Genomic DNA, 57,671 nt, shown 5'->3' on the forward strand with positions numbered 1-57,671 from the left:
ATTCATACATATTGCAAGAAGCGAACATAACAGAAGCGACGCAAAATCCAAAAGGCGGGAAAATTGGCAGGGATTCATCAAATAAGTTAACAGGACTTTTATATGAACAAGGGCAAGAATTAATTAAACACGTTCAGCCAGAAATTGATGAAGCTTATTTACAAAGAGCTCTGCAAACAGCGATTAAAGATTGTTGGCAATATGGACTTGTTGGCGGGCATACGGAAGATTTAAATTACTATGGTGGCTTTAGAAAAACGCATAATGCGTTTTCTCACGTTATAAAAGAAATGCCATTTAAAGCACATTTGCTCGTTCATCATGAAGTAGCACAAGAACGAAAAGAATATGAAAATGAACATTATATTGAATTTGGGGCAATGAAAATTTTTTCTGACGGTTCTTTTGGCGGAAGAACAGCATTATTAAGTGAACCGTATGAAGATGCGAAGGAAACGAATGGGGTTGCAATTTTCTCACGTGAAGAACTTGCAGAATTAGTGAAGAAAGCACGAGACTTACATATGCCAGTTGCGATTCATACTATCGGTGACTTATCGCTTGAATATGTCATTAATGCACTCGAATTATATCCACCAGCAAAAGGGTTACGTGACCGTATTATTCATTGTCAGCTTGCTCGTGAAGAGTTGATTGAAAGAATGAAAAACTTGTCGGCTATTATCGATATACAGCCGGTCTTTCTTTCCTCAGATTTCCCGTCAGTCATTGAAAAACTAGGCGAGCGTCGTCTTCGTTATGCATACGCTTGGAAGACGTTACTGGAAGCAGGATTACGCTGCAACGGTGGGTCTGACGCACCAATTGAACAAGTGAATCCATTTTTAGGCATATATAGCGCTGTTACACGTAGAAGTTTTATTGACGATGTATGCTATATGCCTGAGGAAAGATTAACGGTATATGAGGCTGTTTCTCTATTTACAACAGGAAGTGCCTATGCAATCGGAAAAGAAGCGAAGCGAGGGCAAATTATAAAAGGATATGAAGCAGACTTTACGATATTAGACCGTAATATTTTTGAAATTGAGGCAGAAGAAATGAAAGAAGTACAAGCAGAAATGACCGTAATAGATGGCCAAGTTGTCTATAGAAAAGGTATGTAAAAATATATGAGCGATTATTGAAATATATCGACTTACCGACAAAAATAGCAACTAATAGTTAGAGAAATAAACAACCGCAGAATTATGGAATTCCATAATTCTGCGGTTGTTTTAATTCTATAAAAACGTTCTTTGTACTTTTTCCCAGAAAGAGTTGTTTTTTAATTTAACTGTTTTAATTTGTTTATCGCTTAAGCGTACAACAGCTTTTTCCACTTGTTTAATGCTAAGCGCTTCGTTATCCATGCCGATAACAGGATAATCGTTACCGTCTGGTCTTAGTTTTAAAGTTAATGTACGTTCGTGATTTAAAATGAACGGTGAACCGAGCGTACGGTAAGTGTTGTTGTTTAAAGATGCTAGTTCGCTTACTTGGAAACATGGAATAAGTGGGTCAACAACTGCACCATGCAATGATTTATTGTAAGCTGTACTTCCTGTTGGGGTAGAAACTACTAAACCGTCCCCTCTAAATGTTTCGAAGTATAAATCATCAACGTGAACATCTACAACGAATGTTTTAATAATGCTAGAACGTAATGAGAACTCATTTAAACAATAGAAAGATGTACCATGATCTACATCTACCTGAATTGTTGGATATTTGCGCACTTCAATTTCATTTTTTGTAATTTCTTGAAGGGCTGTATCAATGTGATCAATGTGAAAATCGCAGTAGAACGAAGTTTCATCTTTCGTAGAAATCCCTGCGTATAAGCAATCTTCTCTAAAACCAGTTTTACGAACGGCTTGTAAGAAGGTTGCATCATCTCCAACACTGACGATAGCGTTTGCATTTTTTGGATGATCTAATATGGTAAATCCATTCTCTTCTAAAATACGATAGATTGGTTTCATTTTTTCAACGAGCGTTGCTTTGTCATCACCATAAAAGAAAAATAAATTGCGACGATCTGCCATTATGTATCCCTCCACTGCAGTTAAATTTTCTGTTTTTCGTGCTGCATATCATTAGAGTCCGTTCCCTGATGATATGTTCAAATAATATATTTCGATATAAATTGTCAAAATACCTTTTTATTTTTAGAAAAATTTTTATATTCAATCTTATAAAACTCTGTTTAACGATGAATAAACTTGTCGATAATGGGTATGGAGTGAAAGGATGATACGTATGAAGTGGCTCGTAATTGGAATAATAATTCTTCTCCTTTTTATTTTGCTTATACTATTGTCGAAAATATCGCTTAAGGTGACATTTTTATATTCAGAAATGGAAAAGCAATGTTTATTTCAAGTGAAAATATGGATGATTCGATATACATTTGATGTGTTGGAAAGAATTGAAAAACAGCAGAAAAAGACAGGACAGAAAATCGAAAAAGCTGAAGAGGACGGCGGACTAGATAATAAAATTATGGCGCAACTTGACAGTATTGGGGAACTGATAAAAAGGCTTCAAAAAGTTCATACTATCGTTAAAGATTTTCTCAAACGAGTGAAAATCAATGGTTGGAAATGGCATACGCAAATTGGAGCAGGCGACGCAGCTAGTACTGGAATTGTCACTGGATATGCATGGGGGACAAAAGGTATGGCTGCTGGAGTTGTCGGACAATATATGCATATTGTCGATGTACCAGAATTTGAAATTACTCCTGTTTTTCAAGGGAAGGGATTTGCATCAAGATGCGAGTTAACAGCATCTTTTCGTATATTCCGCACTATAAAAACAGCGATGAAATTGCTCATATTTATGAGGCAGCAAAAATCTGGTATGACAGAAAAATCTGTTCAAGCATAGGGGGGATATAGAATGGACCATCCAATTCAAGGTTTAATGACAACAGCAATGCAGCATTTAAAACAAATGATTGATGTAAATACAATTGTTGGTGACCCAATTAAAGCGGCAGATGGAAGTGTAATTCTTACTGTTTCGAAAGTAAGTTTCGGATTTGCTGCTGGTGGAAGTGAATTTGGTAGAGTAGAACATTCAGGCCGTCATCCATTTGGCGGGGGAAGTGGTGGAGGAGTTTCTATTAATCCTGTTGCCTTTCTTGTTATAAATGGAGATGGTGTGAAAGTATTGCACTTAGATAAACAAACACACGTCATCGATAAAATAATTGAATTAGCGCCACAAGCTGTTGATAAAGTGAAAGAAATGATGGATAAACGAAAAGAAGATGATCCTGAATTTCAAATTTAACGAATAAAGAAGCTAATCAATAGGTTAGCTTCTTTTATTTTTTTGTAAATAAAGCGATTTTATTTGCATTATCGATAGGGACAAACTATCATTTACATTGTACATATTTTGTTTAAATAAGGGAGGATTTTCAAGTGGCAAACGTAACTTTTAAAGGTAATCCAATGACTTTAGTTGGAACAGAAGTTAAAGTTGGCGATCAAGCGCCAAACTTCCAAGTATTAGCAAACGACTTATCTCCAGTAAGTTTAGAAACATACAAAGGCGAAGTAAAATTAATTAGTGTTGTACCTTCAATCGACACAGGTGTGTGTGATGCACAAACACGTCGTTTTAACCAAGATGCAGCAGGTATTGAAAACGCAAAAGTATTAACAATTAGCGCTGATTTACCATTCGCTCAAAAACGCTGGTGTGCAGCAAACGGTTTAGAAAATGTTGTAACACTTTCTGACCACCGTGACCTTTCATTCGGTGAAGCTTACGGCTTAGTAATGAAAGAACTTCGTTTACTTGCTCGTGCAGTATTCGTAGTAGATAGCAATGACAAAGTAGTTTACGTAGAATACGTAGGCGAAGGTACAAGCCATCCAAACTATGAAGCAGCATTAGAAGCAGCTAAATCTGCAAAGTAATGTGAAGGAAATGACCTCTTATAAAGAGGTCGTTTTTTCTCATATATCGCTACGTAACGGTGCCGATATATGAGAAAAAACGTTATATCATATATAACTTGAGAGGGAGCTCTTTACAGGAGGTCGCTTTTTCTTTTTGGAAAAAATCACTTTGTGGTATGATATAAGTTATGTGTAAAAGAGAGAAGGAGGAATGTACGTGAGTCAGACAGTGGAAACATTATTTTCTATTTTTGATTCTTCTGCGGTAGTTTTACGTAAAGAATTAGATGTGACATATTTAGAGGCGCTTGTAGAAACAGGTGATAACTTGTTTGAGGGAGCGATTTTACAAGAGGAATTATCCGAATCAGCAATTGAAAGGCTGAATCGTGAATATAGTACGTTTAATGAAGAAACATATAAAGGTGAAGAAATTCGTAAAGCATTTCAGTTAGCCATCTTAAAAGGAATGAAAGAAGGCGTACAAGCGAATCATGAAATGACGCCTGATGCAGTTGGGATGTTCATGAGTTACTTATTCCATAAATTTATGCAAGGTCAAAACGAAATTACAGTTTTAGATCCTGCAATTGGAACAGGAAATTTAATGACTACAGTGTTTAATAGCGCCAAAGAAGGACTAACAATGAGTGGATTTGGTGTAGAAGTGGATGAAGTGCTAATTAAACTTGCTTTAGTAAATGCAAATTTACAGAAGCATGCAATCGAATTCTTCCATCAAGATGGACTAGCACCACTTTATATCGATCCAGTTGATGCAGTCGTTTCAGACTTACCGATTGGTTACTATCCAAACGAAATCGGTGCCAGTGAATATAAATTAAAAGCAGATGAAGGAATGTCGTATGCTCATCACTTATTTATTGAACAAAGTGTGAAACATACGAAAGAGGGCGGGTACTTATTCTTCTTAGTACCAAACTTCATTTTTGAAAGTGATCAGGCACCAAAATTACATGCATTTATTAAAGAAACATGCTTTATTCAAGGGTTATTACAGCTTCCTGTTTCCATGTTTAAAAACGAGAAAAATGCAAAAAGTATATTTGTTCTCCAAAAGAAAGGCTCTAATGTAACAATGCCAAAACAGGCGTTATTAGTGGAGTTGCCTAAATTCTCTAACATGAAGGCGATGGAGAACATTATGGATCAATTAAATACTTGGTTTGCAACACATAAATAAAGCTGGGTATATGTAACAGAGTTAGTGATTCATGTAGTACAGTTTTATATAATATGTCATATTTTTAAATATATACTAGATTTAACTGAATTTTTTTGAAATCTGTAATATATATTTTTTCTTGGTGTTACAATTTTTTCACTTGAAATATATGTCGGACGATGTTTAAATTAAAATCGTGAGTATAAAATTTGCTAATGATGAAACGTTTTCATATTTAGTAAATTTGATTAGATAAAATCGAGCGGTTTGTGGAAACATCCACACAACTACCAAGAGAAAAAGGGGCGAAAGACTAGATGTCAAAAATCATCGCGATTAACGCAGGAAGCTCTTCCTTAAAATTCCAATTATTTGAAATGCCAAGTGAAACAGTATTAACAAAAGGTTTAGTAGAACGTATCGGTTTAGAAGATAGTATCTTCACTATTACTGTAGATGGCGAAAAACAAAAAGAAATTACAAACATCCCAGATCACGCAGTAGCAGTTAATATGCTTCTTAAAAAATTAACTGAAAACGGAATCGTTAAATCTCTAGATGAGATTGGCGGTATCGGTCACCGTGTTGTTCACGGCGGCGAAAAATTTGCTGACTCTGTTTTAATTACTGATGAAGTATTAGCTGATATCGAAGAATTAAGCGATTTAGCACCACTTCATAACCCAGCAAACGTTGTTGGTATTAAAGCATTCCGAGAAGTATTACCAAACGTACCAGCAGTAGCAGTATTCGATACAGCATTCCACCAAACAATGCCGGAATCTGCATTCCTATACAGCTTACCATATGAGTACTATGAAAAATTCGGCATCCGTAAATACGGTTTCCACGGAACTTCTCATAAATATGTAACTGAGCGTGCGGCTGAATTATTAGGTCGTCCAATTGAAAGCTTAAGCTTACTTTCTTGTCACTTAGGTAACGGTGCAAGTATCGCAGCAGTAGAAGGCGGTAAATCTATCGATACTTCTATGGGCTTCACTCCACTTGCTGGTGTAACAATGGGTACACGTTCTGGTAACCTTGACCCTGCGTTAATTCCATACATCATGGAAAAAACAGGCCAAACAGTAGAAGAAGTAGTTAACGTATTAAACAAGAAGAGTGGTATGTTAGGTCTTACTGGTTACTCTAGTGACCTACGTGACATCATTGCGAAAGAAGAAGAAGGCGACCACCGTGCGAAAGTAGCACTTGATGTATTCGTAAGTCGTATCCACAAATACATCGGTTCTTACACAGCTCGTATGAAAGGTGTAGACGCAATCATCTTTACAGCTGGTGTAGGTGAAAACAGTGCGATTATTCGTGAGCGCGTATTAGAAGGCCTTGAGTACATGGGCGTATACTTCGATGTAAAACGTAATAACGTATTCGGTGAAGAAGCATTCATCAGCTTCCCACACTCTCCAGTAAAAATTATCGTAATTCCAACTGACGAAGAAGTTATGATTGCTCGTGACGTACTACGTCTTGGAGATATTGGTTAATATATAAAAAGAAAGACGAGATCCTATAGGATTTCGTCTTTTTTCTTTTGGATGTATTTTAAAATTCCATCCGGATATAATATTTTTTCTTTCTGAATGAATGCCTTAATAGGAATCCATTTCGCATACGTTACTGCTTGCTCATCTTGTATATTTAATATTTCCATTTCATATAGTGAGGTGTCTAATAAACGCAAAGAATATAGTTGAATGATTTCATGACCAATGCCCCCATCTAGATGAAAGACATTTTCTAAGCAACCTAAATAATTGGTGATTTCTATCTCCGTATGAAGCTCTTCTTTAAACTCCCGAATAACAGTATGTGCTGATTTTTCACCAAGTTCAATGGAACCGCCAAGAGGACGATAATATGTTTCGCCTTCTGTATAATATTCTTGTACGAGAAGGCGATCTTGATGTACAGCAAGACCGAAAGCTTTTGCACGTGGATACATAATAGAATCACTCTTTATTTGTTTTGTATAAGGAAGATTATAATGTATGGTGTGATAAAAGTATTCTGTATTTAAGTGTGCGGTCTAACTGTAATTCCATCAAATAAGTCTTTCCAAAATGCTTCATTGTATTGGTATACATCCATAATCGGGCATTTCATAACGCAAGTATGTTGTAATCCCCAATCTTCTTGAGTGATAGTTGGTATATCGGCAGGAATTAGTAACAGGACAGAGAATGTATGTGTAATTATTTGAGATGAAATTTGTTCTAGGGAACATGCTTCTTCGTATGTTCCTCCAGTTCGAATAAATAATATGGATTCTGCCGTTTCAATTGTAGTTAGAAAACGATTAGTTCGATGTTCGTAGTTTAACTTAATTTCTGTATAAGAAGGCCAAGTAGTTGGTGTGTTTACATCTGTTTTAAAGTCATGACAGGAGTCAATTTCATAAAGGTTGTCCCTTCATCTTAATTTTGCATCATCATCCCAAAATGAGATGAAGGATAAATTTTCTTAATTTAAAAAGCGGTCAAATCGATTTTGGAATAATAAATTTACTTTCGCTAATGAAGGACTTAGCATAAAATCAATAACGCCAAAAAATGGTGATAATTCTAATTGATATAATGCCCAAGTAGGCCAGCAGTTTTTTCCTAAGCTGAATTCTGCGTTATAATTTTGTTTTAGATTGGATAGATTCATGTGAAGCATCTCATCCTTTTTGCTATTATTTTATGTCACTCATAAAGGGTATATAAAAAGAGATATACAAGCATATTTGTAAAGAATAAGCAGAAATATGTTACAATAGAAAAAAATCGAACGAGGTGGTTGTTACGATGCGATCGAAGCGAGAACAAGCCATTTTAGACAATATAAAAGAATGGGAAGCGCAATTAGTTGAGCAAGAAGCGACCGATTTTCAAAAAGTGTTTGATAAATGGTTACATACTACAGTTGCGAAATTACCTGAGAAAAAGCGAAAAGAATTCTTCACGAAAGCAGATGGATGGCTCTTTCATTTGCATGCATTTATTCAAAGTTCACAAGCACAGTTAGATGCACGTAATCGGATTTTAGGAACATCGAGATTATTTGATGAATCGATTGAACAGCTTGAAGATTTGAAAGCATTATCTATTGATCAGTTAACATACATAGCAGAGCAGCAAACAGCACGTCATCGTCTATATTCGTTTGTGCAAGGCGGGGCGACAGGTGCTGGAGGTTTATTATTATTAACGGCAGATTTTCCGGTTATGATCGCGTTAAATGTGAAGGCAGTCCAACTTATTGCAACATCATTTGGGCATGATGTGAACAAGCCTTATGAAATGATGCTTGCGTTAAAGGTGTTTCATGCGTCATTACTACCAGGAAGACTTCAGCAATACGCATGGTACAATTTATTGCAAGAGCTGGAGCAAGAAGATTCGTTCTTTTATGAAGGAGACGAAGCAGTGTTGCAAACAGCTTCTACTGAAGTTGTGTTAAAACAAATTTTGAAGACATTTTCGATTTATGCTCTTCGTCGTAAATTATTCCAAGGTATTCCGGTAATTGGAATGGCAATTGGATCTACAGTGAACTATCGTTTAACAAGAAACGTTACTGAATTTGCAAATAGATTTTATCAAGTGCGCCATATAGTCGAGAAAGAAAAAAGAGCATAAAAAAAGCGAGAGGCCGAAGCCTTTCGCTTTTTTAATTTGTTGCATGTTTTTTGGACATTGGAACAGATACTGGCTGCTTTTCTGCTGTTTTTTCTGTTTTTGGATAATAAATTAAATCCAATGTTTTTGCCTGTACGGCAATCGAAAGAATAGTAAAAGCAATTTCTGTCCAATTTAAATAATTTAATGAAAGCGCAAGAACAATCGCGTCAAAGACGAAGAAAATTTGCCCAATTGTAAAACGAGTTCGTTTACTTAATACAATTGTTAAAATATCGTCTCCACCGGTTGCACCGCCAAATCGCAATATAAAACCGAGTCCAATACCAGCTAACGCACCGCCAACTATTGCAGCTATAAATAAATTATTTGATAAATCTACCGTAAATGGAGAATAATTTTCCATTAAGGAATAAAATAATCCGAATGAAATAGAACCTAAGAATGAATAGCCAACCATTTTTCTACCCAAAAATGAAGCACACAGTAAAATAATTGGGATATCCATTAATACAGTTGAAATAGATGGTGAAATATCATAAAAGTTTTGAATGAATAGTGCAATTCCTACAAAGCCACCTTCTGTTAAGTGGTTTTGGAAGTGAATGTGATATAGCGCTGCTGCTAAAATAAATGAACCGATTAAAACCATAAAAATTTCTTTAATAATTTGCCGACTTTGGATGTTCCTCATCGTTATTCCTTCTTTCCGTAGTTAGTAGTCCTTTTTGTGTTGTAAACTAACTACGAGCTCACATGTAGCTTTCAGTTAGTTTACGAAAAAACTAACTACGCTATATGTCGCTGAAGAAATAACGAATAATCCTCTCGTCCATCAATTCTCCCTACCTTCGTTTTAGTTTAAGTCTTAAAACGACTAAACAAAACGTGGAGTAGGATTCGTCATTTAGCAATCCTGCTCTTCTTTGTTTTGTTTAGTTAGTAACAATTAAGTCCTAAACAAAACGCTATGTGTAAGAAGAGTCTTTTTTTTGCCAAATTATCCTTCGGGCAATCATAATTTCCCCACTCTCGTATTTTTTTCGCTAGACTAAAGTATCTGAGCTGAAAAATACGCTACGTGTATGATTCGTCAATACGATGCCACATGCTCCTTCGAGCGATCATGATATCAAAATCCCTTCCTTCAAGATTTATACTATTATATCATACTTTTAAAAAATGTATGCGGATGGAAACCGACAATAAACGGAGGGAATCTACAAAAAATGTTATGTTTAAATATTTTTGTAGCAAAGCCTAAGTTATTTCAGAGGATTGGACAGTTTGTAACGGTTTGTCCAATAAGCAAGAAAAAAAGGGGTTTATTCCGTTGTGTTCTTTTCATCACTTTTATCTTTAAAAAACGCATCCCAACTAATTACACTTAAAAAAGTTAAAGCGATAATAACGAAAGCACGCATAAGCTTTAGACCTCCTTTTGTACATAGTATATGAATCATTCGATTCGAAATGTGTCATTTTTTTACAACTCTTAACTATTATGAGAGTATATTAATATAGATGAAGGGGAGAGTGAAGATATGCTAAAAGACATGTTCAAAAGAAAAGAATTAATATGCGTTTCATGTCAGAAAAAAATTCAATATGAAGAAGAACTTGTTGCTTTTGTAAAGTTGCCGAAAGAAAGAAGTATATTAGTTGGTCCATTTGATGTGTGTTTGGCGAAAACAGCACAAGAGATATATTGTAAATCATGTTACGACAAAAAAGCATGACCCAAAGTAATTGAGGGGCATGCTTTTTTCATTGGTGTGCTTTCCCCTCAGATACATTTTGAGTGAGTCGATACCAAAGCCAAAGGTCATTAATGATGGAAGCAAGATCGGCAATTTCTGAATTTAGTTTACAAGAAACTTCGAAGTCTTCTTCGTTATTTAAATGATGTTGTTTTGTATTAATATAGTGCTCAAGTTCTTTTATACGATCAGGAATTTTCCCGCGAATTTGTTCCCATTTTAGTAAAATAGCATGCTGCATTTTTTCGGGGATATCTTCCCAATCTTCTTGTAAATGCGGAATTTCAATTCCTAGATGATTATCGTATAAGAAATACTTTTCCATAAGTTCACCCCCGTTTTCCTGCTTATATTGTACAGAAAAACAGAAAAAAGTTCGACGAAATTGTTTGAAAAAATTTGAAAATGACTCTTGATACATTTTGTAAAAGGTGTTAAAGTTTGAATTATTATAAAAGAAAATGAATATTTATTCTTTAGGGGGATGCAAAATGGAGAAGAAAAAAGTTGTATTAGCATATTCCGGAGGTCTTGATACTTCCGTTGCAATTAAATGGTTACAAGAGAAGAATTATGATGTTATAGCACTTTGTTTAGATTTAGGGGAAGGAAAAGACTTAGGGTTTGTGAAAGAAAAGGCACTTTCAGTTGGTGCAATTAAATCATATATGGTGGATGTCCAAGAAGAATTTGCGAATGAATATGCATTGATGGCGATGCAAGCACACACATTATACGAAGGGAAATACCCTCTTGTCTCTGCATTATCTCGTCCGCTTATTGCGAAGAAATTAGTAGAAATCGCAGAACAAGAAGGTGCAACTGCAGTTGCACATGGATGTACAGGAAAGGGAAATGACCAAGTTCGTTTTGAAGTTTCTATCCAAGCATTAAATCCTTACTTAGAAGTGATTGCGCCTGTACGTGAATGGAAGTGGTCACGTGAAGAAGAAATTGCATATGCAAAAGAAAACGATGTACCAATTCCGATTCATTTAGATAGCCCGTTTTCAATCGATCAAAACTTATGGGGACGCAGCAACGAATGTGGAATTTTAGAAGATCCATGGGCAGCACCACCAGAAGAGGCATATGAGATGACAGTAGCATTAGAAGATACACCGAATAAATCAGAGTTTGTAGAAATCGGATTTGAAGCAGGTGTACCGACGACTTTGAATGGTACTGCATATTCACTTGCAGAATTAATTAAAACGTTAAATGCACTTGCTGGAAAACATGGCGTTGGACGTATCGATCACGTAGAAAATCGTCTTGTCGGTATTAAATCTCGTGAAGTATACGAATGCCCAGCAGCAATGACGTTAATCACTGCACATAAAGAGTTGGAAGATTTAACACACGTAAAAGAAGTAGCACATTTTAAACCAGTGATTGAACAGAAAATAACAGAACTTATTTATAACGGTTTATGGTTCTCTCCTTTAAAACAAGCGCTTCATGCATTTTTACAAGAAACGCAAAAGAATGTAACAGGTACAGTGCGTGTAAAATTATTTAAAGGTCATGCGATTGTAGAAGGACGTAAATCTGAATACTCTTTATACGATGAAAAATTAGCAACATATACTGCTCAAGATGAATTTAATCATGATGCAGCAGTTGGATTTATTTCATTATTTGGTTTACCGACGAAAGTATACAGCCAAGTGAATCAAAAGAAGGTGGAAGCGTGAGCAAACTTTGGGGCGGACGTTTTACGGAAGAAGCGGAAGCGTGGGTTGAAGAGTTTGGAGCATCCATCTCCTTCGATCAACAATTAGTAAATCAAGATATAAAAGGGAGTATTGCACACGTAACGATGCTAGCAAAGCAAGGTATCGTTACGAAAGAAGAGGCAGAGAAAATAAAGATAGGTCTTCAATATTTATTAGAAGAGGCGAAACAAAATAAATTACATTTTTCGATTGAAGCTGAAGATATTCATTTAAATATTGAAAAGATGTTAATTGAAAAAATCGGTGAAGTAGGAGGGAAACTTCATACAGGCCGAAGTCGTAACGATCAAGTGGCGACAGATATGCATTTGTATTTAAAAGAAAAGGTAGAACATATTATAAAGGCTACAAAACAATTGCAAACTGTTCTTGTTCACCAAGCAGAAAATAATATTGAAACTATTATGCCGGGCTATACGCACTTGCAGCGTGCCCAGCCGATTTCATTTGCTCATCATATTCTTGCTTACTTTTGGATGTTAGAGCGTGATGTGAATCGTTATGAAGATTCATTAAAGCGTATTAATATCTCCCCATTAGGAGCAGGAGCGCTAGCTGGGACGACATTCCCGATCGACCGAGAATATAGTGCGGGACTTCTTGGATTTAATGGGATATATGAAAATAGTTTAGATGCGGTAAGTGATCGTGATTTCATACTGGAGTTTTTAAGTAATTCATCTATGCTCATGATGCACTTATCACGTTTTTGTGAAGAACTTATTTTATGGAGTAGCCAAGAGTTTCAATTTATTGAAATGAGCGATCAATATGCGACGGGAAGCAGCATTATGCCGCAAAAGAAAAATCCGGATATGGCGGAACTAATCCGTGGTAAAACAGGCAGAGTATACGGTAATTTATTCAGTTTACTTACAGTAATGAAAGGATTACCACTCGCTTACAATAAAGACTTACAAGAAGATAAAGAAGGAATGTTTGATACAGTTAAAACAGTAGAAGGTTGCCTTCATATTATGGCGGGCATGCTTGAAACGATGACTGTAAACAAAGAAAAAATGGGGCAAGCTGTGACGCAAGATTTCTCCAACGCAACAGAAATTGCCGACTACTTAGCAAACAAAGGACTACCATTCCGTCAAGCTCATGAAATTGTAGGGAAGTTAGTGCTACACTGCACACAAAAAGGAATTTATTTATTAGATGTCCCGCTTGAAACATATAAAGAAATGAGCTCTTTATTTGAAGAAGATTTGTATGAAGTTCTTTCACCATATGAGGCTGTAAAGCGTCGTAATAGTGCTGGTGGGACAGGGTATGAACAAATCAAAAACGCTTTGGAAAAGGCGAAGGGGTTAACGAAAGAAGTTATTAAGAATTGAGTTGGGAAGTACGCCAGTCTAGTAAAGTCTGGCGTACTTTATTTTTTACTAGCATTTAAGTTACAATGTAGTAAAAAATAACAATTTAGGGGAAGTCTATGAAAAAAATAGTGTTTATCATTGTACTGGTAATTAGTTTAATTGCAAATGCTAAAGTGTTTCTTTTGGACAAATATATGTATGTTGGTGAAAAAGAAAAGCGAGAAGAATCGATTATCGCAACGATGTGGCATTTGCAAGATAAAGGATATAAAGAAAGTGATATTGCATACATAAAACCGGCCTTTTATAGCAAAATGGATTCGTATGGAATGAATGTGCAGTTTAAAGATGAACCAAATGAATCATATACATATAGAGTTTTAAAAGATGCGAAAACAAATAAACTAACTGTACACCAAGATAGCAATGAGCAAGGTGGTATGGGCGGGAAGCATCAAGAGCTTAAATAAAGAAAGAAAACGACTGATGGCATTCGCCTGCAGTCGTTTTTCTTTTAATCATACTTATGTCGATCTTCTGTAATTCGAATATACTCAATATCCATCAAATCACGAAGCAATGCACCATTACTTAGTTCAACGCCATGTTTTTCTTTAAAATGAGTGCGAATCTTATCTAGCATTTCAATTTCTTTGCCGTTCACGTCTAAAATAATGCGTTCAGAATCATCCATATAGCATCCTCCTTTTTTACACATATATATTTTGTCCGTCTATTTCTAAAAAATGTATGTTAACGTAATGTTAGGAAATAAGAAAGGGATGAAAAATGAGACGTATTTATCCCGCATTAACGGGCAGTAAGACCCCCACCTCAAAATTTAGCGAGAGCAAAGAAGTTAGGTGGGGATCAACTGCCCGTAAAAGCCCGATTGGTTCAACTAATAATCAGTGGGGGATGAACAAAACCCCCCACTGATTAAAGTTTCACTTTATTTTATAGGGCTAATTTTGTACACGCTAATTGTATTGTATGTTGCATTCCCAAACGTATTTTCATTTGGAAATGTAGAAACAGTACACGTTGCGATATTTATTTTTTCTCTATTTCTAGTAGATTGCTGTATTTCAATATGGCTTTCGAAAAGAAAACATGTACAAGATAAAAAAGAAATGGAACGGAAAAAGAGAAAACGTTCATTTTGGATGATGACGTACTGTTTGTCTTTAGTGCTTACTGCAGCTTTTTTTAGTGAGCATATTCCATTAGAAAGATTAAATATTGGATTTGGAGCGTTCGTATTCGCATACTATTTTTTTATGCACTTTCTTCCTTATATGAAAGAAAAGCGAGGAGAAGAGGAAAATCCGCTTGTAGAAGAAGCGAGAGAACAAGATCATAAGAGAATAGAAGGGGATATAAAGAAACTTGGAGAACAAAAATGGTATTTAAAATCAAAAATCATATATGTTCTTTGCTTCATTACGCCGCCAATTGGCTATTTGTACGTCTTCTTACTTCGTAAAAAAATGACAGAAGATGCAAAGCAAACGTATTTAACAGTTGCGACGATTATGATGGCATTATGGTCTTTGAAGTTTCTTCCTCCCTATGTATTAGCAATTACTGTTGTTATTGTGGCTTGTCTTGTATTTATAGTGAAATATGTGAAATGAAAAACACCAAGCCTATGTGGACTTGGTGTTTTATCTATAAATTAAAGATCACCTTGCTCCTCATCACCACGAACAACAAGGACATCGCATTTCGCATAGCGAATAATATGTTCAGAGACGCTACCGATTAGGAAGCGTTCAACAGCATTTAAACCAGTCGCACCACACATAATTAAATCTACTTTATGGTTTGGAGCGATTTCTTTTGAAATTTTAGATTTAGGGTTACCAAATTCTAATACAGTTTCAATTTTTTCAAGACCAGCTTCAAGCGCAGTTTTTTTGTAGTCTTCTAATAAGTCTTCTGCAAATAGATTTGCACGTTCAGCAATTGCACGGCTATAAGCCTCTACTGCTGAGTACGCTTTTACATCAACGATATGAGCGATTGTTAATGTTGCATTGTTGCGCTTTGCGACTTGAATTGCTTTTTTAAAGGCTTTTTCTGCTTCTTTAGAACCATCCACCGCGATTAAAATATTTGTATATGTATTATTCATAGTAAATTCCTCCCAATCTGTTTTATAACTGTTTACAACTTAATTATAAAACAAATTTTGGTAACGTGCTTGCCAGAAACGTTACAGAATTTTGAAAACTCTGTTTCAATTCATTTTAGTTGTAATTGGAGCGAGAACTTGTTACATATGAAGTATAGCAATTTAAAAGGAGGCATGTTTGTGAGACACGCGCTCATTACAGCCGGTACGAAAGGTTTAGGAAAGCAAGTAACAGAAAAGTTATTGGCTAAAGGATATTCAGTAACAGTAACGTATCATAGCGATATCACGGCTATGGAAAAGTTGAAAGAAACATATAAAAATATGGAAGAGCGTCTACAATTCGTGCAAGCGGATGTCACGAAAAAGGAAGATTTACATAAAATGGTAGAAGAAGCGATAAGCCGTTTTGGCAAAATTGATTTCTTAATTAATAATGCTGGTCCATATGTATTTGAACGAAAAAAGTTAGTTGATTATGAAGAAGATGAATGGAATGAAATGATTCAGGGAAATTTAACAGCGGTATTTCATTTATTAAAACTTGTCGTTCCGGTCATGAGAAAACAGAGCTTTGGCCGTATTATTAATTACGGATTTCAAGGGGCGGATAGTGCACCGGGATGGATTTATCGTTCAGCTTTTGCAGCGGCCAAAGTAGGACTTGTTTCATTAACGAAAACAGTTGCTTATGAAGAAGCGGAGTATGGTATTACTGCGAACATGGTATGTCCTGGTGATATTATAGGCGATATGAAAGAGGCAACTATTCAAGAAGCACGTCAGCTGAAAGAGCATAACACACCGATTGGTAGATCTGGAACAGGTGAAGATATTGCAAGAACCATTTCGTTTTTATGTGAGGACGATTCCGATATGATTACCGGTACAATTATTGAAGTGACTGGTGCAGTGGATGTTATTCATAGACATCGATAGAATAAAATAAGATGAAGTTTCAAATAATTGGACAGTTTATCCATTGTGCTGAGAGGTGCGGATAATACTGTCTTTTAATATAAAATTAAATCTATCGGAAAACTTGTATTATTTTTTGTCAAATATTGAGATATTATGTTAAAATATAAGAGCGTAGAAAGCGCTTTAAAAAATGATTCAGGGGTCATTTCATAACTCAAGGGGGAACTAATCATGCGTATCGGTATTCCAACAGAAATTAAAAACAATGAAAACCGTGTGGCAATGACGCCAGCGGGAGCAGTACATTTAGTACAAAATGGTCATGAAGTTTTTGTTCAAAAAGGAGCAGGTTTAGGATCTGGTTTTACGGATGAAGAATACGTACAAGCTGGTGCGAAACTTGTAGAAACTGCTGAAGAAGCATGGAAACAAGATATGGTTATGAAGGTAAAAGAGCCAGTAGCAAGTGAATACGGCTATTTCCGTGAAGGTTTAATTTTATTCACATACTTACACTTAGCTCCAGAACCAGAATTAACGAAAGCATTAATCGATAACAAAGTTGCATCAATTGCATACGAAACAGTACAATTAGACAATCGTTCTTTACCATTACTTGCACCTATGAGTGAAGTAGCTGGTCGTATGTCTGCACAAATCGGTGCACAATTCCTTGAGAAAAACAAAGGCGGTAAAGGTATTTTACTTGCAGGCGTTCCAGGGGTAAAACGCGGCAAAGTAACAATCATCGGCGGTGGTCAAGCTGGTACAAATGCAGCTAAGATTGCAGTAGGTTTAGGTGCGGATGTAACAATCATTGACTTAAGTGCAGAACGTCTTCGTCAATTAGATGATATTTTCGGTAACCAAGTAAAAACATTAATGTCTAATCCATACAACATTGCAGAAGCTGTTAAAGAATCTGACCTTGTTATTGGAGCAGTATTAATTCCAGGTGCAAAAGCGCCAAAACTTGTAACTGAAGAAATGATTCAATCAATGGAACCAGGTTCTGTCGTTGTAGATATTGCGATTGACCAAGGTGGTATTTTCGAAACAACTGATCGTATTACAACTCATGACAACCCAACTTACGAAAAACATGGCGTTGTTCATTATGCAGTTGCTAATATGCCAGGTGCGGTTCCACGTACGTCAACTCTTGCATTAACAAACGTTACAGTACCATATGCAGTACAAATTGCTAACAAAGGCTATAAAGATGCTTGCCTAGGCAACTCTGCATTATTAAAAGGTATTAACACATTAGATGGATATGTAACATTCGAAGCAGTTGCAGAAGCTCATGGCTTACAATACGCTGGTGCGAAAGAGCTACTTGAAAAAGCTCCTGCTTTATCATAATAGAAATACATTTGAGACCTTCCTTTTCGTGAGGAGGGTCTTTTTTATATGGGGAAATAACATGTGAATAATTGTTATTTATCCCGCATTAACGGGCAGTAAGACCCCCACCCAAAAATTCAGCGGAAGCAAAGAAGTTAGGTGGGGGATGAATAAAACCCCCACTGATCAAAGTTTCACTTTATTGGTGTAAATCGATTTTTATTATGATAATTTAGAATTGTATAATAAAAAAAGAGGGGATTCTATGGGGAGCAAAAAGAGAAAGCGAAAGCAAGCTAAAAGACAAAAGTACATAAAGAAAAAACAGGAGCAGAACATACCTTTTTCACAGAAAGTAGTCATTACGATAGAGAAATCATTTCGGTATATTTGTATGGCTCTGTATGTAATTTTGTGTATGTATTCATTTGGAGTGTTTTACAGTTTTGAGATAACTCCTAATATTATTGAGAGTATTTTAGTATTTATCCTTGTTGCAATAGAATTAGTCTTATTCGTTATATTTTTTGATACAGTATGGCCTAGTCATGAAAGTAAAAAAGATAGAAAAAGAAGTAAAAAATCTTCATACGCTTCAAGCTCATCAAGTGGATTCGGTGACTACAGTAGCAGTGATTGTAGTAGCTCAAGTGATGGTGGAGGAGATTGCGGAGGTGGTGGAGATTAAGTTGATTTTTCAGAAGAACGACTAATGAAAGGATGAGACGAAAGATGGAAACTGTGAACTTAATAGAATTAACAAAGGACATTCAAGATCAACATAAAAACTTCGTCGTTTCAAATATAAACAGTCATTGCTTACGAATCGCTGTATTTATTGGTGAATATGATTGGCACTATCATTCTAATTCGGATGAATTATTTATTGTGCTAGAGGGAGAATTACTTATTGATTTTGAAAATGGAGAAACAGCGGTTTTAAAGCCAAATGATTCTATTTTAATTCCAGCATGTACGATTCATAGAACGAGAGCATTAAAGAGAACGGTAAATCTTTGTTTTGAACATATAGAGGCTGATACGATTAAGGTGGAGCAATTATGAAAAAATTATCTGTAGCTGAGTATGGAAAAGTTCTTCCGGTTTTAGAAGGTAATACAAGAACGACGACGTTTGCTTATGCCGTATGTGATCGAATGATAGATGGTGAGGTTTTTGTAAACGGGCAATTAACAGCAGGATTAATTATTACAGCTAACGGTATCTATTATTTATTTGGTGATACGGATGATCACAAGTATAACGAAGATTTATTTTCGTATATCAAAAAGGCTATTGAAAAAACAGAGAAGAGATTTACACTGTTCACTTCGAGCGAAGAATGGGAAATGATGATAGAAGGGCGTTTTAGTAATGTACTTCGGAACATCCCGCGAATGAAATTTCAAAGCGTAACCTTTGAAGAGAAACAACGAGATTTTAACAAAAATACATATGAAGTGAAGCGTATTGATATAAGAGATATAGAGCGAAGCAGTGAATTTAAAGAGGAGTACTACAAAGAATATTGGGGATCAAAAGAAACGTTTTTGAACAGTGGTTTTGGATTTTGTATAGAGCAAGATGGGATAATTGTAGCTGAATGCGTCTCAATATTTAGCGGGCATGGTTTTGCTGAAATAGATATTGCAACACATGGAGCGCATCAAGGGAAAGGATTAGCTCAAGCTGTTGCAACACGGTTCATTGAACATTGCATGCAAAATGATATTATACCGAGTTGGGATTGTTATGTAGACAATATTCCTTCGGGAAAATTAGCTAGTAAATTAAATTTTTATCATCCAATAGAATATAGTTTGTTTGTACGTAAGAAAACGGGGGAATAAAAATGAATGTAGAATTAACGAGATTTAAAGTTAAGCCTGGTAAGAGTCATCGAGTAGATGAATGGATGCAGCTTCTTAATGATAATATGAAAGAAGTACTTTTGACATTAAATGACGAAAAGATGTACGTTGAGACAATTTTCCGGGAAATAAGAGATGGAAAAGAGTACTTATATTGGTATTCTGTGCAAGGAAAAGGTGGGACTCATGTCGAAAATTCTCATCATGAAATTGATAAAAAGCACTTAGCATTTTGGTATGAATGTATCGATGAAGAAGCACCGTCTATTGATATGAAAACAGAAGTTGTTATGATTCAAGATGTTGTGAAGGAAGCGATGAAATAATAGAATAGTATTTCAGAGAGAAGCGTATCAAAATGGATGTGCTTTTTATTATGAAACAATTTATAAAAGCTGCATTTGGATATCTTTAAGTGAAAATAAAGAGGGATATCGAGAATATTTTAGGATAAACTATAAAGTGAAACTTTAATCCGTGGGGGTCATCCCCCACGGATTATTAGTTGAACCAATCGGGCATTAACGGGCAGTCCGACCCCAACCTAACTTCTTTGCTTCCGCTGAATTTTGATGTGGGGTCTTACTGCCCGTTAATGCGGGATAAAGAAATAAAAAACACCAAACGAAAAGACCTACCAATATACGGTGTAGTCGTAACAGGAAAAACAGGGGATTTACAAAGTTTACAAGAATCAACGTATATTAAGGCTGCTGTAAGAGGTGTAACAGTTGAGAAATATTGATTACAAGTAATTAATGTGAATAATCAGAAAATTTATGTTATAATATGGGAAAAGGAGGTTTATATGAGGCAAATACATGGAGCAATTTATATTTACATAACAATGTTTTTCGTGGCGATATCCTATGGATTGGGGCACGTGTATTCGCATCCTATACTAACTTTTTTAAGTGGAGCATGTATGGCGTTTGCGCTTCTTGTCCACCTTTTCTCAGTTTGGATCGTGAAATTTCAATTAAATATTAGTGAAATAGAAGAAGGCACTTTTTGAGTGGCCTTCTTTTTTAATAATATTTTGGAAGCTCTTGTAGCAATTTTTCAATTTCGTATTCAGTTTCTTTACATATAGACATTGTACGTAATCTGAAAAATAAGCTACGTAAGAAAGATTTTGTATTTCCATATAGAAACTCGTACGATTCAATAGGTAGTAATTGTTTTTGGACCGGTAATTGAGCTGCTAAGTCACGAAGGGCTAATATGAGTATTTCTTCTTTTAGGTCATTTTGCAGCATTGCGACAATCGGATAAACGAGACGCTCGTCTTCTTCATATTTGTAGTAGATAGAATGGACAAAAACTTTGTTTAACAAAGTTTTTAATATCTCTTCGTAATGTAAAGTTTCTAGTTTAGGATTATGAACAAGCGCCTCAAATGTATCGGAAGCATGAGCGATACTATGTGCCCAGCCGTGGTCTGGAACATATCCGCGGAAATCATGTTCATTGTTCATATATAGAATTAATTGATCTTTTACATTTGAAATATCAGTTTGTGATAAGAAATTATGATTTGTATCTGCATCTATAATGAGCGCAATTAATAAGGTGGTAAATGCGCGAGTAAATACAGCATCTTCGTCATCTGAATGAATTTTATACAATAAATATTTTTCACCGATGCTTTCTAATAATAGTTTCTGTAATTGTGTGTGTGAAAGGTAGTCCTTCTTGATGAGATGATAAAAAGTAGAGTAGATGAGTTTGTCCCTTAAATAGTTATCAGTATCGCCAATATGTTCAAGCATATTAGAACTTAAAGAATCAATGTTAAGTGTGTTATCCAGTATGTAATTATTATTACGAATTTCTTCTAATTGTTGTTGTAACATATAAACCCTCCTATTTTAGAAAATTCTGTATTTAAATAGTATAATAAAAGGAAGGAATAGGCAATGAAGTGAAACTTTAATCAGTGGGGGGATTCCCCACCTAACTTCTTTGCTTTCACCGAATTTTGATGTGGGGATCTTACTATCCGTTAATACGGGATAAATAAGTGTTTTTGAATGGAGGGGGCATTATGAAGAGAGCATTATTCTTTTTCATTAGTATTTTCTTTTTAGGAAGCTGTTCCATTTCGTATGTTACTTTTTCTAGCGAGAGCAAAAGTTGGATGGGACAATATAAGGGCCATATTAAGGACGACAGTGAAGATGGAGTGTTTACGTTTCAGTATAAGGGCGGAGATGGGAATACAGAATTTAAGAATTTAGAGATTGCTATTAATGGAGCCTTTAGCACAATGACACAAACGTCAGAAAATCATAAAGGAGCAAAGGTTGAAATGAAATCATCTTGTGTAAGTTGTGCGCCTTTATCTAAAGATGAACCGATAGAGGTTTTGATTAAATGGGATGATAAGTATGAGGAGAAGATGGTGTTAAATTTGAAATAGCCTAGAGTAAGGAGTTAAAAATGAATAGGCATATGAAAAAATTAATGTTTATAAGTGTATTTCTAATCATATTATCAGCGTGCACTACAAAACAAGTAGAGGTAAAAAAAGTACCTAAAGAAGGGTATATCATATTAAGAAATGACACGGTGTTTTTTGCCGATGATAAAACGTTTGAAACAAAAGTAGAGTTGCAACATTATATAGAACAACAAATGAATAAAGAGCATCCATCACATATAGTCTTGAGCTTTAAGGACAAAGACGCATATAAACAGTTAAAAACAGGGGATAAAATAAAAGTATGGTTTTCTCAAATACTTGAAAGTTATCCAGCAAAAATGATTGTAGAGAAATTTGAAATAGTAGAGAAATAGAAAAAGGCAGCAACCAAGCTGCCTTTTTTGTTATTTTACAAATTGTAATTCTTTCGGGAACTTCGTTAAAATTTCTGATCCGTCTTTTGTGATGTAAATATCATCTTCAATACGAACGCCACCTACGTTTGGTACGTAAATACCTGGCTCGATTGTGAAGACCATACCTTCTTTTAATGGAGACTCGTTGCCAGCTTTTACATCTGGATATTCGTGTACGCTAATTCCAAGTCCGTGACCAAGGCGGTGCGGGAAGAAGTCACCGTAACCTGCATCTGCGATAACAGAACGAGCAGCGTTGTCGATTGCGCCAAGTGTAACACCTGGTTTACATGCTTCAACTGCTTGTAGTTGTCCAGCAAGTACAGTGTTGTAAATGCGAGTTTGCTCTTCAGAAATCTCACCGAATGCTACTGTACGTGTAATATCAGAGCAATAACCTTCAATGATTACACCTAAATCAAATAGTACGAAATCACCGCGCTTCATTTTGTTTGCACCAGGAATACCGTGTGGAAGAGCAGAGTTTGCACCCGCTAATACCATCGTATCAAATGACATTTTATGTATGCCTTTTGTTTTTAATTCGTGTTCAATAATTGCTAATACTTCTAGCTCGCTACGGTTTTCTTTAATTGCATTTACACCAACTTCAACAGCGTAGTCCGCCATTTTAGCTGCTTCGCGTAAAATAGAAAGTTCTTTTTCATCTTTAATTAAACGAAGTTCGCGAACTTTTTCCTCAGCTGATTTGAAAGCTGCATTTGGGAATAATTTCGTTAATTCTTCGTAGCGCTCTACGTTTAAATGTTCTTTTTCAATTGCAACTGCATTTGCATTGATGCCGCGGTCTTTAATTGCTTTTGCAATCATATCCCATGGTCTGTCAGTATCAGTAAATCCGATAATTTCATGTGCCCAGCCAGCGTTACGTGCTTGACCTTCTTCCATTTTAGGACAAATTAAAATAGGTTCTTTTTCTTGGAATACAAACATACCAAGTAATCTTTCATGCGGTTCACAGTGGAAGTTCGTCATGTAGAAGACGTTCGGTGTAGAAGTTAAGAACGCAGCTTCTACGTTTTTTTCTTTTAGCCATTGCATTAAATTTTCTAATCTAGCATTCATCGATTGGCACCCCCGAGATATTTAATTACAAATATAACTTTAACTCGGAAGAAAGCGTTATGACAAGTAAATAGATGTTAGAAAAGACAGGGAATAGAGAAATCATGTAGAATAAAAAGTGAGAATGTGAATAGGGGAGGAATGTAATAATGAAAGTATCTTATCATGGACATTCAGTTGTGAAAATTGAGGCGAATGGAAAAGTTATTTTAATTGACCCGTTTTTAACAGGTAATCCGAAAACAGATTTAAAAGCTGAAGATGTAAAAGTGGATGCAATCCTTTTATCGCATGGACACGGTGATCATGTTGGAGATACAGTAGAACTTGCGAAGAAAAATAATGCAGTTGTTGTAGCGCCATTTGAACTAGCAACATTTTTAAGTTGGCAAGGTGTAAATACACATCCGATGCATATTGGTGGTTCACATGAATTTGACTTTGGAAAAGTGAAGTTTACACAAGCATTCCACGGCTCTAGTTATATTGATGAAGCAAATAAGACGATTACATATACAGGTATGCCAGCAGGTATTTTATTTACAGCAGAAGAGAAAACAGTGTACCACGCAGGAGATACTGCACTATTCTCTGATATGAAGTTAATTGGGGAATTAAATAAAGTTGATCTAGCATTTTTACCAATTGGTGATAATTTCACAATGGGACCAGAAGATGCTGTACTAGCGGCAAAATGGATTAATTCGAAAACTGTTGTACCGATGCATTACAATACGTTCCCAGTTATTGAACAAGATCCATATCAATTTGTAGAAAAGCTACAAAATTGTACAGGGAAAGTATTAGAAGCTGGAGAAAGTATTACACTATAGAAAAGAAACCCTTCATTTGAAAAGAAAAGTGAAGGGTTTTTTACGTGTGTAGGACAGCTTTTAATGCTTGTATTTGTTTTGGTGATTCTTTTCTTTTTGTACGTGGTTGTTCAGGTGTTTCATTCAATTCCATTGCAACTTTTTTCCCATCTACGAAAGCTAAAAATATAGCACCTACAACCTCTAAAAATTTTTTCATCATGTGTACGCTCCTTTGTTTTATTTCTTGTCTTCATTGTATAGGGAATCAAGTGGGCGAACTATCGAATGAGATGACAATAGCATTACATTGTTGTAATAGAATGACTGGTGGAATGTAAGGTTCATTTTGTTATAAAAAAAATAGTACAGGTATGCAAAGAGAGAGTGTAACAGTTTTGAAAATATAGTATACTGAAAGTACAACACATGAAGAATTTAGGGAAAAGAAAGTATGGTGAAACCATTTGGCTACCAAGCATAACCAAATTTTAGAACATATTAATAGCCTGCCAGTAGGCCATAAAATTTCTGTAAGACAAATTGCGAAAGATTTGAGTGTAAGTGAAGGGACAGCTTACCGTGCAATTAAAGATGCAGAAAATAAAGGATATGTTAGTACAATTGAACGTGTCGGAACAATTCGAATTGAACAAAAGAAGAAAGAGAATATCGAAAAACTGACATATGCAGAAGTCGTTAACATTGTCGACGGTCAAGTACTTGGAGGCAGAGAAGGACTACATAAAACATTAAATAAATTTGTAATCGGAGCTATGAAATTAGAAGCGATGATGCGCTATACAGAAGCTGGGAATTTACTCATTATTGGTAACCGTACGAATGCACATCAATTAGCGCTAGAAACTGGAGCCGCTGTATTAATTACGGGTGGATTTGATACGGAAGATCATGTGAAGAAATTAGCAGACGAATTAAAGCTGCCGATTATTTCAAGTAGCTACGATACATTTACGGTCGCAACGTTAATTAACCGTGCAATTTATGATCAACTGATTAAGAAAGAAATTGTACTTGTTGAGGATATTTTAACACCAATTGAAGAAACGTTATATTTAAAGCCACATGATACAGTACAGCAATGGCATGCATATAACGAAGAGACAATGCACGGAAGATATCCAATTGTCGATGAAAATAAAAAAGTGCTAGGAATCGTAACTTCAAAAGACATGATCGGTGTAGCGAAAGAAACACCAATTGATAAAGTAATGACAAAGCACCCAATTACAGTGAATGGTAAAATGTCTGTCGCAGCTGCGGCACGTATGATGGTGTGGGAAGGAATTGAATTACTTCCTGTCGTTGAGGAAGGAAATAAACTGCAAGGTATCATTAGCCGTCAAGATGTACTTCAGGCACTGCAAATGATTCAACGTCAGCCACAAGTTGGAGAAACAATTGATGATATCGTAACGAATCAATTTATGACGCCAAAAGAAGCGAAAAATGAGCATCTATATCAATTTTCGGTGACGCCGCAAATGACGAATTCAATCGGAACGTTATCGTACGGTGTATTTGCAACAATTGTGACAGAAGCGACAAATCGCGTCATTCGTGCGCAAAAGAAAAGCGATTTAATTGTTGAAAACTTAACAATTTATTTCGTGAAGCCGGTTCAAATTGATAATGTTGTATCCGTTCATCCGAAAGTATTAGAAATCGGGCGTAAATTTGGTAAGGTCGATGTAGAGGTGCATCATGAAGGTAATGTCGTTGGAAAAGCATTACTTATGGTTCAGTTAATTGATAAATAAAAAGATGGAACAAATCGTTTTGATTTGTTCCATTTTTTTTTGTTGTTTTAAATTTGAAAGGCATGATTTTAGATGAGAGTTTTAGTGAAATATGTATGGGATGGAGTGGAAAAGTAACACGATAAAAGACAGAATAGTAATTTAATTTTGGTATATATTGTGTTATGATTATATTGTAAGAAAATGGATTTCTGGAAGGTGGTATACATTATGTCGTCAGCCGTACTCTTTTTTGGTAGTATCGCACTATTTTACTTTCTTGTAATGATACCGATCCAATATTTATATTTACAAGGTTTACATGAAAAAAAGGAAAAGACAGGATTATCTCAGCGAGAGCTATATGAAAAAATGTCTTTTGGAGAAGAACAATTACATTTTCACGTACAAGGTAACCCATTTAATATACCATCTGCATTTGTTGCATATATGATTTTGAAAGTTAAGGGTCGTAAAAAAGCATCACAATATTGATGCTTTTTTTATGTTGCTTCATAGACTTCGGCTTCTTTAACTGCTAATGGTAAGAAGTGTTTGTATTGGCGAAACCCATTAAATACACTTGCACTACCAAATAGAACGAATAAAATACCAACGATAATACGAGCGGTTGAAAGTTCTAAAAAGAATTGGTTTACCCCGAAAAATAAAACGAATGAACCGAGTGCCATTGCGGATTTTCCTGAGAGCCAACCTTTTTCCATTGGGCGGTTTGTACGAAAGTATTTTGTTTTGTAAAAGAGGTACAACATAAATGAGACGATAATACAGAAGACTAATACTGGCATAATGAACACTCCCATCGCTTTGTGAAAAATAATAGAAAAGAAAAAGAAATATCTAAACTTTCTAACTTCTATTATAAAGCAATTGTTCGCATGTATGAAATACTTTCCGTTATAATGGAGGATAAAGCGAAGAAGTTGATTAAAAAGGAGATTATACATATGCATGAGCAAATTTTAGGAGCAATTAAAGAGTTTGATACAATTATTATTCATCGCCACGTGCGTCCGGACCCAGATGCATTAGGTTCACAGGGTGGCCTTGGTACAATTCTACAAGAATCGTTTCCAGAGAAAAATATTTATACGGTTGGGTACAATGAACCGTCGTTAGCGTACTTAAGAGTAATGGATGATATTGAAGATAGTGTATACGAAAATGCGCTTGTTATCGTTTGTGATACTGCGAATCAAGAACGTGTTGACGATCAACGCTATAAAAAAGGGAAGATGTTAATTAAAATTGATCATCATCCAAATGAAGATCCATATGGAGATATTACGTGGGTAGATACGGCAGCGAGTTCTACAAGTGAAATGATTTATGAGTTTTACACGTATGGAAAAGATAAAGGATTAAAAATAACAAAAGAAGCAGCTCGCCTTATTTTAGCTGGAATTGTTGGGGACACAGGTCGTTTCTTATTCCCGAATACAACAGCAAAAACACTTCGTTACGTAAGTGAGCTTGTTGATATGGGTGTGAAATTCACAGATTTATACAATGAAATGTATAAGACAAAAGAAAAAATTGCTCGTTTAAACGGTTATATTTTACAAAACTTTACGATGGTAGAAGAAGGAGCAGCTTACATTAAATTAACGAAAGAAGTATTAGAAGAGTTTGATGTACTTTCTTCTGAAGCATCTGGTGTTGTTGGAGCACTTGGCAATATTGATGGATTAAAGGCGTGGGTTCTATTTTTAGAGGAAGACGACGTAATTCGTGTTCGTCTTCGTTCAAAAGGACCAGTTATAAACAAATTAGCAATGCAATATAACGGCGGAGGACACCCGATGGCTTCTGGTGCGAAGGCATCTTCTTGGGAAGAAGCGGATCGTCTTTTTGCTGATTTACGTGAGATTTGTAAATAAGAGAGTATATGTTAGAACGAAAAGAAGGAGCGGCGCTAAAGCCCTCCTTCTTTATTTTTCTTTCTCTATAGTAATGCTAATTTCAAGCACTGTATCAAAAGATATTGTATCGACTTTAAAACGGTATAGCCGATCGTAATGTTTGTACGTCTTGTTTTCGATTACCTTTTTGAGTAGGTCTTTATTTTTTGCGATACTTTGAATGTTTTTCGTTAAAAGATGCTGGAGATCATTATGGATAGATGTAGTCATATTTTCGAGTGTAAGATTGTCTAAATCGTATTTTTCTCGATTGATAAGTTTTATTTTAATCTCTTGAATGGTTAAGAGCCGTTTATTTTCAGTGTTCAATTTTTCTTGATCTTCGAGAAGGACGTGGAGTTTTGCTTCTTGTTTTTCTATAATTTCTCTTTGTTCTGCTATTTTACTAGCTTGTTCTTCTTGAAAAACACCGTATATGTACAAAAAAATAAACCAGCTCAACACGCCTCCAACAGCAGCACCAGCTAATACTAAGTACCATCTTTTTGCTGTATTGGCACTTGGTACTCTCATACATGTTCCTGCGTTAGCCATTTAATAATAATGAGACCTGTTTGCATACCACCAGTTGCGAAAAAAATAAGGAGAATTTGTTTTACGATATCTTTCATATCTCCGCCAAAGAAACTTCTTTCAAAGCTATAAAAGGTATCGAATGTTCCGCCGATTGCTGCAACGAGTGCCCAAATTCTTAAATTTTGGGCGAATTGATTAATGTAAGTTAGAGCTGGTTTTCCGATAAGAAATGCACCAAATCCACCAATTAATGAACCGCCAAGTATAACCCCAAAGGCAATAAAATAACTAATAATAAGCAGAGAGAAAAAAGTATGTTCTCTTACATCCATCGTCATTCCCCTTTCTTCTTCATATATATGGACAAAGTATAAGAAGTATGTTTTGATTTCCGCTTTCCTCATCACCTATAATAAAAGTAGTCAAATAGGTAAAGAGAGGGTACAACAGTGAAGTTTGTGCATTTACAATGTCAAACCGTTTTTAGTTTATTAAAAAGTGCTTGTAAAATTGATGAGCTTGTAGTCAGGGCGAAAGAACTTGGTTTCTCATCGCTGGCTATTACGGATGAAAATGTTATGTATGGCGTTATTCCGTTTTATAAAGCATGTAAGAAACATGGTATACAGCCTGTTATTGGATTAACCGCTTCTATTTTTAGTGAAGAAGAAGAAAGGTCTTATCCGCTTGTATTACTTGCTGAGAATGAAATAGGCTACCAAAATTTATTAAAGATTTCTAGCAGTATTATGACAAAGTCCAAAGAAGGTATCCCTAAGAAGTGGCTTGCGCATTATGCGAAAGGATTAATTGCTATTTCACCAGGTAAAGATGGCGAAATTGAGCAATTATTACTAGAAGACAATGAGAGTCAGGCTGAAGAAGTAGCTCGAACATATCAAAATATGTTCGGCCATTTTTATATGAGTTTGCAGCATCATGCAATTCAAGATGAGTTGCTTTTACAAGAGAAGCTACCTGAATTTATTAGTAGGGTTAATATTCCAGTCGTTGCAACAAACGATGTGCGTTATATCAATCAAAGTGACGCACTTGTTCACGAATGTTTACTATCTGTTGAAAGTGGAACGAAAATGACTGATCCAGATAGGCCGAGGCTGAAAACAGATCAATATTATTTAAAATCATCGGATGAAATGGAAGCACTATTTTCCCATGCGCCGGAAGCAATCCAAAATACAATAAAAATTGCAGAGCGTTGCCAAGTAGAAATACCGTTCCATGTAAATCAACTTCCGAAGTTTCCTGTTCCGTCTAACGAAACGAGTGATATATACTTGCGTCGTGTTTGTGAAGAAGGTTTGCGGAAACGATATGGTGCGCCGAAAGAAGTGCATATAAAGCGTTTAAATCATGAATTAAATGTTATTTCTCGTATGGGATTTAGTGATTATTTCCTCATCGTATGGGATTTTATGAAGTATGCACATGAAAATCATATTTTAACAGGACCAGGTCGTGGATCGGCAGCTGGTTCACTCGTCTCATACGTATTAGAAATTACAGATATTGATCCGATTGAATACGATCTATTATTTGAAAGGTTTTTAAATCCTGAACGTGTGACGCTTCCCGATATTGATATTGATTTTCCAGACATAAGACGTGATGAGATGATTCGCTATGTGAAAGATAAATACGGTCAGCTTCGTGTTGCGCAAATTGTAACGTTTGGTACGCTTGCAGCAAAAGCAGCAATTAGAGACATTGCCCGCGTAATGGGGCTTCCGCCACGAGATATTGATATATTTTCAAAACTTATCCCATCAAAGCTCGGTATAACGTTAAAAGATGCATATGAAGAATCACAATCACTTCGTGAGTTTATACAAGGGAATCTTCTGCATGAGCGTGTGTTTGAAATCGCAGAACGTGTAGAAGGTTTACCACGTCATACGTCTATTCATGCGGCTGGCGTTATTATGAGTCAAGAACCGTTAACAGGCAGTGTAGCAATTCAAGAAGGACATAACGATGTTTATGTTACGCAATATCCAGCTGATGCGCTAGAAGAACTTGGGTTGCTTAAGATGGACTTTTTAGGGTTACGTAATTTAACGTTACTTGAAAATATTATAAAATTTATCGCGAACAAAACAGGGAAAGAAATCGATATAAGAAACTTACCTCTTCAAGATGAAAAGACGTTCCAATTATTAGGGAGAGGGGATACAACAGGTGTATTCCAGCTTGAGTCAGGTGGTATGCGAAATGTACTTCGCGGGTTAAAACCGAATGAGTTTGAAGATATCGTAGCTGTTAACTCGTTATACAGACCGGGGCCGATGGAACAGATACCAACCTTTATTGAATCGAAACATGGAAAAAGAAAAATTGAATATTTACATCCGGATTTAAAGCCAATTTTAGAAAGAACATACGGCGTCATTGTATACCAAGAACAAATTATGCAAATTGCATCGAAGTTAGCAGGGTTTTCGCTCGGAGAAGCAGATTTACTGCGCCGTGCAGTGAGTAAAAAAAATCGTGATATTTTAGATCAGGAACGTAAGCATTTTGTTCAAGGGTGTTTGCAAAATGGTTATGATGAGACGTCTGCTGAGAAAATTTATGATTTAATTGTAAGATTTGCGAATTACGGTTTTAACCGAAGTCACGCTGTAGCTTACAGTATGATCGGATATCAGCTTGCCTATTTGAAAGCGAACTATACGCTGGAATTTATGACGGCATTATTATCAAGTGCAATTGGAAATGAAGATAAAATTGTACAGTATATACGAGAAACGAAGCGGAAAGGCTTTCACGTTTTGCCGCCGTCTCTTCAGAGAAGTGGTTACAACTTCCAAATAGAAGGGAATGCGATACGTTACAGTTTACTTTCGATCCGAAATATTGGAATGGCTACAGTGACGGCATTATTAGAAGAACGAAAGAAAAAAATGTTCGAAGATTTGTTTGAATTTTGTCTCCGTATGCCGTCAAAGTTTGTGACGGAGCGCAATTTAGAAGCTTTCGTCTGGTCCGGATGTTTTGATGATTTTGGTGTTTCGAGAACGAATTTATGGAAAAGTATTAAAGGGGCATTAGAGTACGCGAATCTCGCACGTGATTTAGGAGATGCTGTTCCAAAATCAAAATACGTACAAGGAGAAGAGCTATCTTTTATTGAACAACTAAATAAAGAGAAGGAAGCACTTGGCTTTTATTTATCAAGTTATCCGACAGCGCAGTATGTAAAGTTAGCAAAAGAATTAGAAATTCCATCTCTCGCTCAGGCGATGCGACACAAGAAAAAAGTACAAAGAGCTATTGTGTATATAACAAGTGTGAGAGTGATTCGTACGAAAAAGTTTCAAAAGATGGCATTTATTACATTCTGTGATCAAAATGATGAAATGGAAGCAGTCCTCTTCCCGGAAACGTATATACATTTCTCGGACAAGTTACAAGAAGGAGCAATTGTTTTAGTTGACGGTACGATTGAGCTAAGAAATCATAAGCTGCAATGGATTGTAAATGGTCTATATCCGCTAGAGGAAATGGATGTTTATGAAGAAAAGAAAGACGCATCTGTTTACGTGAAATTGCCGTCTCAGTATGAGAAAAAGCTTTTAAATCAGGTTACGAAAATATTGTTCGACTATTCAGGTTTTGCGAAAGTACTAATTTATTATGAAAAGGAACATAAAATGGTACAATTATCTCGGAGTTTATCGATTCATCCAAGTGAAGAATGTTTAGGAGCACTTCGTGAAATTGTCGGGGAAGAAAATGTAGTTGTGAAAATATAATGGACAATTTCCCTACACTTCGATTATTATAGTAGTAGTGTTCGTGGTCAGACCACTTGGAGAAATTGATATCAGCAAGAATAATTTGAGGAGAGTGGATAGTTTGTCAACACTTCGTGAAGAAGCACTTCACATGCATAAAGTGCATCAAGGAAAATTAGAAACTGTATCAAAAGTAAAAGTAGAAAATGCAAAAGATTTAAGTCTTGCATATTCTCCAGGGGTTGCAGAACCTTGTAAAGAAATTTATGACGATAAAAGTAAGGTATATGAATATACGATGAAGGGAAATATGGTAGCAGTTGTGACAGACGGAACAGCTGTACTTGGTCTTGGTAACATTGGACCTGAAGCATCTCTTCCAGTAATGGAAGGTAAAGCTGTATTATTCAAGAGCTTTGCTGGTGTAGATGCATTCCCGATTGCCTTAAATACAAACGATGTAGATAAAATTGTTGAAACTGTAAAATTAATGGAGCCAACTTTTGGCGGCGTTAACTTAGAAGATATCGCAGCACCAAACTGCTTCATTATTGAAGAGCGTTTGAAAAAAGAAACAAATATTCCTATCTTCCATGATGATCAACACGGAACAGCTATCGTAACAGTAGCAGGTCTTGTAAATGCACTGAAATTAGTTGGAAAGAAAATGTCTGACATTAAAGTTGTCGCAAATGGCGCAGGTGCAGCAGGTATTGCAATTATTAAACTTTTATATCGCTATGGTGTACGCGACATTATTATGTGTGACCGTAAAGGGGCAATCTATGATGGTCGTCCTACAGGTATGAATCCGGTGAAGGATGAAGTTGCAAAATATACAAATAAGAATCGTATAGAAGGTTCTTTAGCTGATGTTGTACATGGTGCGGACGTATTCATTGGTGTATCCGCAGAAGGTGCATTAACAGAAGAGATGGTTCGTACAATGAATGACGATGCGATTATTTTTGCAATGGCGAATCCGGTTCCAGAAATTATGCCAGAATTGGCAAAAGCAGCGGGCGCAGCTGTTGTTGGAACAGGTCGTTCTGACTTCCCGAACCAAGTAAATAATGTACTGGCGTTCCCTGGTATTTTCCGCGGTGCACTTGACGTACATGCGACACAAATTAACGAAGAAATGAAGATGGCAGCTGTACAGGCTATTGCTGAGCTTGTAGCAGAAGATGAGTTGAATGCAGACTATATCATTCCGGCACCATTTGACGCGCGTGTAGCGCCTCAAGTAGCGGCTTACGTTGCAAAAGCAGCAATGGAAACAGGAGTAGCTCGCCGTCAAGTAGATCCAAATGAGATCGCTGAAAAAACAAAACAATTAGCGCTGATTGGTAAAGAATAAGCGAGGAATTTCCATTGACATCATCAAATACAAAAGTATATCTCGAAATTGTAAAAAAAATCCGTTCCATTATGGAAGAGGATGGATTGGTAGCGGGGGATCGTTTGCCGTCTGAGCGTGAGTTAAGTTCACGCTTAAACGTAGGACGTTCCTCTGTAAGAGAAGCATTGCGTGCTTTAGAACTGGTAGGATTGATTGAAACGAGACGTGGTGAAGGGACATTTATTCGAAACTTTTATGATAACGGCCTTGTACAATTAATTGCTCCGTTCTTACTGCAAGATGAGAAAACAATTCGTGATTTATTACAAACGAAACGATTGCTTGAGAAAGATATGATTCGAATTGTATGTAATTTACCGAAAGAAACGTTTTCTAAAGTACTAAGTAGATTACACCAAGTACTTGAAGGAAATGAAAACTCAATCCCAACGCTTCATCAAACGTTCTTTAAAACACTTATTGAACAAGTCGATAATTATTTACTATATCGCATTTGGATGATCGTAAATGATTACGTAGCAACTCTTTCTTGTAAAGTTTCAAGAAATTCTATCGATATGTATAGAAAGCTTTATGCTACTTTGGAAGAAAAACAAGAAAATGATGCACTAAAAATTTACGATGAATTAGTAGAGAATATACAGTTTCACTCGTAATGTATAAAATTTGTCGAAATGACCATGACACGTTATGACAAACATTCTACCGCTTAGCGGTTAAAGTTAAACGTAAAGAGTGAGGTTATTAGACAGATTGAGAAGATAAGGCTAACATCAAACTTTGGTGTTAGCCCCATTTTCTTCTTACGCTAACCTTAGCTCTCAACGAAGGGGGTCAAATTGTGCTAAGAGATTTATTCGTGAAAAAGAAAAAGTACGCTGCAATACCTTCAGAACAAGTACGAAAAGATGTACCAGATGGCGTTATGACAAAATGTCCGGAATGTAAAAAAATCATGTATACGAAAGAACTTCTAAAAAATTTAAAAGTATGTGTGAATTGTGGATATCATCATCCTATGAATGCATGGGAACGTCTTGATAGTATATTGGACGAAGGGTCATTCCGTGAGTATGACAAAGAAATGGTTTCATTAAATCCACTCGAGTTTCCAGGTTATGAAGAGAAACTAGAGAGCGATCGTAAGAAGACTGAATTAAACGAAGCGGTTGTAACTGGTGAAGGAACAATTGATGACATGCTTGTTGTTGTTGCAGTAATGGATTCTCGTTTTCGAATGGGGAGCATGGGCTCTGTGGTAGGAGAAAAAATCGCCCGTGCGGTTGAAAAGGCGTACGACTTACAAGTTCCATTTATTATCTTTACTGCTTCGGGTGGTGCCCGTATGCAAGAAGGGATATTAAGTTTAATGCAAATGGCAAAAACAAGCGTAGCTTTGAAAAAGCATAGTAATGCAGGAGGATTATTTATTTCTGTTATGACTCACCCAACGACGGGCGGGGTTTCAGCGAGTTTCGCTTCACTTGGTGATTATAATCTTGCAGAACCAGGTGCACTTATCGGATTTGCTGGTAGACGTGTAATTGAACAAACGGTGCGTGAGAAACTACCGGAAGATTTCCAAACGGCAGAATTCTTACTAGATCATGGTCAATTAGATGCGGTGGTGCATCGTGATGATATGAGAGAATCGCTTCGCAAGATTTTAGAAGTTCATCAAGGAGGGGGAATGGCTGTATGGCAGAGCTAGAATTTGAAAAACCAGTTGTTGAGCTAAGAAATAAGATTCGTGAACTGAAAGACTATACGAAAAACAGCCAGATGGACTTCAGTGAGGAGATTCGTATTTTGGAAGACAAGCTAGAAAATTTAGAGGAAGATATATACGGTAATCTGAAAGTATGGGACCGTGTTCAAATTGCTCGTCATGCAGAACGACCGACAACGCTCGATTATATTGAGCACTTATTTACTGATTTTTTCGAATGTCATGGAGATCGTCTATTTGGCGATGATGCAGCGATTGTCGGCGGCATTGCGAAATATAAAGGGATGCCTGTAACTGTAATTGGGCATCAGCGCGGAAAAGATACGAAAGAAAATATTCGCCGTAACTTTGGAATGCCTCATCCAGAAGGATATCGAAAAGCATTACGCTTAATGAAGCAGGCGGAAAAGTTCAATCGTCCTATTATTTGTTTCATTGATACGAAAGGGGCTTATCCTGGTAAAGCTGCTGAAGAACGTGGTCAAAGTGAAGCTATCGCCCGCAATTTATTTGAAATGGCAGGTTTAACTGTACCTGTTATTTGTATCGTTATCGGTGAAGGTGGTAGTGGCGGTGCGCTAGGCCTTGGAGTGGGAGATTACATTCATATGCTAGAAAATTCCACTTATTCTGTTATTACACCAGAGGGTGCAGCGGCAATTCTTTGGAAAGATGCAGGAAAAGCAAAGGAAGCTGCAGAGGCAATGAAAATTACAGCAGCAGATTTGAAAGAATTAGGTGTAATTGATGAAATTATTCCAGAGGCAAAAGGTGGAGCTCACCGTAATCTTTCAAAACAGTCAGAAAATATAGATTTAATGATTAGAAAAACTTTTGAACAATTAAACGGAATTTCGAAAGATGAATTAATCGAAAAACGTTATGAAAAATATATGAAAATTGGGCAAGTTTCGTTTTCAAACGCTTCCATTGGGATAAAATAAGAAAAGCGTGCGTTCCTCTTCGCGAATGCACGTTTTTATTATGAAAAGACACATCTTCTCCATTGTGTTTTTATATTTTTTCGTGTTATTTTATTATAAGGCAAATAATCTTTATGAGGTGAGTACAAATGAAACGTATTGGTGTATTAACAAGTGGTGGAGATTCACCTGGTATGAATGCTGCCATTCGTGCAGTTGTTCGTAAAGCGATTTTCCATGATATTGAAGTATATGGTATTTACCATGGATACGCTGGATTAATTTCTGGTCACATTGAAAAATTAGAACTTGGTTCTGTTGGCGATATTATCCACCGCGGTGGTACGAAATTATATACAGCAAGATGTCCTGAGTTTAAAGACCCAGAAGTACGACTAAAAGGTATCGAGCAATTAAAGAAACATGGTATCGAAGGACTTGTTGTTATTGGTGGAGATGGTTCTTACCAAGGCGCTAAAAAATTAACTGAACAAGGATTCCCGTGTGTTGGTGTACCAGGTACAATCGACAATGATATCCCTGGAACAGACTTCACAATTGGTTTCGATACAGCTTTAAACACTGTTATTGATGCAATTGATAAAATCCGTGACACAGCTACATCTCATGAACGTACATATGTTATCGAAGTAATGGGACGTCACGCTGGTGATATCGCATTATGGGCTGGTTTAGCTGATGGTGCAGAAACAATCTTAATTCCAGAAGAAGAGTATGACATGGATGATGTTATCGCTCGTCTGAAGCGTGGTAGTGAACGTGGTAAAAAACACAGTATTATCGTTGTAGCTGAAGGTGTTGGAAGTGCAATTGACATCGGTAAGCACATTGAAGAAGCAACAAACTTTGATACTCGTGTAACTGTATTAGGTCACGTACAACGTGGTGGATCACCAAGTGCACAAGACCGTGTATTAGCAAGTCGTCTTGGCGCAAGAGCAGTTGAATTATTAATTGCTGGTAAAGGTGGACGTTGTGTAGGTATTCAAGATAACAAACTTGTTGATCATGATATTATCGAAGCGTTAGCTCAAAAGCATACAATCGATAAAGATATGTATCAATTATCTAAAGAATTATCCATCTAATTGACGTAATGTCAGATATTTGGGAACGGTTTCATAATTTTCGGAGGTGCAATATGCGTAAAACTAAAATTGTATGTACTATAGGTCCTGCTAGTGAAAGTATTGAAAAATTAGAGCAATTAATCGAAGCAGGTATGAACGTTGCTCGTTTAAACTTCTCTCATGGTAGCCATGAAGAGCACGGAGCTCGTATTAAAAACATTCGTGAAGCTTCAAAGAAAACTGGTAAAACAGTTGGTATCTTACTTGATACAAAAGGTCCAGAAATCCGTACTCACGACTTCGTAGACGGACAAGCTGAGCTTGTAACAGGTGCAGAAGTAGTTCTTTCTACTGAGCAAGTATTAGGTACTGCAGAGAAGTTCTCTGTATCTTATGCTGGTCTTTATGACGATGTAGACCCAGGTTCTCGCATTCTAATCGATGACGGTCTTATCGAACTAGAAGTAATCGAAAAAGCTGATGGAAACATCCGTACAAAAGTTCTTAACAGCGGAACTGTAAAAAATAAAAAAGGTGTTAACGTACCAAACGTAAGCATTAAGCTTCCTGGTATCACTGAAAAAGACGTAAAAGATATCATCTTCGGTATCGAGCAAAAAGTTGATTTCATCGCAGCTTCATTCGTACGTAAAGCGTCTGACGTATTAGAAATCCGTGAATTATTAGAAGAGCATGGTGCTCAATACATCCAAATCGTACCGAAAATCGAAAACCAAGAAGGTATCGACAACATCGATTCAATCTTAGAAGTTTCTGACGGTTTAATGGTAGCTCGTGGTGATATGGGTGTAGAAATTCCACCAGAAGAAGTACCATTAGTACAAAAACGTCTAATCAAAAAATGTAACGTGTTAGGTAAACCAGTTATTACTGCGACACAAATGTTAGACTCTATGCAACGTAACCCACGTCCAACTCGTGCGGAAGCAAGTGACGTAGCTAACGCAATCTTCGATGGTACAGATGCAATCATGCTTTCAGGTGAAACAGCTGCTGGTCAATATCCGGTAGAAGCAGTAACAATGATGGCTAACATTGCAGTACGTGTTGAAAAATCATTACAATACGAAGATATGTTCAAAAAACGTATTAAAGAGTTCACTCCAACAATTACAGATGCAATTAGCCAATCTGTTGCGCATACAGCACTTGCTCTTGATGTAGCTGCAATCGTAGCTCCAACAGAAAGTGGACATACTGCGAAAATGATCTCTAAATACCGTCCAAAATCTCCAATTGTAGCTGTAACATCTGACGAGCAAGTAGGGCGTCGTCTTGCGCTTGTTTGGGGTGTACAAGCGTTTATGGCTGAGAAGCGCGCAGCTTCAACTGACGAAATGTTAGATACAGCAATTCAAACAGGTATGGATGCAGGTCTAATCGGACTTGGAGATACTGTAGTAATTACTGCTGGTGTTCCAGTTGCTGAAACTGGAACAACAAACTTAATGAAAATCCACGTTGTTGGTGAAGAAGTTGCTAAAGGACAAGGAATCGGTCGTAAAGCTGCAAAAGGTAAAGTAGTTGTAGCAAAAACAGCTGCTGAAGCTGTAGCGAACGTAAATGAAGGTGATATCCTTGTTACAACAAGTACTGATAAAGATATGATTCCTGCAATCGAAAAAGCTGCTGCTTTAGTTGTAGAAGAAGGTGGCTTAACAAGCCATGCGGCTGTTGTAGGCGTATCAATCGGTATTCCTGTTATCGTTGGTGTAAACGGCGTAACAGCAACTTTAAAAAATGGCCAAGAAGTAACAGTTGATGCAGCACGCGGAATTGTTTATAATGGACATGCGGAAGTGCTATAAGTAATACGGAGAGAAGGATCGGAGTCCTTCTCTTTTTTTTACACAAAAACGAGATAGAATTAGTTTAAAGCGCCTAGAATTGCTTTTAAAAGCGGTTTGTTATGAGTTTTAGTATGAAAGGGTATCTATATTTCGTATGATGTATATAGGCGTTGTGAGGGTGTTAAAAGTGAGTTGTGAGAGGGGTGTAGAACTATGAAGTGGTTACTATTCTTGTTTATTTTAATACCGGCGATTGAGATTACGGTCTTAATTGGATCAAGTCATGTAATAGGTTTATGGTCTACGTTCGCTATGATTGTATTTACAGGTGTTGTAGGTGTGTATTTGGCGAAAAGACAAGGATTTAAAGTGCTTGGAGAGATTCAATCTAAGTTGAATAGAGGGGAAATGCCAGGTGAGGCAGTACTAGATGGTATTTTTGTATTTGTAGGAGGTATTCTCTTGGTGCTTCCTGGGTATGTGACAGATGTGCTAGGGTTTATCTGCGTGATCCCTATTACGAGAGCTTTATTGAAGCCGCTTGTTATGAAGTGGATGGAATGGAAATTTAGAAAGAACTCTACTATTATCATTCAGAAGTAGCACTTAGATTATAACGATCTAAGTGCTATTTTTTTGTCTTGTAAGAGGAGAGGGGTTTTCTGATTGAGGCTTCGCTTTACTGCGCTATTTGTGGGGGATTTCTATCTCAAAGTTGGGTTGCTCGTAAGTGTCTGATGTGGGGGCGAATGATGAGTGGGGATGAACAAAACGTCCGCTTATTATATTTGCTATATAATTTTCGTTTGAACTCTTGTTGTGCTTCGATTAAACGTGTAATTTTTAAATACTATTAATTTGGATGAATAAGATGGAGAGAAATGCAGCTGAATTAAAGTTTTGCTTTCATATAAAAGGTGGGGATTGTTAGTTGAAGCCTTATTCTATGTGGTTTTGTATATTTATTCATTTACATAAAAAGTAATAAATGTAAGTAGTAAATATATATAAAATAGAATAAAAATGTATTTTTGATTAGAAAATGTGTTTTTTATGCAAAAAAACAAGAGGATTATCCTTTTTCTGGGTAATGCTCTTGTTACATGTGAGTAGTGTGAAAAAATAAGTGAAAGGAATAATCAGTGGGAAATTCCCACTGATTACAGCTTGTTTTTATATGAATTAGAAACTTTTATTTTGAAGGTGAACCTTTAATATATTTCCACAAGTCATGGAAGACATTAGCTTTGTGTAATGTATTAAGTAGTACTAAGGTGACTGGACCGATGATTAATCCTAAAAAGCCAAAAAGCTTAAAGCCGACAAATAGAGCGACGAGTGTTGCTAATGGATCGAGACCGATGTTAGATGAAAGTACTTTCGGTTCCATAATTTGTCTTTGGACAATCACGACGATGTATAAAATGAGAAGACCAATGGCGAATGCGGTATCGCCAGTGAAAAATACGTATATAACCCATGGAACGAAGACTGCGCCTGTTCCTAAATATGGTAGTAAATCTACAACTCCTGTAATAATCGCAATAGTAATGGCGTATGGTACGCGTAATATTAAAAGTCCGATCAGTACAATGACGGTTGTCATAGATACGAGTGTAAGTTGTGCTTTCACAAAACCAAATAAAGCTTTTTTTAAGTCGACAAAAATAGTTTTTCCGTAGCCATGTACACGATTTGGTAGTAATTTTCTTGTTTTTTGAGCAAGACGGTGCCAATCGTAACTAATGAAGAAAGTGGCTAATAAAATGAATACAAGGACAGTTAACGTTGTTGGCAGTGCACTAATGAAATTTGTTAATCCGCTTATAATGGCGGTTAAAAGTTCTTTCATTTGTGTTGTTGCTTCTGTTCCTAAGTTTTGAATGTTTTGTGTAATTGTATAGCGCTGTGGTTCTCCAAGATGATTAAATTTAGAGATTAAATCATCGTAGAGAGGCATAATATGATTAAGTGCAAATTGCTGAGCGAATGTAACGATATCCGGAAACTTTACTGTAACAAGTTGGAGTAAGTATGTTGTGGCAGATATTGCTTCAGTCACAAGATATGTAACAAGTCCAACGATAGCTCCAAATACGAGAATTAAGCTAACGAGTACTGCTAGTGCGCGAGGAAATTGTAGTTTTTGATTAAGGAAATTGACGACAGGATTAATCAAATAAGCAAATGCAAAAGCGATAATAAAAGGATAGATAAGCCCTGACATGTATAGTAATACATAGAACCCAGCTATCGTTGCTACAATGACAAATATGAGTCGCAATATCATATATAGTAAGTTTCGGTTCAAAGATGTATACCTCCCATTCCGATTTGGATTATCCTAATTCGTTCAACTTATAACTAGCGTGCTCTGCTGATTAAAGTCTTACTTTAGCGGCAGTAAATCTCCCGCCAAAGCCCAATTGATGAAGGCCAATAATCAGTGGAAGATGCCCAACTGATTAAAGTGTTACTTTATGTTATAGTGGAATGATGGATTTAGCCTGCTTTTTTCGGTATATGAATGGCTGTGAAAGCCTATTCGTGATGCTACTACTATATGGTAAAAACTTCATTTTCTCTTCTTTTTATTTTACCTGTTTCTTATTAGAAAAGAAAGAAGAGACGACTGTTTTCAAAAATGTATACATGCTTAAATTTTTTTGGTGAAAGTCTCTTTTTAGAATGTATAAAAAATTGAAGGTGTTATCGATAAATAGGCATCTGTATAGCATGTATAACGATAGGTTTAAAGGTATTTTTGTTTGGAAATGAGTTCATTATTTTCAGAAAGGAAGTGTAAACATGATTAGTCAGTCAACGTTATTTTTATTCATACTACTTATTATAGGACTTATTGCTAAAAACCAATCGCTTACTGTAGCTATTGGGGTGTTATTTCTATTAAAATTTACGTTTTTAGGAGATAAGGTCTTTCCTTATTTACAAACGAAAGGAATTAACCTAGGTGTAACGGTCATTACAATAGCGGTGCTAGTACCGATTGCGACGGGGGAAATAGGTTTTAAACAACTTGGAGAAGCGGCGAAATCGTATTATGCGTGGATTGCTTTAGCTTCAGGTGTAGCAGTCGCTTTGTTAGCGAAAGGCGGCGTGCAATTGTTGACAACGGATCCTCATATTACAACTGCGCTTGTTTTTGGGACAATTATAGCGGTTGCGTTATTTAATGGGGTTGCTGTTGGTCCGTTAATTGGGGCTGGAATTGCCTATGCGGTTATGAGTATTATACAAATGTTTAAATAAGGGATTTTATAGTAATATAAAATTTTTGAATTCTTTCTGTTCACAAAAGTCAGATAATTGTTTATAATAGGATTAGAAACTTTGAAAAGTTACATAACAGCAGAGACTTTACACCAGATAAAATAAAAACAACATAAAACAATTTTATAATGATATTGTTTTATGTTGTTTTTATCATAAAACTCTTCGGAATGTATTTTCCTCACTAACTTGTTGTTTTGAGCGTGAGGATTCGGGGAGACATTCACGCTCATGCTTTCCATGTAAACCATGGACAATAAGAGGGGAACATCGCAACAAATTTGCATGATCGTGCATTTTGCTTGCCTAAAGAGTGAACGGGCGTTCATAATTCATAAGGGGAGCAAATAGATATAAGGAGCAAGGTTGGGAGAATTTTCAGGAAAAGGAGAGAATGTCATGACTGTTATTCGAGGTTTAGAAGGGGTAGTAGCAACAACATCATCTGTGAGCTCTATTATTGATGATACATTAACTTATGTTGGGTATAATATTGATGATTTAGCTGAGAATGCTACGTTTGAAGAAGTAGTGTACTTATTATGGCACCGCAAGCTTCCTAATGAAAAAGAACTAGCGGAATTTAATGAAATTGTATCTGAATACTATAAAGTTCCAGGTGAGATTTTAACATATTTGAAACAAGTAGATTTAAAAATTGCACATCCGATGTCTGTTTTACGAACCGCAATTTCCATGCTATCATTATACGATGAGAGCGCTGAAATTATGGATGAAAAGTCTAATTATTTGAAAGCGGTTAAATTACAGGCTCAAGTGGGAACTTTAGTTGCTGCTTACGCGAGAATCCGTAAAGGTTTAGATATTGTTGAGCCAAGAAAAGATTTATCATTAGCTGCAAACTTCTTGTACATGTTAAATGATCGCGAGCCAAATGAAGTTGAAATTGAAGCTTTTGATAAGGCACTTGTACTTCATGCAGATCATGAGTTAAACGCTTCTACATTTACTGCACGTGTTTGCGTAGCTACACTGTCAGATGTATATTCTGGTATTACAGCAGCAATCGGTGCATTAAAAGGTCCTCTTCACGGTGGGGCAAATGAAAATGTAATGAAGATGTTAACTGAAATTGGCGAAGAAGAAAATGTAGAGTCATATATTCATAATGCTCTTCAAAATAAAGTGAAAATCATGGGCTTTGGCCACCGTGTGTATGAGCAAGGTGATCCACGTGCAAAACACTTACGTGAAATGTCTAAGAGATTATGCGTGCTTTTAGGAGAAGACAAATGGTATAATATGTCTATCAAAATTGAAGACATTGTAACAAAAGAAAAAGGTCTTCCACCAAATGTCGATTTCTATTCAGCTTCTGTATACCATTGTTTAGGAATTGACCATGACTTATTTACACCTATTTTTGCAATTAGCCGTATGTCAGGCTGGTTAGCTCATATTCTAGAACAATATGAAAACAACCGTTTAATCCGTCCGCGTGCTGATTATAATGGACCAACGCATCAAGTGTATGTTCCAATCGCACAAAGATAAGCGAAAAACACTATTTCGATAGTGAAAATACGCTTTCAAAAGTCTGATTTTTTCGGAAAGATGTAATGATTAGAATATTTTAATTTGACTAACGGTTTGAACTGAGGGGTTATTCCCTCAGTTTCATACATATGAAATTTCAAACATGGGGGTTATCACATTGACGACAGGTGAAAAAATTACTGTAACTAATGGTGTTATGAATGTACCAAACAATCCGATTATTCCATTTATTGAAGGAGATGGAATTGGTCCTGATATTTGGGCAGCTGCATCTCGCGTAATAGAAGCAGCAGTTGAAAAAGCTTATGATGGTGAGAAGAAAATCGTTTGGAAAGAAGTGCTTGCAGGGGAAAAAGCATTCAACCAAACAGGCGAGTGGTTACCAGAAGAAACTTTAAATTTAATTCGCGAATATTTAATCGCAATTAAAGGTCCACTTACAACTCCAGTTGGCGGTGGTATTCGTTCTCTAAACGTAGCACTTCGTCAAGAATTAGATCTATATGTATGTCTACGTCCAGTTCGTTATTTTGAAGGTGTTCCTTCACCTGTAAAACGTCCGGAAGATACTGATATGGTTATTTTCCGTGAAAATACAGAAGACATTTATGCTGGAATTGAATATGCACAAGGATCTCCAGAAGCAGAAAAAGTTCTTGCTTTCTTAAAAGAAGCAATGGGTGTTAATAAAATCCGCTTCCCAGAAACATCTGGTATTGGTATTAAACCAATCTCAGAAGAAGGGACAAAGCGTCTTGTTCGTGCTGCAATTCAATATGCAATTAACGAAAAACGCTCTTCTGTTACATTAGTTCATAAAGGAAACATTATGAAATTTACAGAAGGTGCTTTCAAAAACTGGGGTTACGAAGTAGCGGAACAAGAATTCGGCGACAAAGTATTTACTTGGGCTGAATATGATCGCATTGTTGAAAAAGATGGTAAAGATGCAGCGAATAAAGCGATGGCAGACGCTGAAGTGGCTGGAAAAATCATCGTAAAAGATTCTATTGCAGACATCTTCTTACAACAAATTTTAACTCGTCCACGTGAGTTCGATGTTGTTGCAACAATGAACTTAAATGGTGACTATATCTCTGATGCACTTGCTGCACAAGTAGGTGGAATTGGTATTGCACCTGGTGCAAACATTAACTATGTGACTGGACATGCTATCTTTGAAGCTACACATGGTACAGCTCCAAAATATGCAGGTTTAGATAAAGTAAACCCATCTTCAGTTCTTCTTTCAGGTGTATTATTATTAGAACACTTAGGATGGAACGAAGCTGCGAAATTAGTAACAGATTCAGTTGAGAAAACAATTGCATCAAAAGTAGTAACATATGACTTCGCTCGCCTAATGGAAGGCGCAACAGAAGTGAAATGTTCTGAGTTTGCTAATGAGCTTATTAAAAACATGGATGTAGCGATAATCAAAAACGCATAATTAAAGCGGGGGGTAAATTATGACAATCAAACGCAAGAAGGTTTCAGTCATCGGTGCAGGATTTACAGGAGCAACAACGGCATTCTTATTAGCACAAAAAGAACTTGCAGATGTTGTATTAGTGGACATTCCACAACTGGAAAATCCAACAAAAGGGAAAGCGTTAGATATGTTAGAAGCGAGCCCAGTACAAGGTTTTGATGCTAACATTATTGGAACATCTGATTACGCAGATACTGCTGATTCTGACGTTGTCGTTATTACAGCAGGTATTGCACGTAAGCCTGGTATGAGCCGTGATGACTTAGTAGCAACGAACTCTAAAATTATGAAAAGTATTACGCGCGACATTGCAAAACATTCACCAAATGCAATTATTGTTGTGTTAACAAATCCAGTTGATGCAATGACATATTCTGTATTTAAGGAAGCAGGATTCCCGAAAGAGCGTGTAATCGGCCAATCGGGCGTATTAGATACAGCTCGTTTCCGTACATTCATCGCACAAGAATTAAATCTTTCTGTAAAAGACATTACAGGATTTGTTCTTGGTGGACATGGTGACGACATGGTACCTCTTGTGCGTTATTCTTATGCAGGCGGTATTCCGTTAGAAACGTTAATTCCGAAAGAGCGTTTAGAAGCAATCGTAGAACGTACACGTAAAGGTGGCGGTGAGATTGTAGGCTTATTAGGAAACGGTAGTGCATATTACGCACCAGCAGCTTCTTTAGTTGAAATGACAGAAGCAATCTTAAAAGATCAACGCCGTGTATTACCAGCTATTGCGTACCTTGAAGGTGAGTATGGTTATAGTGACCTTTACTTAGGGGTACCAGTAATTCTAGGTGGTAACGGAATTGAAAAAATTATTGAATTAGAACTTCTTGCAGATGAAAAAGAAGCGTTAGATCGCTCTGTAGAATCTGTACGTAACGTAATGAAAGTTCTTGTTTAATAATTGAATAGTAGTGAAAAAGATTCGGGATTCCGAATCTTTTTCTACTATTTACCGAATTGTTTTTTTGAAATAATATGAAAACGCTATCATTTGTAATATCCTATAATGAAACTGTAGATTTATACTATACATTGCCCTCATCATAGTAAATTTCGGATAAGGTATCGCTTTTAGTAGGATAATAAGGTGAAAAAATCGGAGGGGGTTGTAACATGTTAAAGAAAAAAGTTCAAATTGGTCGTAAAATGGATGAAATTACAGTAGGAGAGAAATTATCTATCACTGAAAAAATTGAGGATAAAGATTTGTTATTGTACTTAGGGTTAACGAATGATGCCAATCCATTATATATTCAGCATGATTACGCATCCCAAACTCCGTATGAAAAGCCGATTGTACCAAGCATTATGCTAACGGGAATGATTACAACGGCAGTTACGAAATATTTACCGGGTCCAGGAAGTCATATTACTAGGAAGGACCTTACGTTCGTGAAGCATGTTCACCATTATGAAACGTTACAAATCCACTTTGAAGTTGTGGCTGTTTCTGAGGAGGAACATACAATTGATATGCTTGTATCTGCTCATGATGAAAAAGGAGAAACTGTTGTAAAGGGTTCATTAACAGTAACGCCACCTTATAAATCTGTTTCCATTATGGAAAAAGCATTAGATAATTTTTAAAAGATGAAAATATGAATAGCGCTAGCATACCTTGAATAAGGATGCTAGCGCTATTTTTAGTTGAAGAATCCTTCTTTGAACCCTTCAGCAAATTCTGAGCAACCCATTTTAATCGTATTCCAGCTCGGAGCGTTGAAAGCAAGGATACATGTGACTGCTAAAGATAGAATGGGTAGTATTAGTCGCATAATAGACCTCCTGATTGTATTAATTTATATATTAAGATTAATTATATAAATATCGGTAATTGAAGTCAATGAAAGGAGTGATTCTTTTAAGTGAGGTGGAAAAAAGAAGATGTTATCTTTGAAACGATACGAAAAACTGAAGTGTGGGCCGATTCGATCGCGAATGAAATGTACGGGAGATTATTTGATGGATATGAAACGCTAGATTATAAAATAGCGTATGCTCTTTCGTTTTTCCTAGCACAAAATCAAGATTTTATCCCGCATTAACGGGCAGTAAGATCCCACCTCAAAATTCAGCGAAAGCAAAGAAGTTAGGTCGGGAATCAACTGCCCGTAAAAGCCCGATTGATTCAACTAATAATCAGTGGGGAATGAACAACCCCCACTGATTAAAGTTTCACTTTATAGTTCATACGGAAGTGAGCTTTAAAGAAGAGAGAGCAATCTATAAAGTTTGGCAAAATCCTGTGTAGTTGCAGGTGAAGCGTAATTACGTCTACTTTCTCAATTCTACACAAACGATCTCCATGAATAGACAATTATATTGAGAGGGACCTTGTTTTCTAGTATGATGAGAATAACGGGGGAAATACTAGGATGAAGAAGGTTTCAAGTCTATAACTTGGAGGAAAAGAATGAACAATCGTATTTTAGTAGTTGATGATGAGGAATTTATCTTAACTTTAATTGAATTTAATTTACAACAAGCTGGGTTTGAAGTTATAACAGCGATGGATGGAGAAATGGCGCTTCAAAAAGCGACAACAGAACGCCCAGATTTAATTATATTAGATTTAATGCTTCCGAAAATGGATGGTATGGAAGTGTGTAAAGAATTACGATTGCAGCGCGTTATGACGCCGATTTTAATGTTAACGGCAAAAGATGATGAGTTTGATAAGGTGCTAGGTCTTGAACTTGGGGCAGATGATTATATGACGAAGCCATTTAGTCCAAGAGAAGTTGTTGCTCGTGTGAAGGCAATTTTGCGCCGCACGAAATTACAACAAGAAGAACAAGTTGCAGAAGCGCCAGATGAAGATAGCATTACAATTGCAGAACTTAAAATTTTACCGGAGTTTTATGAGGCTTATTTCCAAGGAAGAAAGCTTGAATTAACACCAAAAGAATTTGAACTACTTGTGTATCTCGCGAAAAATAAAAGTCGCGTGTTGACGCGTGATCAATTATTAAGTGCTGTATGGAATTACGATTTTGCTGGTGATACACGAATTGTTGATGTTCATATTAGCCATTTGCGCGATAAAATTGAACAAAATACGAAAAAACCGACGTACATTAAAACGATACGTGGTTTAGGATATAAATTAGAGGAGCCAAAAGGGAATGAATAAATTTCGTTCCAGGCTTCTTTTTACATTTGTTTCTCTTATTGTATTTATTTTAGTTGGACTAGGCTTATTGCTAGAAACTGTGTTTGAAAACTACTATATAGATCATGCTAAAGAGAGAATGGTAAAAGAGACGGAGTATGTTGCGGCGTTAGCAGAAGAGCAAGGTTTTGATAAGGTCCTAAAAAATCCATACGTATTTGAAAAGTTAGAAGAAAAAATACCAGCTTCTATCGTATTTGTGAATGAAAAAAAGAAAGTTCAATATAGAAAAGGACAAGAATTGGCATTTAGTCCAGAGACGATTCAAGAACTTTCTTCGGAAGTGGCAAAACAACGAAGTAAAGTGATTACGAAAGAGACAGATCGAAAGAATCAATTTTATCATACGGTGTTCGTTCAAGATGTAGAAGGAAAACAAGGATACATTTTGGTGAAAAGTACAATCGATCCTTTAAGAGACGTACATCAAAAAACGTGGGGATTATTAATTATCGGATTTGTCATTGCTTGTCTCGTAGTTGTATTTTTAGGTATGAAAATTACAGGGCAATATATTAGGCCGATTGAATCAGTTACGAAAGTTGCAATTGAATTGGCGAAGGGTAATTATAAAGCACGTGCATACGAAAGTCATTCGGACGAAACAGGAATGCTGAGTAAAGCAATTAATATTTTAGCTCGTAACTTACAAGAGATGACACTGGAACAAGAAATGCAGCAAGATCGTCTGCATACGTTAATTGAAAATATGGGAAGCGGAATGATTTTAATTGATAGCCGCGGATATATAAACCTTGTAAACCGCTCTTATAAGGAAACTTTTCACGTAACAGATGAAGAATATTTAGATCGCTTATATTATGAATCGTTTCATCATACAGAAATTATTGAGCTTGTAGAAGAAATCTTTATGACAGAAGTGAAAGTGCGTAAACAAATGTTATTGCCACTTGGAATTGAGCGGAAGCACTTTGAAGTATATGGAGCACCGATTATCGGGACAAACCATGAATGGAAAGGGATTGTTCTCGTATTCCATGACATAACAGAGTTAAAGAAATTAGAACAAATGAGAAAAGACTTTTTAGCGAATGTTTCTCATGAATTAAAGACACCGATTACTTCTATTAAAGGTTTTTCAGAAACACTCTTAGACGGAGCGATGGATAATAAAAAATTCTGCGAACATTTCTTGCACATTATTTTAAAAGAAAGTGAGCGCATGCAAGGGTTAATTGAAGATTTATTAGATTTGTCGAAGATCGAACAACAAGGATTTAAATTAAATATGGGAACCGTTGATATGAAGGGGCTGCTTGAAGATATTCATATGGTGCTTGATAATAAAGCAGGAGAAAAAGAAATCTCTTTACAAGTGAATGTATTAAAACGTGCCTCTGTTATTGGAGATCCAAGTCGTCTGAAACAAATCTTTATTAATTTAATTAATAACGCGATCGTATATACACCGGCTGGAGGCGTTGTTTCAGTAGAGTTAGCGGAAGATAAATATAATGCTTATATAAAAGTATCGGATACTGGAATTGGTATTAGTAAAGAGGAAATTCCGCGTATTTTTGAACGCTTTTACCGAGTGGATAAAGCAAGAAGTAGAAATACTGGTGGTACAGGCCTTGGATTATCAATTGTAAAGCATTTAGTAGAGGCGCATCAAGGTACGATTACAGTAGATAGTGAAGTTGGAGAAGGGACAACGTTTACAGTTGTTTTACCGAAATCAGCAACTGAAAAATAGGATGAAGGATGTTTACAATATATTAACAATGGCTTAATTAAATATTAATAAAGCTCTGTTAATATAATACATGAAAACCCCTTCATCCAAGGAGTAATTTTGGACGAGAATAGTTAAACTGTTCTCGTCACTTCCCTTTATGCCAATATAAGTCTGTTTTATATATGAAAGAAAAGAACCGTTATTTTTCTTCTCTCTATTAGTCATGTTAATATAGAGAGAGGAAAGGAACGGTTTTTTTCTGTGAAAAAAATCATTTCAAATTTGCATGGGGAGGTTTCTGAGTTGGAAAAAAAGGTCGTATTAGTAGATGGTAATAATATCGCGTATCGTGCTTTCTTTGCACTACCGCTTTTAAATAACGACAAAGGTATACATACGAACGCAATTTACGGTTTTACAATGATGTTAATGAGAATATTAGAGGAAGAAAAACCGACGCATATGTTAGTAGCATTTGATGCGGGTAAAACGACATTCCGTCATAAAACATATAGTGAGTATAAAGGCGGACGTCAAAAGACCCCACCTGAATTATCAGAACAATTCCCGTTTATTCGTGAGATGCTTGATGCATTCAACGTACCGCGTTATGAATTGGAAAATTATGAAGCGGATGATATTATGGGAACGCTAGCAAAAGAAGCAAGCGAACAAGGAGCAAGTGTAAAAGTTATTTCAGGAGATAAAGATTTACTTCAACTTGTTTCTGATAACACGCTTGTATGTATTCCGCGAAAAGGGATTACGGAAGTAGATGAATATACGAAAGAAGCTTTATTTGAAAAATATAGCTTATCACCAAAGCAAATTATCGATATGAAAGGTTTAATGGGAGACCAATCAGATAATATTCCGGGTGTACCAGGAGTTGGTGAAAAAACTGCGATTAAATTGTTAACACAGTTTGGAACGGTTGAAGAAGTGTATGACAATCTAGATCAAGTAAGCGGGAAGAAATTAAAAGAAAAACTGGAAGCAAATAAAGACCAAGCTCTTATGAGTAAAGATCTTGCAACTATCATTACAGATGCGCCGATTACAGTGCATGTGGATGATATGGAATATAAAGGATATGAAGCAAGTGATGTCGTTCCAATGTTCGAGAGTTTAGGATTTACATCTCTTTTAAATAAATTAGGTGTTACGCCAGAAGAAACGGCTCCAGCTGAATTAGATGATATTACATTTGATATTGTGGAAGAAGTTACCGAAGAAATGCTTCAGCAAGATAGTGCGCTTATTGTTGAAGTACAAGAAGATAACTATCATAAAGCAGATATTCAAGGTTTTGGTATTCAAAATGAAAATGGTTGCTACTTTATTCAAAAGGACATTGCTCTTAAGTCAGATGCATTTAAAGACTGGCTTGCAGATGGAGAGATGAGAAAGCATACATTTGATGCGAAGCGTGCAATCGTTGCACTGAAATGGAACGGTATAGATATACAAGGGGTTGACTTTGATCTATTAATCGCTGCTTATTTACTTGATCCGGCTGATACAGATAAAGATTTCCGTACTGTAGCGAAAATGAAAGAAACGCATGCTGTGAAATCTGACGAAGAAGTTTATGGAAAAGGCGCGAAGCGTGCTGTTCCAGAGTTAAAAGTAGTAGCGGAGCATGTAGCTCGTAAAGTGCATGTATTATATGATGTAAAGCAAACATTCGTTGAAGAGTTAGAGAAGAATGAGCAATATGAACTGTTTACAGAGTTAGAATTACCACTTGCGCGTGTATTAGCTGATATGGAAGTAAAAGGTGTAAAAGTTGATACAGAGCGTCTTCGTAATATGGGAGAAGAACTTGCAGGCAGATTAAAGGAAATGGAACAGGAAATTTATAAGCTTGCGGGAACAGAATTTAATATTAATTCACCGAAGCAGCTTGGTGTTATTCTGTTTGAGAATTTAAACTTACCGGTTATTAAAAAGACGAAAACAGGTTATTCTACGTCAGCTGATGTACTAGATAAGCTTATGGATCACCATGAAATTATTCCAAACATTTTACATTATCGTCAATTAGGGAAACTAAATTCAACTTACATTGAAGGTTTACTGAAAGTTGTACATGAAGATTCATCTAAAATTCATACTCGTTTTAATCAAGTGTTAACACAAACAGGTCGATTAAGTTCGACGGATCCGAACTTGCAAAATATCCCGATTCGATTAGAAGAAGGAAGAAAGATTCGTCAGGCATTTGTTCCATCAGAAGAAGGTTGGATTATGTATGCGGCTGATTATTCACAAATCGAGCTGCGTGTATTAGCTCATATTGCAAATGATAAAGGGCTAGTTGAAGCATTCCAACATGACATGGATATTCATACGAAAACAGCTATGGATGTATTTGGCGTTGAAAAAGATGAAGTAACTTCAAATATGAGACGACAAGCGAAAGCTGTTAACTTCGGAATTGTGTATGGTATTAGTGATTATGGTCTTTCGCAAAACTTAGGGATTACAAGAAAAGCAGCAGCGGAATTTATTGAAAAGTATTTAGAAAGTTTCCCTGGTGTACAAGAATACATGGAGGACATCGTAAAAGATGCGAAACAAAAAGGATATGTGGCCACATTATTAAATCGTCGCCGTTATATTCCAGAAATTACGAGTCGTAATTTCAATTTACGTAGCTTTGCTGAGCGTACAGCGATGAATACACCAATTCAAGGTACTGCAGCAGATATTATTAAAAAAGCGATGATTATTATGGCAGATCGTTTAGAAGAAGAAGGCTTACAAGCGCGTCTTCTTCTACAAGTACACGATGAATTAATATTTGAAGCACCAAAAGAAGAAATTGAAAAATTAGAGCAGCTTGTACCTGAAGTAATGGAGCATGCAATTGAACTCGCAGTTCCGCTGAAAGTTGATTATTCTTACGGTCCAACTTGGTACGACGCAAAATAAGGAAGTGATGAAATGCCTGAATTACCAGAGGTTGAAAACGTCAGACGGACACTTGAAAATCTTGTAACAGGAAAAACGATTGAAGATGTTATTGTTACTTATCCAAAAATAGTGAAACGACCGGATGATGCAGAAATCTTTAAAGAAATGCTAAAAGGCGAGAAGATTGAAAATATAAAGCGAAGAGGAAAGTTTTTGCTTCTATATGTAACAAATTATGTTATTGTTTCACATTTGCGTATGGAAGGAAAGTTTTTACTACATCAAGAGGATGAGCCGATTGATAAACATACGCACGTCCGTTTCTTATTTACAGATGGAACTGAATTACATTATAAAGATGTGAGAAAGTTTGGTACGATGCATCTCTTTAAGAAAGGTGAAGAGATGAATCAAATGCCTCTTGCTGACTTAGGTCCGGAGCCGTTTGATGCTGAATTGACACCGCAGTATTTACAAGAAAGATTGCAAAAGACAAATCGTAAAATAAAAGTTGTGCTATTGGACCAGCGTCTTTTAGTAGGGCTTGGAAATATATATGTTGATGAAGTTTTATTCCGTTCTCAAATTCATCCGGAACGGGAAGCTTCTTCTTTAACAGTAGAAGAAATTGAGCGGATTTATGAGGCTACCGTTACAACGTTAGGTGAAGCGGTAAAACGTGGCGGAAGTACAATTCGGACGTATATCAACTCACAAGGGCAAATTGGTTCATTCCAAGAACTCCTAAATGTATATGGAAAAAAAGGAGAGCCGTGTGTAACTTGTGGTACGATATTAGAAAAAACAGTAGTTGGCGGGCGAGGAACGCATTACTGCCCAATTTGTCAGCCTAGAATATAGAAAAGAGATAACATCGGATAGGCATTTGTCATATACATACAGCAGAGCTATGTATAAGGGAGGAGCTTACCGATGTACCTTTATTTATCTCTTATTTTATTAGCTTTTACATTAAGCTTAGATAGCTGTAGTGTAGGGCTAACATATGGGTTAAGAAGCGTAAGAATTCCACTAAAATCAATTATAATTATCGGAATCTGTTCAGCGGCTGTTATGCTTGTTTCAATGGGAATTGGACATATGATCGCGAAAATATTTTCACCTGTTATCGCAACGCGTATCGGTGGGCTTGTTCTTATTGGAATAGGGATTTGGGTGTTATATCAATTTTTTCGAAGTGAGAAAAAAGAAGAACCGAAGCAAGAGGAGAAGGTCTGGAAATTAGAGATTGCCTCGCTAGGGCTAGTAATTCAAATTTTACGGAAACCGACTGTAGCAGATTTTGATAAATCAGGCACCATTTCTGCAGGAGAAGCATTACTTCTTGGTATCGCTCTTTCTGTAGATTCATTTGGTGCCGGAATTGGTGCATCTTTATTAGGGTATGCACCCGCTATGATGGCGATATTAGTTGCAGTTATGAGTTCTTTGTTTTTGTTTATTGGAATGAAACTTGGGACGGTTTTATCGAATATGAAGTGGTTACAAAAATTTACATTCCTGCCTGGAGTATTACTCATTATTATTGGAATTTGGAAAATGTAAGTATGGGCGTGGAACATTAGTTTCGCGCCTTTTATTATGAGGAGGATTATGATGACGGTAGTAATTGGATTAACAGGAGGCATTGCAAGTGGAAAAAGTACAGTGTCTCAAATGTTTCGTGAATTGAGCATACCAGTTATTGATGCAGATATTATTGCGCGAGAAGTTGTAGAGCGAGGAAAACCAGCATATAACAAAATAGTAGAAGTATTTGGAACGGAAGTGTTGCAAAAAGACGGAGAACTGGATCGGCCGAAATTAGGGAGTGTCGTTTTCTATAATGAAGAAAAACGATTGCAGTTAAACAAAATTGTTCATCCTGCAGTACGTGAGGAAATGAATAGACAAAAGGAAATGTACATAAAAGAAAGTATGCAAGCGATTGTGTTAGATATCCCTCTTTTATTTGAAAGTAAATTAACAAGTCTCGTTGACCGTGTTTTAGTTGTAGCAGTTACTCCTGATACACAATTAGAACGTTTGATGAAACGAAATGGTTTTTCCGAAGAAGAAGCAACGGCGCGTATTCAATCTCAAATGCCGTTAGCGGAAAAAGTGAAAAATGCAGATGAAGTGATAAATAATGATGGCACAATTATGGGAACGAAAACACAATTGCAGGTGATTTTAAAGAAATGGAACATTATTGACTAAAAAATTGTGAAATTAATGAAAATGCTTAGTGACATATCTCCTTTTTGTGTTATACTATTATTGGGATTGGAGATAAATAGTATAACGCATTCAAGGGGGATAACATATTATGACTCGTGTGGCAATTAATGGATTTGGACGTATTGGGAGAATGGTATTTCGTCAAGCAATAAAAGAAAGCGCATTCGAAATTGTAGCAATCAATGCAAGCTATCCATCTGAAACGTTAGCACACTTAATTAAATATGATACAGTTCATGGTAAGTTTGACGGAACAGTAGAAGCATTTGAAGATCACTTATTAGTTGATGGAAAAATGATTCGCCTTTTAAACAACCGCGATCCAAAGGAATTGCCTTGGACAGATTTAGGTGTTGAAGTTGTAATTGAAGCAACTGGTAAATTTAATTCAAAAGAAAAAGCAATTCTTCACGTTGAAGCTGGAGCGAAAAAGGTTATTTTAACAGCGCCTGGTAAAAATGAAGATGTAACAATTGTAGTTGGTGTGAATGAAGACCAATTAGATATTACAAAACATACTGTTATTTCAAATGCATCTTGTACAACAAACTGTTTAGCGCCTGTTGTAAAGGTGTTAGATGAGCAGTTCGGAATTGAAAACGGTTTAATGACGACTGTTCACGCTTATACAAATGACCAAAAAAATATTGATAACCCACATAAAGATTTAAGAAGAGCGCGTGCTTGCGGACAATCAATCATTCCGACAACGACAGGTGCCGCGAAAGCGCTAGCAAAAGTTCTTCCGCACTTGAACGGAAAACTTCATGGTATGGCACTTCGTGTACCAACGCCAAACGTGTCTCTTGTTGACTTAGTAGTAGACGTAAAACGTGATGTGACAGTTGAAGCTATTAATGAAGCTTTCAAAACGGTTGCAAACGGTGCGTTAAAAGGTATTGTAGAATTCAGCGAAGAGCCTTTAGTATCTATCGACTTTAATACAAATACACACTCAGCTATCATTGATGGTTTATCTACAATGGTAATGGGTGATCGTAAAGTGAAAGTACTTGCTTGGTATGATAACGAGTGGGGCTACTCTCGTCGTGTTGTAGATCTTGTAACGTTAGTTGTTGAAGAGTTAGCGAAACAAGAAAATGTGCAACACATTTAAGTGAATAAGGGGGAGGGCAAGGCAATATTTGCCCTCTTTTTTTATTTTTTTCTGAAAAGGAAAAAAATTATATGAGTATATTTTAAAAAGTGGACATACCACGAAACGTTGTGATTACTGCATTTGTGAATCGTTTATTTTTTTTAGGGAAAAGTAAAGAGGAAAATATGACAGAAAATCGAAAAAACTGTTGTTGCAAAATGAAAATAAACAAAGTATACTAACACTCGTAAACTTAAGAGCTGAGGTACGTAGTCACTACTTAAAGGGTTAGGACCTCTCTGGACTAACTTTCCCCCGTGGTAGTGGAGCAAGCCAAATTGCAAATTAGTTTTCAATTCGAACAGTTAGAATAAATTTACAAGGGGGAACTGTAGAATGGATACTATGGATACGATGGGTCGTCACGTGATCGCTGAACTTTGGGATTGCGATTTCGACAAGCTTAATGACATGCCGTATATTGAACAATTATTTGTGGATGCAGCACTAAGAGCTGGTGCTGAAGTGCGTGAGGTTGCTTTCCATAAATTTGCACCACAAGGTGTAAGTGGAGTAGTAATTATCTCGGAATCACATTTAACAATTCATAGCTTTCCGGAGCACGGTTACGCGAGTATTGATGTTTATACTTGTGGGGATCGTATTGATCCAAATGTTGCTGCAGAATATATTGCAGAAGGTTTAAACGCGAAAACGCGTGAGAGCATCGAGCTTCCTC

Annotated in this window: 61 protein-coding genes and 2 pseudogenes (2 of these 63 only partly in view); 48 read left to right on the top strand and 15 right to left on the bottom strand. The window is 36.3% G+C overall.

Features of this window, described 5'->3' with window-relative positions; genetic code table 11:
• A protein-coding gene (locus tag ASE54_RS22115) for an amidohydrolase (RefSeq protein ID WP_001207088.1) crosses the window boundary here: on the top strand, window positions 1–1,127 show its 3' portion. It extends 442 nt beyond the left edge of the window; 1,127 of the gene's 1,569 nt are visible here — the last part of the coding sequence; its start codon lies beyond the left edge, outside the window; its stop codon occupies window positions 1,125–1,127.
• Window positions 1,128–1,244: 117 nt separating this feature from the next.
• On the opposite strand, the gene ASE54_RS22120 is transcribed toward ASE54_RS22115, so the two are convergent.
• On the bottom strand, window positions 1,245–2,048 hold the full coding sequence (locus ASE54_RS22120) for an NAD kinase (protein ID WP_000785183.1): 804 nt from the start codon (window positions 2,046–2,048) through the stop codon (window positions 1,245–1,247).
• Between the two features lie 205 nt (window positions 2,049–2,253).
• On the opposite strand from ASE54_RS22120, the gene ASE54_RS22125 reads away from it, so the two are divergent.
• The 5 genes from ASE54_RS22125 to ackA all read left to right on the top strand — a co-directional run bounded on the left by ASE54_RS22125 (window position 2,254) and on the right by ackA (window position 6,614).
• Complete coding sequence (locus ASE54_RS22125) at window positions 2,254–2,892, top strand: DUF2953 domain-containing protein (protein ID WP_000620652.1); 639 nt, start codon at window positions 2,254–2,256, stop codon at window positions 2,890–2,892.
• Between the two features lie 12 nt (window positions 2,893–2,904).
• Window positions 2,905–3,300, top strand: coding sequence for a GerW family sporulation protein (gene ytfJ / locus ASE54_RS22130; RefSeq protein ID WP_000349998.1), 396 nt, complete (start codon window positions 2,905–2,907; stop codon window positions 3,298–3,300).
• A gap of 134 nt (window positions 3,301–3,434) precedes the next feature.
• Window positions 3,435–3,935: a thiol peroxidase gene (gene tpx, locus ASE54_RS22135; protein ID WP_000024527.1), complete on the top strand. Its 501-nt coding sequence runs from the start codon at window positions 3,435–3,437 to the stop codon at window positions 3,933–3,935.
• Between the two features lie 199 nt (window positions 3,936–4,134).
• On the top strand, window positions 4,135–5,121 hold the full coding sequence (locus tag ASE54_RS22140) for a class I SAM-dependent methyltransferase (protein ID WP_000084365.1): 987 nt from the start codon (window positions 4,135–4,137) through the stop codon (window positions 5,119–5,121).
• 299 nt (window positions 5,122–5,420) lie between these two features.
• Complete coding sequence (ackA, locus tag ASE54_RS22145) at window positions 5,421–6,614, top strand: acetate kinase (protein WP_000034583.1); 1,194 nt, start codon at window positions 5,421–5,423, stop codon at window positions 6,612–6,614.
• A 23-nt stretch (window positions 6,615–6,637) separates the two neighbouring features.
• Here the strand turns inward: ackA and ASE54_RS22150 are convergent, their stop codons facing one another.
• Both ASE54_RS22150 and ASE54_RS35905 read right to left on the bottom strand, forming a co-directional pair.
• Window positions 6,638–7,072: an NUDIX hydrolase gene (locus ASE54_RS22150; RefSeq protein WP_000283505.1), complete on the bottom strand. Its 435-nt coding sequence runs from the start codon at window positions 7,070–7,072 to the stop codon at window positions 6,638–6,640.
• 71 nt (window positions 7,073–7,143) lie between these two features.
• Window positions 7,144–7,779 (bottom strand): annotated as a pseudogene (locus ASE54_RS35905) (DUF1796 family putative cysteine peptidase).
• Between the two features lie 137 nt (window positions 7,780–7,916).
• Between ASE54_RS35905 and ASE54_RS22160 the strand changes: the two are divergent.
• Window positions 7,917–8,750 carry an EcsC family protein gene (locus tag ASE54_RS22160; protein WP_001256853.1) on the top strand — a complete coding sequence of 278 codons (834 nt, stop codon included), beginning with the start codon at window positions 7,917–7,919 and terminating at the stop codon, window positions 8,748–8,750.
• A 31-nt stretch (window positions 8,751–8,781) separates the two neighbouring features.
• On the opposite strand, the gene ASE54_RS22165 is transcribed toward ASE54_RS22160, so the two are convergent.
• Complete coding sequence (locus tag ASE54_RS22165; protein WP_001244513.1) at window positions 8,782–9,444, bottom strand: YitT family protein; 663 nt, start codon at window positions 9,442–9,444, stop codon at window positions 8,782–8,784.
• Window positions 9,445–10,294: 850 nt separating this feature from the next.
• On the opposite strand from ASE54_RS22165, the gene ASE54_RS22170 reads away from it, so the two are divergent.
• A complete protein-coding gene (locus tag ASE54_RS22170; RefSeq protein WP_000910278.1) occupies window positions 10,295–10,489 on the top strand; it encodes a hypothetical protein in 195 nt (64 codons plus the stop codon).
• Window positions 10,490–10,517: 28 nt separating this feature from the next.
• Here ASE54_RS22170 and ASE54_RS22175 read toward each other — a convergent pair whose 3' ends face one another.
• Entirely contained in the window at window positions 10,518–10,835 is a 318-nt protein-coding gene (locus ASE54_RS22175; protein ID WP_000417222.1) for a hypothetical protein, read from the bottom strand.
• A 166-nt stretch (window positions 10,836–11,001) separates the two neighbouring features.
• Between ASE54_RS22175 and ASE54_RS22180 the strand changes: the two genes are divergently transcribed.
• The 3 genes from ASE54_RS22180 to ASE54_RS22190 all read left to right on the top strand — a co-directional run bounded on the left by ASE54_RS22180 (window position 11,002) and on the right by ASE54_RS22190 (window position 14,044).
• Entirely contained in the window at window positions 11,002–12,207 is a 1,206-nt protein-coding gene (locus ASE54_RS22180) for an argininosuccinate synthase (RefSeq protein ID WP_000412340.1), read from the top strand.
• Window positions 12,204–13,592, top strand: coding sequence for an argininosuccinate lyase (gene argH, locus ASE54_RS22185; RefSeq protein WP_000041243.1), 1,389 nt, complete (start codon window positions 12,204–12,206; stop codon window positions 13,590–13,592). The genes ASE54_RS22180 and argH overlap by 4 nt, the downstream gene beginning before the upstream one ends.
• Before the next feature lie 98 nt (window positions 13,593–13,690).
• On the top strand, window positions 13,691–14,044 hold the full coding sequence (locus ASE54_RS22190) for a DUF3139 domain-containing protein (RefSeq protein WP_000724678.1): 354 nt from the start codon (window positions 13,691–13,693) through the stop codon (window positions 14,042–14,044).
• Window positions 14,045–14,088: 44 nt separating this feature from the next.
• Here the strand turns inward: ASE54_RS22190 and ASE54_RS22195 are convergent, their stop codons facing one another.
• Window positions 14,089–14,268 (bottom strand): hypothetical protein, encoded by a 180-nt coding sequence (locus ASE54_RS22195; RefSeq protein WP_000342753.1) that lies wholly within the window; start codon window positions 14,266–14,268, stop codon window positions 14,089–14,091.
• Between the two features lie 244 nt (window positions 14,269–14,512).
• On the opposite strand from ASE54_RS22195, the gene ASE54_RS22200 reads away from it, so the two are divergent.
• Window positions 14,513–15,211 (top strand): hypothetical protein, encoded by a 699-nt coding sequence (locus ASE54_RS22200; RefSeq protein WP_033795308.1) that lies wholly within the window; start codon window positions 14,513–14,515, stop codon window positions 15,209–15,211.
• 41 nt (window positions 15,212–15,252) lie between these two features.
• Here the strand turns inward: ASE54_RS22200 and ASE54_RS22205 are convergent, their stop codons facing one another.
• Window positions 15,253–15,711: a universal stress protein gene (locus tag ASE54_RS22205; RefSeq protein ID WP_001066672.1), complete on the bottom strand. Its 459-nt coding sequence runs from the start codon at window positions 15,709–15,711 to the stop codon at window positions 15,253–15,255.
• Between the two features lie 147 nt (window positions 15,712–15,858).
• Between ASE54_RS22205 and ASE54_RS22210 the strand changes: the two genes are divergently transcribed.
• The 8 genes and pseudogenes from ASE54_RS22210 to ASE54_RS22240 all read left to right on the top strand — a co-directional run bounded on the left by ASE54_RS22210 (window position 15,859) and on the right by ASE54_RS22240 (window position 20,865).
• Window positions 15,859–16,650 (top strand): SDR family oxidoreductase, encoded by a 792-nt coding sequence (locus tag ASE54_RS22210; protein ID WP_033668923.1) that lies wholly within the window; start codon window positions 15,859–15,861, stop codon window positions 16,648–16,650.
• Window positions 16,651–16,863: 213 nt separating this feature from the next.
• Window positions 16,864–17,997, top strand: a complete 1,134-nt coding sequence (ald, locus tag ASE54_RS22215; protein ID WP_003256578.1) for an alanine dehydrogenase — start codon at window positions 16,864–16,866, stop codon at window positions 17,995–17,997.
• 247 nt (window positions 17,998–18,244) lie between these two features.
• A complete protein-coding gene (locus ASE54_RS22220) occupies window positions 18,245–18,667 on the top strand; it encodes a hypothetical protein (protein WP_000534962.1) in 423 nt (140 codons plus the stop codon).
• Between the two features lie 44 nt (window positions 18,668–18,711).
• Complete coding sequence (locus tag ASE54_RS22225; protein ID WP_000450929.1) at window positions 18,712–19,044, top strand: cupin domain-containing protein; 333 nt, start codon at window positions 18,712–18,714, stop codon at window positions 19,042–19,044.
• Complete coding sequence (locus tag ASE54_RS22230) at window positions 19,041–19,829, top strand: GNAT family N-acetyltransferase (protein ID WP_000736720.1); 789 nt, start codon at window positions 19,041–19,043, stop codon at window positions 19,827–19,829. The genes ASE54_RS22225 and ASE54_RS22230 overlap by 4 nt, the downstream gene beginning before the upstream one ends.
• A gap of 2 nt (window positions 19,830–19,831) precedes the next feature.
• On the top strand, window positions 19,832–20,176 hold the full coding sequence (locus ASE54_RS22235; RefSeq protein ID WP_001100213.1) for a DUF6176 family protein: 345 nt from the start codon (window positions 19,832–19,834) through the stop codon (window positions 20,174–20,176).
• Window positions 20,177–20,457: 281 nt separating this feature from the next.
• A pseudogene (locus tag ASE54_RS35910) lies at window positions 20,458–20,595 on the top strand (anti sigma factor C-terminal domain-containing protein); the annotation flags it as partial.
• A gap of 63 nt (window positions 20,596–20,658) precedes the next feature.
• Window positions 20,659–20,865, top strand: coding sequence for a hypothetical protein (locus ASE54_RS22240; protein ID WP_001248905.1), 207 nt, complete (start codon window positions 20,659–20,661; stop codon window positions 20,863–20,865).
• Between the two features lie 13 nt (window positions 20,866–20,878).
• On the opposite strand, the gene ASE54_RS22245 is transcribed toward ASE54_RS22240, so the two are convergent.
• The gene (locus ASE54_RS22245; protein WP_000941470.1) at window positions 20,879–21,706 is read right to left on the bottom strand and encodes a DUF2785 domain-containing protein; all 828 of its coding nucleotides are present in this window, start codon (window positions 21,704–21,706) and stop codon (window positions 20,879–20,881) included.
• Window positions 21,707–21,897: 191 nt separating this feature from the next.
• Here ASE54_RS22245 and ASE54_RS22250 point away from each other — a divergent pair, with 191 nt between their 5' ends.
• Entirely contained in the window at window positions 21,898–22,272 is a 375-nt protein-coding gene (locus tag ASE54_RS22250) for a hypothetical protein (protein ID WP_000816702.1), read from the top strand.
• A gap of 20 nt (window positions 22,273–22,292) precedes the next feature.
• Window positions 22,293–22,649: a DUF3221 domain-containing protein gene (locus ASE54_RS22255; RefSeq protein WP_001079383.1), complete on the top strand. Its 357-nt coding sequence runs from the start codon at window positions 22,293–22,295 to the stop codon at window positions 22,647–22,649.
• A 30-nt stretch (window positions 22,650–22,679) separates the two neighbouring features.
• Here ASE54_RS22255 and pepQ read toward each other — a convergent pair whose 3' ends face one another.
• Window positions 22,680–23,777 carry a Xaa-Pro dipeptidase gene (gene pepQ / locus ASE54_RS22260; RefSeq protein WP_000994037.1) on the bottom strand — a complete coding sequence of 366 codons (1,098 nt, stop codon included), beginning with the start codon at window positions 23,775–23,777 and terminating at the stop codon, window positions 22,680–22,682.
• Between the two features lie 149 nt (window positions 23,778–23,926).
• Between pepQ and ASE54_RS22265 the strand changes: the two genes are divergently transcribed.
• The gene (locus ASE54_RS22265) at window positions 23,927–24,610 is read left to right on the top strand and encodes a metal-dependent hydrolase (protein ID WP_000868923.1); all 684 of its coding nucleotides are present in this window, start codon (window positions 23,927–23,929) and stop codon (window positions 24,608–24,610) included.
• Between the two features lie 40 nt (window positions 24,611–24,650).
• Here the strand turns inward: ASE54_RS22265 and ASE54_RS36460 are convergent, their stop codons facing one another.
• Entirely contained in the window at window positions 24,651–24,812 is a 162-nt protein-coding gene (locus ASE54_RS36460; protein ID WP_000976014.1) for a hypothetical protein, read from the bottom strand.
• A gap of 244 nt (window positions 24,813–25,056) precedes the next feature.
• On the opposite strand from ASE54_RS36460, the gene ASE54_RS22270 reads away from it, so the two are divergent.
• On the top strand, window positions 25,057–26,370 hold the full coding sequence (locus ASE54_RS22270; protein WP_000201579.1) for a CBS domain-containing protein: 1,314 nt from the start codon (window positions 25,057–25,059) through the stop codon (window positions 26,368–26,370).
• Between the two features lie 210 nt (window positions 26,371–26,580).
• Window positions 26,581–26,844 carry a DUF3949 domain-containing protein gene (locus tag ASE54_RS22275; RefSeq protein ID WP_000093045.1) on the top strand — a complete coding sequence of 88 codons (264 nt, stop codon included), beginning with the start codon at window positions 26,581–26,583 and terminating at the stop codon, window positions 26,842–26,844.
• An 8-nt stretch (window positions 26,845–26,852) separates the two neighbouring features.
• Here the strand turns inward: ASE54_RS22275 and ASE54_RS22280 are convergent, their stop codons facing one another.
• Window positions 26,853–27,158 (bottom strand): YtpI family protein, encoded by a 306-nt coding sequence (locus ASE54_RS22280; protein ID WP_001144782.1) that lies wholly within the window; start codon window positions 27,156–27,158, stop codon window positions 26,853–26,855.
• Window positions 27,159–27,317: 159 nt separating this feature from the next.
• Between ASE54_RS22280 and ASE54_RS22285 the strand changes: the two genes are divergently transcribed.
• Window positions 27,318–28,250 carry a bifunctional oligoribonuclease/PAP phosphatase NrnA gene (locus ASE54_RS22285; protein WP_014895347.1) on the top strand — a complete coding sequence of 311 codons (933 nt, stop codon included), beginning with the start codon at window positions 27,318–27,320 and terminating at the stop codon, window positions 28,248–28,250.
• A 51-nt stretch (window positions 28,251–28,301) separates the two neighbouring features.
• Here ASE54_RS22285 and ytrI read toward each other — a convergent pair whose 3' ends face one another.
• Together ytrI and ASE54_RS22295 are read right to left on the bottom strand one after the other, a co-directional pair.
• Complete coding sequence (gene ytrI, locus ASE54_RS22290) at window positions 28,302–28,805, bottom strand: sporulation membrane protein YtrI (protein WP_001265736.1); 504 nt, start codon at window positions 28,803–28,805, stop codon at window positions 28,302–28,304.
• On the bottom strand, window positions 28,802–29,215 hold the full coding sequence (locus tag ASE54_RS22295) for a YtrH family sporulation protein (protein ID WP_002005839.1): 414 nt from the start codon (window positions 29,213–29,215) through the stop codon (window positions 28,802–28,804). The genes ytrI and ASE54_RS22295 overlap by 4 nt, the downstream gene beginning before the upstream one ends.
• 42 nt (window positions 29,216–29,257) lie before the next feature.
• Between ASE54_RS22295 and dnaE the strand changes: the two genes are divergently transcribed.
• The 8 genes from dnaE (at window position 29,258) to ASE54_RS22335 (ending at window position 40,086) form a co-directional block, all read left to right on the top strand.
• Window positions 29,258–32,584, top strand: a complete 3,327-nt coding sequence (gene dnaE, locus ASE54_RS22300; protein ID WP_000673722.1) for a DNA polymerase III subunit alpha — start codon at window positions 29,258–29,260, stop codon at window positions 32,582–32,584.
• A gap of 133 nt (window positions 32,585–32,717) precedes the next feature.
• Window positions 32,718–33,926 (top strand): malic enzyme-like NAD(P)-binding protein, encoded by a 1,209-nt coding sequence (locus ASE54_RS22305; protein ID WP_161635086.1) that lies wholly within the window; start codon window positions 32,718–32,720, stop codon window positions 33,924–33,926.
• Between the two features lie 14 nt (window positions 33,927–33,940).
• Entirely contained in the window at window positions 33,941–34,585 is a 645-nt protein-coding gene (locus ASE54_RS22310) for a GntR family transcriptional regulator (protein ID WP_000204446.1), read from the top strand.
• Window positions 34,586–34,770: 185 nt separating this feature from the next.
• A complete protein-coding gene (gene accD, locus ASE54_RS22315; RefSeq protein WP_000942858.1) occupies window positions 34,771–35,640 on the top strand; it encodes an acetyl-CoA carboxylase, carboxyltransferase subunit beta in 870 nt (289 codons plus the stop codon).
• A complete protein-coding gene (gene accA / locus ASE54_RS22320; protein ID WP_000818789.1) occupies window positions 35,628–36,602 on the top strand; it encodes an acetyl-CoA carboxylase carboxyl transferase subunit alpha in 975 nt (324 codons plus the stop codon). Before accD ends, accA begins: the two co-directional genes overlap by 13 nt.
• Before the next feature lie 128 nt (window positions 36,603–36,730).
• On the top strand, window positions 36,731–37,690 hold the full coding sequence (gene pfkA, locus ASE54_RS22325; protein WP_000821157.1) for a 6-phosphofructokinase: 960 nt from the start codon (window positions 36,731–36,733) through the stop codon (window positions 37,688–37,690).
• Between the two features lie 53 nt (window positions 37,691–37,743).
• Window positions 37,744–39,501 (top strand): pyruvate kinase, encoded by a 1,758-nt coding sequence (pyk, locus tag ASE54_RS22330; RefSeq protein WP_001232667.1) that lies wholly within the window; start codon window positions 37,744–37,746, stop codon window positions 39,499–39,501.
• A 195-nt stretch (window positions 39,502–39,696) separates the two neighbouring features.
• Entirely contained in the window at window positions 39,697–40,086 is a 390-nt protein-coding gene (locus ASE54_RS22335) for an FxsA family protein (protein WP_000871631.1), read from the top strand.
• Between the two features lie 589 nt (window positions 40,087–40,675).
• On the opposite strand, the gene ytvI is transcribed toward ASE54_RS22335, so the two are convergent.
• On the bottom strand, window positions 40,676–41,794 hold the full coding sequence (ytvI, locus tag ASE54_RS22340) for a sporulation integral membrane protein YtvI (RefSeq protein WP_001081375.1): 1,119 nt from the start codon (window positions 41,792–41,794) through the stop codon (window positions 40,676–40,678).
• 497 nt (window positions 41,795–42,291) lie between these two features.
• Between ytvI and ASE54_RS22345 the strand changes: the two genes are divergently transcribed.
• From ASE54_RS22345 to ASE54_RS22365, 5 genes are all read left to right on the top strand, one after another.
• Window positions 42,292–42,753 (top strand): DUF441 domain-containing protein, encoded by a 462-nt coding sequence (locus ASE54_RS22345; RefSeq protein WP_000625507.1) that lies wholly within the window; start codon window positions 42,292–42,294, stop codon window positions 42,751–42,753.
• Between the two features lie 387 nt (window positions 42,754–43,140).
• Window positions 43,141–44,289 (top strand): citrate synthase, encoded by a 1,149-nt coding sequence (gene citZ, locus ASE54_RS22350; protein WP_000503651.1) that lies wholly within the window; start codon window positions 43,141–43,143, stop codon window positions 44,287–44,289.
• 160 nt (window positions 44,290–44,449) lie between these two features.
• Window positions 44,450–45,742, top strand: a complete 1,293-nt coding sequence (gene icd / locus ASE54_RS22355) for an NADP-dependent isocitrate dehydrogenase (protein ID WP_000206893.1) — start codon at window positions 44,450–44,452, stop codon at window positions 45,740–45,742.
• Between the two features lie 19 nt (window positions 45,743–45,761).
• Window positions 45,762–46,700, top strand: coding sequence for a malate dehydrogenase (mdh, locus tag ASE54_RS22360; protein WP_000153232.1), 939 nt, complete (start codon window positions 45,762–45,764; stop codon window positions 46,698–46,700).
• Between the two features lie 215 nt (window positions 46,701–46,915).
• Complete coding sequence (locus tag ASE54_RS22365) at window positions 46,916–47,389, top strand: MaoC/PaaZ C-terminal domain-containing protein (RefSeq protein ID WP_000914181.1); 474 nt, start codon at window positions 46,916–46,918, stop codon at window positions 47,387–47,389.
• 56 nt (window positions 47,390–47,445) lie between these two features.
• On the opposite strand, the gene ASE54_RS37420 is transcribed toward ASE54_RS22365, so the two are convergent.
• Window positions 47,446–47,577 (bottom strand): hypothetical protein, encoded by a 132-nt coding sequence (locus ASE54_RS37420; RefSeq protein ID WP_001237012.1) that lies wholly within the window; start codon window positions 47,575–47,577, stop codon window positions 47,446–47,448.
• A 90-nt stretch (window positions 47,578–47,667) separates the two neighbouring features.
• Between ASE54_RS37420 and ASE54_RS22370 the strand changes: the two genes are divergently transcribed.
• The 9 genes from ASE54_RS22370 to speD form a co-directional block, all read left to right on the top strand.
• Window positions 47,668–47,847: a hypothetical protein gene (locus ASE54_RS22370; protein ID WP_001267359.1), complete on the top strand. Its 180-nt coding sequence runs from the start codon at window positions 47,668–47,670 to the stop codon at window positions 47,845–47,847.
• A 368-nt stretch (window positions 47,848–48,215) separates the two neighbouring features.
• Window positions 48,216–48,935 (top strand): two-component system response regulator PhoP, encoded by a 720-nt coding sequence (gene phoP, locus ASE54_RS22375; RefSeq protein ID WP_001065220.1) that lies wholly within the window; start codon window positions 48,216–48,218, stop codon window positions 48,933–48,935.
• Window positions 48,928–50,691, top strand: a complete 1,764-nt coding sequence (gene phoR, locus ASE54_RS22380) for a sensory box histidine kinase PhoR (protein ID WP_001032097.1) — start codon at window positions 48,928–48,930, stop codon at window positions 50,689–50,691. Before phoP ends, phoR begins: the two co-directional genes overlap by 8 nt.
• Window positions 50,692–50,976: 285 nt before the next feature.
• Window positions 50,977–53,610 (top strand): DNA polymerase I, encoded by a 2,634-nt coding sequence (gene polA / locus ASE54_RS22385; protein WP_000412808.1) that lies wholly within the window; start codon window positions 50,977–50,979, stop codon window positions 53,608–53,610.
• Window positions 53,611–53,622: 12 nt separating this feature from the next.
• Window positions 53,623–54,453 (top strand): DNA-formamidopyrimidine glycosylase, encoded by an 831-nt coding sequence (gene mutM / locus ASE54_RS22390; protein WP_001114475.1) that lies wholly within the window; start codon window positions 53,623–53,625, stop codon window positions 54,451–54,453.
• A 72-nt stretch (window positions 54,454–54,525) separates the two neighbouring features.
• The gene (gene ytaF, locus ASE54_RS22395; RefSeq protein ID WP_000281729.1) at window positions 54,526–55,158 is read left to right on the top strand and encodes a sporulation membrane protein YtaF; all 633 of its coding nucleotides are present in this window, start codon (window positions 54,526–54,528) and stop codon (window positions 55,156–55,158) included.
• Between the two features lie 51 nt (window positions 55,159–55,209).
• Window positions 55,210–55,812, top strand: a complete 603-nt coding sequence (gene coaE / locus ASE54_RS22400) for a dephospho-CoA kinase (protein ID WP_000219323.1) — start codon at window positions 55,210–55,212, stop codon at window positions 55,810–55,812.
• A gap of 109 nt (window positions 55,813–55,921) precedes the next feature.
• A complete protein-coding gene (locus ASE54_RS22405) occupies window positions 55,922–56,950 on the top strand; it encodes a glyceraldehyde-3-phosphate dehydrogenase (RefSeq protein WP_000198979.1) in 1,029 nt (342 codons plus the stop codon).
• 387 nt (window positions 56,951–57,337) lie between these two features.
• Window positions 57,338–57,671, top strand: the 5' portion of a protein-coding gene (speD, locus tag ASE54_RS22410) for an adenosylmethionine decarboxylase (protein WP_002003660.1). It continues 50 nt past the right edge of the window; 334 of the gene's 384 nt are visible here — the first part of the coding sequence; the start codon lies at window positions 57,338–57,340; the stop codon falls past the right edge of the window.

The organism is Bacillus sp. Root131, from assembly GCF_001429475.1.
GTDB lineage: Bacteria > Bacillota > Bacilli > Bacillales > Bacillaceae_G > Bacillus_A > Bacillus_A thuringiensis_S.

What these genes read in the sequence shown, in the direction of transcription:
- ASE54_RS22120 (WP_000785183.1), bottom strand. Translation starts at nt 2,048, where the DNA reads ATGGCAGATCGTCGCAATTTATTTTTCTTTTATGGTGATGACAAAGCA.
- ASE54_RS22125 (WP_000620652.1), top strand. Translation starts at nt 2,254, where the DNA reads ATGATACGTATGAAGTGGCTCGTAATTGGAATAATAATTCTTCTCCTT.
- ytfJ (WP_000349998.1), top strand. Translation starts at nt 2,905, where the DNA reads ATGGACCATCCAATTCAAGGTTTAATGACAACAGCAATGCAGCATTTA.
- ackA (WP_000034583.1), top strand. Translation starts at nt 5,421, where the DNA reads ATGTCAAAAATCATCGCGATTAACGCAGGAAGCTCTTCCTTAAAATTC.
- ASE54_RS22150 (WP_000283505.1), bottom strand. Translation starts at nt 7,072, where the DNA reads ATGTATCCACGTGCAAAAGCTTTCGGTCTTGCTGTACATCAAGATCGC.
- ASE54_RS22160 (WP_001256853.1), top strand. Translation starts at nt 7,917, where the DNA reads ATGCGATCGAAGCGAGAACAAGCCATTTTAGACAATATAAAAGAATGG.
- ASE54_RS22165 (WP_001244513.1), bottom strand. Translation starts at nt 9,444, where the DNA reads ATGAGGAACATCCAAAGTCGGCAAATTATTAAAGAAATTTTTATGGTT.
- ASE54_RS22170 (WP_000910278.1), top strand. Translation starts at nt 10,295, where the DNA reads ATGCTAAAAGACATGTTCAAAAGAAAAGAATTAATATGCGTTTCATGT.
- ASE54_RS22175 (WP_000417222.1), bottom strand. Translation starts at nt 10,835, where the DNA reads ATGGAAAAGTATTTCTTATACGATAATCATCTAGGAATTGAAATTCCG.
- ASE54_RS22180 (WP_000412340.1), top strand. Translation starts at nt 11,002, where the DNA reads ATGGAGAAGAAAAAAGTTGTATTAGCATATTCCGGAGGTCTTGATACT.
- ASE54_RS22190 (WP_000724678.1), top strand. Translation starts at nt 13,691, where the DNA reads ATGAAAAAAATAGTGTTTATCATTGTACTGGTAATTAGTTTAATTGCA.
- ASE54_RS22195 (WP_000342753.1), bottom strand. Translation starts at nt 14,268, where the DNA reads ATGGATGATTCTGAACGCATTATTTTAGACGTGAACGGCAAAGAAATT.
- ASE54_RS22205 (WP_001066672.1), bottom strand. Translation starts at nt 15,711, where the DNA reads ATGAATAATACATATACAAATATTTTAATCGCGGTGGATGGTTCTAAA.
- ASE54_RS22210 (WP_033668923.1), top strand. Translation starts at nt 15,859, where the DNA reads ATGAAGTATAGCAATTTAAAAGGAGGCATGTTTGTGAGACACGCGCTC.
- ald (WP_003256578.1), top strand. Translation starts at nt 16,864, where the DNA reads ATGCGTATCGGTATTCCAACAGAAATTAAAAACAATGAAAACCGTGTG.
- ASE54_RS22220 (WP_000534962.1), top strand. Translation starts at nt 18,245, where the DNA reads ATGGGGAGCAAAAAGAGAAAGCGAAAGCAAGCTAAAAGACAAAAGTAC.
- ASE54_RS22225 (WP_000450929.1), top strand. Translation starts at nt 18,712, where the DNA reads ATGGAAACTGTGAACTTAATAGAATTAACAAAGGACATTCAAGATCAA.
- ASE54_RS22230 (WP_000736720.1), top strand. Translation starts at nt 19,041, where the DNA reads ATGAAAAAATTATCTGTAGCTGAGTATGGAAAAGTTCTTCCGGTTTTA.
- ASE54_RS22235 (WP_001100213.1), top strand. Translation starts at nt 19,832, where the DNA reads ATGAATGTAGAATTAACGAGATTTAAAGTTAAGCCTGGTAAGAGTCAT.
- ASE54_RS22240 (WP_001248905.1), top strand. Translation starts at nt 20,659, where the DNA reads ATGAGGCAAATACATGGAGCAATTTATATTTACATAACAATGTTTTTC.
- ASE54_RS22245 (WP_000941470.1), bottom strand. Translation starts at nt 21,706, where the DNA reads ATGTTACAACAACAATTAGAAGAAATTCGTAATAATAATTACATACTG.
- ASE54_RS22250 (WP_000816702.1), top strand. Translation starts at nt 21,898, where the DNA reads ATGAAGAGAGCATTATTCTTTTTCATTAGTATTTTCTTTTTAGGAAGC.
- ASE54_RS22255 (WP_001079383.1), top strand. Translation starts at nt 22,293, where the DNA reads ATGAATAGGCATATGAAAAAATTAATGTTTATAAGTGTATTTCTAATC.
- pepQ (WP_000994037.1), bottom strand. Translation starts at nt 23,777, where the DNA reads ATGAATGCTAGATTAGAAAATTTAATGCAATGGCTAAAAGAAAAAAAC.
- ASE54_RS22265 (WP_000868923.1), top strand. Translation starts at nt 23,927, where the DNA reads ATGAAAGTATCTTATCATGGACATTCAGTTGTGAAAATTGAGGCGAAT.
- ASE54_RS36460 (WP_000976014.1), bottom strand. Translation starts at nt 24,812, where the DNA reads ATGATGAAAAAATTTTTAGAGGTTGTAGGTGCTATATTTTTAGCTTTC.
- ASE54_RS22275 (WP_000093045.1), top strand. Translation starts at nt 26,581, where the DNA reads ATGTCGTCAGCCGTACTCTTTTTTGGTAGTATCGCACTATTTTACTTT.
- ASE54_RS22280 (WP_001144782.1), bottom strand. Translation starts at nt 27,158, where the DNA reads ATGCCAGTATTAGTCTTCTGTATTATCGTCTCATTTATGTTGTACCTC.
- ASE54_RS22285 (WP_014895347.1), top strand. Translation starts at nt 27,318, where the DNA reads ATGCATGAGCAAATTTTAGGAGCAATTAAAGAGTTTGATACAATTATT.
- ytrI (WP_001265736.1), bottom strand. Translation starts at nt 28,805, where the DNA reads ATGAGAGTACCAAGTGCCAATACAGCAAAAAGATGGTACTTAGTATTA.
- ASE54_RS22305 (WP_161635086.1), top strand. Translation starts at nt 32,718, where the DNA reads ATGCATAAAGTGCATCAAGGAAAATTAGAAACTGTATCAAAAGTAAAA.
- accA (WP_000818789.1), top strand. Translation starts at nt 35,628, where the DNA reads ATGGCAGAGCTAGAATTTGAAAAACCAGTTGTTGAGCTAAGAAATAAG.
- pfkA (WP_000821157.1), top strand. Translation starts at nt 36,731, where the DNA reads ATGAAACGTATTGGTGTATTAACAAGTGGTGGAGATTCACCTGGTATG.
- pyk (WP_001232667.1), top strand. Translation starts at nt 37,744, where the DNA reads ATGCGTAAAACTAAAATTGTATGTACTATAGGTCCTGCTAGTGAAAGT.
- ASE54_RS22335 (WP_000871631.1), top strand. Translation starts at nt 39,697, where the DNA reads ATGAAGTGGTTACTATTCTTGTTTATTTTAATACCGGCGATTGAGATT.
- ASE54_RS22345 (WP_000625507.1), top strand. Translation starts at nt 42,292, where the DNA reads ATGATTAGTCAGTCAACGTTATTTTTATTCATACTACTTATTATAGGA.
- mdh (WP_000153232.1), top strand. Translation starts at nt 45,762, where the DNA reads ATGACAATCAAACGCAAGAAGGTTTCAGTCATCGGTGCAGGATTTACA.
- ASE54_RS22365 (WP_000914181.1), top strand. Translation starts at nt 46,916, where the DNA reads ATGTTAAAGAAAAAAGTTCAAATTGGTCGTAAAATGGATGAAATTACA.
- ASE54_RS37420 (WP_001237012.1), bottom strand. Translation starts at nt 47,577, where the DNA reads ATGCGACTAATACTACCCATTCTATCTTTAGCAGTCACATGTATCCTT.
- phoP (WP_001065220.1), top strand. Translation starts at nt 48,216, where the DNA reads ATGAACAATCGTATTTTAGTAGTTGATGATGAGGAATTTATCTTAACT.
- phoR (WP_001032097.1), top strand. Translation starts at nt 48,928, where the DNA reads ATGAATAAATTTCGTTCCAGGCTTCTTTTTACATTTGTTTCTCTTATT.
- mutM (WP_001114475.1), top strand. Translation starts at nt 53,623, where the DNA reads ATGCCTGAATTACCAGAGGTTGAAAACGTCAGACGGACACTTGAAAAT.
- ytaF (WP_000281729.1), top strand. Translation starts at nt 54,526, where the DNA reads ATGTACCTTTATTTATCTCTTATTTTATTAGCTTTTACATTAAGCTTA.
- coaE (WP_000219323.1), top strand. Translation starts at nt 55,210, where the DNA reads ATGACGGTAGTAATTGGATTAACAGGAGGCATTGCAAGTGGAAAAAGT.
- ASE54_RS22405 (WP_000198979.1), top strand. Translation starts at nt 55,922, where the DNA reads ATGACTCGTGTGGCAATTAATGGATTTGGACGTATTGGGAGAATGGTA.